Here is a 57671-nt window from a genome sequence, read left to right on the forward strand (position 1 = left end):
GCGTTGAGCCGTGCCCAGAAACGTGCGTTTGCCGAGCGCCTGCAACTCAATGATCGCCTGCTCAAAGGCGGTGAGGGCACGCGGACCGATGTGCTCGAAACCCAGGCGCGCCTGAGCCTGGCCCAGGCCGAAGAAATCGAAGCCATGGATGCCCAGGACAGTGCCTTGCGTGAGCTGGAAGCCATTGTCGGCCAGCCGCTGCACATCGAAGAGCTGGCGCCCCTGGCGCGTCAATTCGAGATCGCGCCGCTTGAGCCCCATCGTTTTGAAACCTGGCGTGAACTGGCCATGGCCAATAACCCCGAACTCAAGTCCCAGCACCACGCGCTTGACGTGGCCTCGTATGAGGTGGAGCGCAAGCGCGCCGGGCACCTGCCCAAGGTCAGTCTGTACGCGACCAGTCGCAAAACCAGTTCCGATTCAGAAAGCAGCTACAACCAGAAGTACGACACCAACAGCGTCGGCATCCAGGTCAGCCTGCCGCTGTTTGCCGGTGGCTCGGTCTCGGCCTCCACCCGTCAGGCGGCTAACCAACTGTCTCAGGCCCAATACGAGCTGGACGCGCAAACCGCTGCGACCTTGGTGGAGTTGCGCAAGCAATTCAACCTCAACACCAGCGGCGCGGCCAAGGTGCGCGCCTATGAAATGGCAGTGAGTTCCGCCACGGCGCTGGTGAGCGCCACGAAGAAAAGCGTCAGTGGCGGCGAGCGGGTCAACCTCGACGTGCTCGACGCCGAGCAGCAACTGTTCACCGCCCGCCGCGACCTGGCCAATGCGCGCCATGCGTACCTGCTGGCGCGCATTCAGTTGAAGTATTACGCGGGGTTGCTGAGCGAGCAGGACTTGCGGGCGTTGGCCGGGTATTTCCAACCCTCGGCATGAGTGGTTACAACCCAGCATTCGCCGGGTTTTTTATGGTGACTAATCTGTGAAACAGCTTCGGGAATAGGAGCCGGTTGTCGGGTGGCAGAGGGAAATTGTTACCTGGCGGAAAATAACCTAACGGATGGGTTACGATGAGAGTAGGTGCTTACAAAGGCTATGTCATTTCGGTGTTTATCAGGGATGAGCATTGCCCGCCCCATGTGCATGTCAGGGGCAAGGGATGGGATGCGCGGTTTCGTTTCAGTTTCCTGGATGGGGAAGTTGAGTTGTGGGACGTAGAGCCTGAACGGAGGCGGCCACCCATAGCACTTCTGAAAGAGATACGCGGGGCGATCATGCAGCGGCACGACTTGGCGCGGGCACGCAGGATCTGGTGGGAAAAACTGCAGACGGTTTGCCTGGAGAATCATTCCTGGAATTGGGATGCTGGCGAGTTGGTCCGGGGTTGGTCATTCGACAAGGTGCCTACGTCATCGCGAGCGCCAGGCACGACGTCGTAGCGCAACGGACAATTTTGAATCTGGTAAGAGCGCCAGATTGCGTGGGGATTAATTTATGAAAATCATAAAAGCCAAAGTCACACCTTATGTACCTCTCACTGAAGCCGACGTTGACAAGGCAATCGCCCGTGGGCGCAAGTTGAAACGCCTGTACGCCAACGCCAGCAACGTACGTTATGAAAACGACTGCCTCTCCATTGGCTTCAGCGATGGCAGCCGCGTCGTGTTGCCGGTGGCTGGCCTACCGGAGTTCGAAGGGTTTTCAGCGAAGGATTTCCAGCAGTTGGAAGTGACGTTCGGTGGCAAGGCGATTAGCTGTGAGGCTCAGGACCTGGATGTTTCGATCACAGGCCTGATCGCTACAAGCCAGCCGCTGATGGACCTGGCAACCAGCCTGGTGGCATCGCGCAATGGCCGCAAAAGCAGCGCGGCTAAAACCGCAGCGGCTCGCGCCAATGGCAAGAAGGGTGGGCGGCCACGCAAGGAAGTCCCGCAGCCCCCAGAGACCACAGACACTTGAATAAACTGTAGGAGCGAGCTTGCTCGCGAAAACCCCACAGGCACCGCGTTCCTACAGGAAGCACGCGTTATCGTTGACGTTTTTCGCGAGCAAGCTCGTGCCTACCCCGCAGGTTATCGGCGGGTCAGCAACACACCCGATTCCATATGGTGCGTCCACGGGAACTGGTCAAACATTGCACATTGGGTGATCCGATGCGTGTCGTGCAGTTGCGCGATGTTCGCCGCCAGCGTCTCCGGGTTGCAGGAGATGTACAGGATATTGTCGAAGCGCCGGGTCAGCTCGCAGGTGTCCGGGTCCATGCCAGCGCGGGGCGGGTCGACGAAGACGCTACCGAACTCGTAGCTTTTCAGGTCGATGCCGTGCAGGCGGCGGAACGGGCGCACTTCATTCAGGGCTTGGGTGAGTTCTTCGGCGGAGAGGCGCACCAGGGTGACGTTATCCACGCCATTCTCATCCAGGTTGCTCAGGGCCGCATTCACCGAGGTCTTGCTGATCTCGGTGGCCAGCACCTTGCGCACGCGGGTCGCCAGCGGCAAGGTGAAGTTGCCGTTGCCGCAATACAGCTCCAGCAAATCGTCCGGGCGGTCGCCCAGGGCTTCATAGGCCCAGTTGAGCATCTTCTGGTTCACCGTGCCGTTGGGCTGGGTGAACGCGCCTTCGGGTTGGCGGTAGCTGAAGGTGCGGCCACCGACGTCGAGTTTTTCCACCACATAGTCATGGCCGATCACATCGCGCTTGCCCTTGGAGCGACCGATGATGCTTACATTCAGCTCAGCGGCCAATTTGTTCGCGGCGGTGTGCCAATGCTCATCCAGCGGGCGGTGATAACACAGGGTGATCATCGCGTCGCCGGCCAGGGTGGTGAGGAACTCCACCTGGAACAGCTTGTGGCTCAGGGCAGCGCTGGCTTGCCAGGCGGCCTTGAGTTGCGGCATCAACTGGTTGATGCGCTGGCTGGCGATGGGGAATTCTTCGATGAGGATCGGCGTGCGCTTGTCCTCCTGGGAGAACATCGCGTAGTGGCGCTCGCCGCCTTCGCGCCACAGGCGGAACTCCGCACGCAGGCGAAAGTGCTGCAGCGGCGAGTCGAAGACCTGCGGCTCGGGCGCGTCGAACGGTGCCAGCAGGTCACGCAAGCGCGTGACCTTGTCTTGCAGTTGAGCGGTGTAGCTTGCGGCGTCAAAAGTCATGCGTTGAACCAGCCCAGCTTGATCACAAACAGGATCGACAGGATCACCAGTGCCGGGTTCAGCTCACGGTAGCGGCCCGAAAGCAGCTTGATGGCGGTCCAGGCGATGAAACCGAAGGCGATGCCGTTGGCGATGGAGTAAGTGAAGGGCATCGCCAGGGCGGTGATCACCACCGGCGCTGCCACCGTAATGTCGTCCCAGTCGATTTCGGCCAGGCCTTGGCTCATCAGCACCGCCACAAACAGCAAGGCTGGCGCGGTGGCATAGGCCGGCACGCTGGCGGCCAGTGGCGAGAAGAACAACGCCAGCAAAAACAGGATCGCGACCACGACGGCGGTCAAGCCGGTGCGGCCACCGGCGCTCACGCCTGCGGCCGATTCGATGTAGCTGGTGGTGGTCGAGGTACCCAGCAGGGAACCGGCCATGGCAGCGGTACTGTCGGCAATCAGCGCACGGCCCATTTTCGGCATATGGCCGTCCTTGCCCATCAGGCCGGCGCGCTTGGCGACGCCGATCAGGGTGCCGGAGTTGTCGAACAGGTCAACGAACAGGAAGGCGAAGATCACGCTGACCAGGCCGATGTCCAGCGCGCCCTTGATGTCCAGCTGCAGGAAGGTCGGGGCCAGAGACGGCGGTACCGAAGTCACGCCGATGAACGGCGTGAAGCCCAGGACGATGGAGGCGACGGTCACCGCCAGGATGCCGATCAGCACCGCGCCGCGTACGGCCAGGGCTTCCAGCGCGACGATCAGCACGAAACCCAGGGTGGCCAGGATCGGCGCCGGTTGTTTCAGGTCGCCCAGGCCCACCATGGTGGCCGGGTTGCTCACCACGATACCGGCGTTATGCAGGGCGATCAGCGCCAGGAACAGGCCGATGCCGGCGGCAATCGCCGAGCGCAGGGGCAGGGGGATGGCGTTGATGATCCACTCACGAATGCGGAAGATCGACAGCAGGAAGAACAACACCGCCGAAATGAATACCGCGCCCAGCGCCACCTGCCAGGTGTGGCCCATGTGCAAGACCACGGTGTAGGTGAAGAACGCGTTGAGGCCCATGCCCGGTGCCAGGGCAATCGGGTAGTTGGCGATCAGGCCCATCACGGTCGAACCAATGGCCGCCGCCAGGCAGGTGGCGACAAACACCGCGCCCTTGTCCATGCCGGTCTCGCCGAGGATGCTCGGGTTTACGAACAGGATGTAGGCCATGGCCAGGAAGGTGGTGATCCCCGCGAGAATCTCGGTGCGCACATTGGTGTTGTGGGCTTTGAGTTGAAACAGCTTTTCCAGCATGCCGGCTCCCTGTGACGCTAGTGTGCGTCGTGATTTGTTGACCTCTAAGTCAAAGCACAAACTGCGCCAAGCGCTTGTGGATTCAGAGAGGATCGGAAAAAGCGGCGCATCATACCAGCAGCCGAGGCTGTGTGGCGCATGGGCTTGAGGCATACTGCGCCGACGTTCAACAGCCGGTCATCGACAGCATGAAAAAAGCCAACCCGTGGAGTCTAGCTCTGATCGCCAGTATCGGCCTGTGGCTGGGTGCGGCACCGGCGTGGGGCGCGACTGCACCGGCCTTGAGCGAGGTGCGGGTGTTCAAGGTGGAATCGGCCAAGTGCAGCGAAGCGATCCCGGAGCGGGTCAACACCACCCAGATGTGCGAGCACCGCGGGCCCACCAAGGTTTCAGTGATGGAGGTCGGCTTGGGCAACAATCCCGTCGGTCAATTCAATGGCGCGGTACTCAACGGCCAGCGCACGGCGGTCTGCCAGGTCGGCAACATCAGTGAGGCGTGCAACGGCGTGGGCACCTTGATGGGCTACATCTATGTGTTCGACCTGAACGTCCAGGCCCAGGGCTGGTTCGAATTCACCAATACCTCGATCAACCCACCGAAAAACACCCTGAAAGCCCAGCTCAATATCCGCTGATCAATCATCTTGAACGCTCAAAACACCCGGAAGTCGTACCCCTGAGACGGCGATTTTCCTGAACGCCGCGGACGTACACCAACCCGTGAGGTGTTTATGAGCGCGACCCCCAATGGCGCGGCGGCCCAGCCGTTCGTCGCCCACCCGATACGCCTGACACTCAACGGCCAGGCTCGCCAACTGAACGTGTTGCCCTGGACCACCTTGCTGGACTTGCTGCGTGAGCAGTTGGACCTGGTGGGCAGCAAAAAAGGCTGCGACCACGGCCAGTGCGGCGCCTGCACCGTGTTGCGTGACGGCAAGCGCGTGAATGCCTGCCTGACCCTGGCGGTGATGTGCGACGGCGCCGAATTGACCACCATCGAAGGCCTGGCCGACGGCGAACAACTGCACCCCATGCAACAGGCCTTTATCCAGCACGACGCGTTCCAGTGCGGCTATTGCACCCCCGGCCAGATTTGTTCCGCCGTGGGCCTGGCCAATGAAGGCCGCGCCCACGACCGTGCGCAGATCCAGGAATTGATGAGCGGCAACCTGTGCCGCTGCGGCGCCTATAACAACATCCGCGATGCCATCGAAGACGCGCTGCCGGCATGCCGCCGCCAGGGAGGTGAGTCATGAACCCCTTCCACTACAGCAGGCCGACCGAGGTGCAGCAGGCCGTGCAGATGAGCAGCGCCGCCTCGCGCTTTATCGCCGGTGGCACCAACCTGCTGGACCTGATGAAAGAAAACATCAGCCATCCAGAGCACCTGATCGACATCACCGGCTTGCCGCTGCATGACATTCAAGAAACTGCCGAAGGTGGCTTGCGTATCGGTGCGCTGGTAAGCAACGCCGACCTAGCCTGGCACCCGTTGATCGAGCAGCGTTATCCGTTGCTGTCCCAGGCCATCCTCGCCGGGGCATCGCCGCAGTTACGCAACATGGCCAGTACCGGCGGCAACCTGTTGCAGCGCACCCGTTGCTATTACTTCTACGACGCCGCGGTGCCGTGCAACAAACGCCAGCCCGGCAGCGGCTGCCCGGCGCGCAACGGTTTGAACCGTATCCATGCGATCCTCGGCGCCAGTGAACAGTGCGTGGCCACCCATCCTTCGGACATGTGCGTGGCCCTGGCGGCACTCCAGGCGCAGGTGCATGTAGAAGGCCGTGGCGGCCCCCGGGTGATCGAGTTCGCCGACTTCCACCGCTTGCCAGGCGATGCGCCGCAACGCGACAACCAATTGGCCGACGATGAGCTGATCACCGCGATTGAACTGCCCGCCGATCACCTGGCCCGCCACAGCCATTACCTGAAGATCCGCGACCGTGCCTCCTATGCCTTCGCCTTGGTGTCGGTGGCTGCCGCCTTGGAGCTGGACGGTGATGAAATCATCGACGCCCGCCTGGCCTTGGGCGGTGTGGCGCATAAACCCTGGCGTGACCGCGCAGTGGAAGCCTTGCTGATCGGCCGCACGGTCAGCCGCGAAACCTTCAGCGCCGCCGCCGACGCCCTGCTGCAAGACGCCGAACCTTTGGAACACAATGGCTTCAAGGTCAAGCTGGCCCGGCGAGCAATCATTCGTGCCCTGAGCGACGCCGCCGTCGCAGGAGAACAGCCATGAGCGCTATCGGCAAACCCCTGGACCGCGTCGACGGTCTGCTCAAGGTCACCGGCCAAGCGCGCTACGCCGGTGAATTTCCCGAGAACGGCCTGCTGCATGGCAGCGTGGTGTCGAGTTCGATCGCCAAAGGCCGGGTGGTGCGCATCGATGCGTCCAAGGCGTTGGCGTTGCCGGGTGTGGTGGACGTGATCCATCACCTTAACCGGCCGAACATCGCCAGCTATGACGAGGCGTTCGCCGATGCCGATGCGGCCGATGGCTCGCCCTTTCGCCCGCTGTATAACGATCGCGTGCTCTACAGCGGCCAGCCCCTGGCCCTGGTGATCGCCGATAACCTTGAACTGGCGCGGCATGCCGGCTCACTGGTGCTGATCGACTACGCGCCTGAAGCCTTCGAAACCGACCTGCTCACCCAGCAAGCGGCGGCGCACCCGTCGCCCCAGAGCCCACCCAAACCGCGAGGCAACTTCGAGGCTGAATGGGCCGGTGCTGCAATCAGTCTGGACTTGCACTACAGCACGCCCATCGAGCATCACAATCCGATGGAGCCCCACGCCAGCACCGTGCTGTATCAGCCCGACGGCAGCCTGCATATTCACGACAAGACCCAAGGCCCGCAGAACTGCCAGGCCTATGTGCAAAAAGTCTTCGGCTTGGATAAGAGCCAGGTGCGCATCTTTGCCGCTTTCGTCGGTGGCGCCTTCGGTTCGGGCCTGCGCCCGCAATACCAATTGCCGCTCGCGGTGATGGCGGCCATGGCGCTCAAGCGCTCGGTGCGCGTCACCCTGACGCGCCAGCAGATGTTCACCTTCGGCTATCGCCCGCGCACCTTGCAGCGTTTGCAGATGGGCGCCGCCGCCAATGGGCGCTTGCTGGCGCTGGGGCATACCGCGATTGGCCAGACGTCGCGCTTCGAGGATTTCAGCGAGCACGTGGTGGAGTGGAGCGGCATGCTCTATCACTGCGACAACGTGCAACTGACCTACAAGCTGGCGCCGTTGGACGTGTTTACCCCACTGGACATGCGCGCCCCCGGTGCGGCACTGGGTGTGATCGGCCTAGAATGTGCCATGGACGAACTGGCCTGCGCCCTGGCCATCGATCCGGTGCAATTGCGCCTGATCAACTACGCCGAACGTAACCAGAACGAAGACAAACCCTGGTCGAGCAAGGCCCTGCGCGAGTGCTACAGCGAAGGCGCCGAACGCTTCGGCTGGAGCCAGCGCAACCCGGAACCGCGCAGCATGCGCGACGGCCGCCAGTTGATCGGCTGGGGCATGGCCGGCGGCGTGTGGGAAGCCATGCAGATGAAGGCCAGCGCCAAGGCGCGCCTCGATGCCGAGGGCACGCTCACCGTCAGCAGCGCCACCACCGACATTGGCACCGGCACCTATACCGTGATGACCCAGATCGCCGCCCAGGCCAGTGGCGTGGCGATGGCCGACGTGCGCTTTGTGCTGGGCGATTCGTCGTTGCCCACTGCGCCGTTGCAGGGTGGCTCGTTTACCGTCTCGTCTGTCGGCACTGCCGTGCAGCAAGCGTGCGAAGCGCTGAATGCCAAGTTGCTGGAGATCGCCCGGCAGACTTACCCGGTATTCAAGGAGGCCGATTCGGTTCGGTTTGAAGACGGCCAGCTACACAGCGGTGACGTGAGCGTGTCGTTGGCGCAATTGGTCAAGGACAGCGGTGAAGAGGCCCTGGAGGTACAGGTCGACAGCCAGCCCGACAAGAAGCGCGAGGGTTATGCCAGCGCTACTCACTCGGCGGTGTTCGTCGAAGTGCGGGTCGACGAAGACCTGGGCACCATCAAGGTCAGCCGTGTGGTCAGCGCCATTGCCGCCGGGCGCGTGGTTAACCCCAAGATGGCTCGCAGCCAGATCCTCGGCGGCGTGGTGTGGGGCATTGGTATGGCGCTGCATGAAGAGACCCAGGTGGACCATGAACTGGGGCGCTACATGAACCACAGCCTGGCCGAATACCACATCCCGGTTAACGCCGATATCGGCGAGATTGACGTGCTGTTTGTCGAAGAACACGACGAGGTGGTCAATGCGCTGGGTTCCAAGGGCGTAGGGGAGATCGGTATTGTCGGCGTGGCGGCGGCGGTGGCGAATGCGATTCACCATGCCACCGGCAAGCGGGTGCGGGAGTTTCCGATTACCTTGGATAAGGTGCTTTAAAATGTGGGAGCGGGCTTGCTCGCGAATGCGGTGGTTCAGTCAGTGATGTACTGAATGACACACTGCATTCGCGAGCAAGCCCGCTCCCACATTGACTGTATTCCAACCTCAGGTCGGGCGGTGACGCCTATAACTTGGTTTCTTCCACCGGCACATGCATGCGATCCCGGTTAGCCAGGGTCGGGAACAGCTTGATCCACACCCCAGTCACCACCAGCGTGCCAACCCCGCCCATCACCACCGCAGGCACGGTGCCAAACCAGTGGGCGGTTATCCCGGATTCGAACTCGCCCAATTGATTCGAGGCGCCGATAAACAGGCCATTGACCGCACTCACCCGCCCGCGCATTTCATCCGGCGTTTCCAACTGCACGAACGACGCACGGATCACCATGCTGATCATGTCCGCCGCGCCCAGTACCACCAGCACCGCCAGGGAAAACCAGAATGAGGTCGACAGGCCGAAGGCAATGGTTGCTACGCCAAACACGCCGACGGCGGTGAACATCACGCGGCCCACCTGGCGGTCGACCGAAAAGCGCGCCAGCCACAGTGACATCAGCAACGCGCCCACGGCCGGCGCCGACCGCAGCAGGCCCAGGCCCCAGGCGCCGGTCAGCAAGATGTCCTTGGCGAACACCGGCAACAGCGCGGTGGCGCCGCCCAGCAGCACGGCAAACAGGTCCAGGGAGATGGCGCCGAGAATGTCCGGGCGGCTGCGGATAAAGCGAATGCCGGCCAGCAGCGAGTCCATGGTGGCCTTGGCTTTGTTCAGCGGGGTCTGGCGTGCGGGCAGGTTCAGGGTCAGCACGCAGGCGATCAGGTACAGCGCCACGGTGGGGCCGTACACCCACACGCTGCCAAACGCGTAAAGCAGGCCGCCCAGGGCCGGTGCGACGATGGTCGCCAGTTGCTGGGCCGATTGCGAAGCGGCCACGGCGCGGGGGAACAGCGCGCTGGGCACGATGCTCGGCAACAGCGCCTGGGTGGTGGGCATTTCAAATGAACGGGCGGCGCCCAGCAGGAAGGCGAGGATAAAGATCATCTCACGGGTCACGTTGCCGGTCAGGCCACCGATGGCCAGGGACAAGGCAATCAGCGCTTGTAAGGTCTGGCAGATGGCTGCGACCCGGCGGCGTTCGTAGCGATCCGCCACGTGCCCGGTGTGCAGCATGAACAGTACGCGCGGTATGAATTCCACCAGGCCGACCAGGCCCAGGTCCAGCACATTGCCGGTCAGTTGGTAGAGGTTCCAGCCGATCGCCACGGTGAGCATCTGGAAACCGCTGGCGGTAAAGATCCGCGCCAGCCAGAACGCGATGAAAGGGCGGTGGTGACGTAACAGCAACGCAGGTTCACTGGGCATCGGCAATCAGGTCGGCAGCGGGAGAAGGGCGAGATTAGCATCAAGCTGTAACAAATAGTTGCAAGAACTGAGCTGAGGCAAGCTGTCACGCGGCAAAAGACCACACAGTCCTACAGCAAAAATGGGACTACTCTTTCAACGATGCTTGATCCAGATCAAAACCTGCCCCGGGATTGTTCTGGCGGCCGCAAGGCCAGATTCCCCACGCGATGGGTAATAAAAGAAACGAATTGAAATTCGCCACACTCCATATCCGTGGGGGCAGTGGGTGCAGGCTCCCAGCCAGCAGCCGGTATTACCTGACAGAGGAAGACTTATGTTCGGTTTGGAGGCGCTAGATCTCGCCCGAATTCAATTCGCGTTCACCATCTCATTCCACATCCTGTTCCCGGCGATCACCATCGGCCTGGCCAGTTACCTTGCGGTGCTGGAGGGCTTGTGGCTCAAGACCCATAACGACACCTACCGTGACCTCTACCATTTCTGGTCGAAGATCTTTGCCGTCAACTTCGGCATGGGCGTGGTATCGGGCCTGGTCATGGCCTACCAGTTCGGCACCAACTGGAGCCGGTTCTCGGACTTCGCCGGCTCTGTCACCGGGCCGTTGCTGACGTACGAAGTGCTCACGGCCTTCTTCCTAGAGGCCGGTTTCCTGGGCGTGATGTTGTTCGGCTGGAACAAGGTGGGGCGCAAGCTGCACTTCTTCGCCACGGTGATGGTGGCCGTGGGTACGTTGATCTCCACGTTCTGGATTCTTGCCTCCAACAGCTGGATGCAGACGCCCCAGGGCTTTGAAATCATCGATGGCCGCGTGATCCCGACCGACTGGCTGGCGGTGATCTTCAACCCGTCGTTCCCCTATCGCCTGATGCACATGGCCACGGCTGCTTTTGTTGCCACGGCGTTCTTCGTCGGCTCGTCGGCGGCCTGGCATCTGCTGCGCGGCAAGGACAACCCGGCGATCCGCAAAATGCTCTCGATGGCGATGTGGATGGCGCTGATCGTTGCGCCCATCCAGGCAGTGATCGGCGACTTCCATGGCCTTAATACCCTCAAACATCAGCCGGCCAAAATCGCGGCGATTGAAGGCCACTGGGAAAATATCGGCAACGAGCCCACGCCGTTGATCCTGTTCGGCTGGCCGGACATGAAAGCCGAGAAAACCAAATACGCCGTCGAGATTCCGTACCTGGGCAGCCTGATCCTGACTCACTCCCTGGACAAGCAGGTGCCGGCGCTCAAGGAGTTCCCGCCTGAAGACCGCCCCAACTCGACCATTGTGTTCTGGTCGTTCCGGGTCATGGTCGGCCTGGGGTTCCTGATGATCTTCACCGGTCTGTTCAGCCTGTGGCTGCGCCGGGGCGACAAGATGTACACGTCCAAGCCGTTCCTGTACCTGGCGTTGTGGATGGGCCCATCTGGCCTGATTGCGATTCTGGCCGGTTGGTTCACCACCGAAATCGGTCGTCAGCCCTGGGTGGTCTACGGGTTGATGCGCACGGCGGATGCCTCCTCCGGGCATAGCCTGACGCAGATGACCATCACCCTGGTGTTGTTCGTGGTGGTGTACTTCGCGCTGTTCGGCGCGGGCCTGGGCTACATGATGCGCCTAGTGCGCAAAGGCCCTGTAACCCACGACAGTACTGAGCCAGCCCACGGCGGCCCTGGCCAGAAACGCACCCCCGCGCGTCCGTTGTCTGCTGCCGACGATGGCAGTGATAACGACCACGACCACATCCAGCACAAGGGGAATTGAGATGGGTATTGATCTTCCGCTGATCTGGGCCGTGATCATCATCTTCGGCATCATGATGTACGTGGTCATGGACGGCTTCGACCTGGGGATCGGCATTCTTTTCCCGTTTATCCCGGGCAAAGTCGACCGTGACGTGATGATGAACACCGTGGCGCCCGTATGGGACGGCAACGAAACCTGGCTGGTACTTGGCGGCGCGGCGTTGTTCGGCGCGTTCCCGCTGGCCTATTCGGTGGTGTTGTCGGCGCTGTACCTGCCGCTGATCCTGATGCTGATCGGGCTGATCTTCCGCGGCGTGGCCTTTGAGTTCCGCTTCAAGGCCAAGGACCACAAGCGTCACCTGTGGGATAAGGCGTTTATTGGCGGCTCGCTGGCGGCGACCTTCTTCCAGGGCGTGGCGCTGGGTGCCTTTATCGACGGCATCCCCGTGGTGGACCGCCAGTTCGCCGGCGGCTCACTGGACTGGCTCACGCCGTTCACGATGTTCTGCGGCGTGGCGCTGATCGTGGCGTATGCCTTGCTCGGCTGCACCTGGCTGATCATGAAGACCGAAGGCAAGTTGCAGGAGCAGATGCACAACCTGGCGCGGCCTTTGGCGTTTGTAGTGTTGGCGGTGATCGGCATCGTCAGCATCTGGACGCCGCTGACCCACCCGGAAATCGCCTCGCGCTGGTTTACCCTGCCGAATCTGTTCTGGTTCCTGCCGGTGCCGATCCTGGTGCTGGTCACCATGTACGGTTTGATCCGCGCCGTGGCACGTAACGCGCACTACACGCCGTTCTTGCTGACGCTGGTGCTGATTTTCCTCGGCTACAGCGGCCTGGGGATCAGCCTGTGGCCGAATATCATCCCGCCGTCCGTGTCGATCTGGGATGCCGCCGCGCCGCCGCAAAGCCAGGGCTTCATGCTGGTGGGCACGCTGTTCATCATCCCGTTCATCCTGGGCTACACCTTCTGGAGCTACTACGTGTTCCGCGGCAAGGTCACCCACGAAGACGGCTATCACTAGGAGGGTTGAAACATGTCTAAACCTTCGTTGCACGAGATTGAACAGGCCGAGAAGCAGCCGTTGTGGCGGCGTCTGGGGTGGCTGGCGATGATCTGGACCGGCAGCGTGCTGGCCCTGTTCGTGGTGGCCAGCCTGATGCGCATGTTCATGAATGCGGCAGGCCTGAGCACCCACTGACACCCATACCAATAATGTAGGAGCGAGCTTGCTCGCGAAAAACGTCAACGATAACGCGGGGTGCCTGGCGCCCCGCGGTATTCTCAGGTTTTTCGCGAGCAAGCTCGCTCCTACAAGTAAGCAGGGGTTTTTTATTTTCGCGCTTTGAGGATGACGAACTTGGGTGTGGCGGCTACTTGCTCGACGCCACGGAACAGCCGCGCCAGCTTGCTGTGGTAGCCCAGGTGACGATTGCCGACGATGTACAAGGCGCCACCGACCACCAGCGCTTCGCGTGCCTGCTGGAACATGCGCCAGGCGAGGAAGTCACCGACCACTTGTTGTTGGTGGAACGGTGGGTTGCACAGCACCACGTCCAGCGACTGCGGCTCCTGGCCGGCCAGGCCGTCGCCGGCCTGCACGGTGACGTCCCGCTCACCCAAGGCGGCTTGCCAGTTTTCGGCGGCCGATTGCACCGCCATGTACGACTCATCCACCAAGGTGTAATGCGCGTCGGGGTTGTGCAGGGCGCTGGCAATTGCCAGTACGCCGTTGCCGCAGCCCAGGTCCGCCACGCGGGCGCTGCCCAGGTTTTTTGGCAGGTGCGGCAGGAAGGCGCGGGTGCCGATGTCCAGGCCTTCGCGGCAAAACACGTTGGCGTGGTTACGCAACTCGATGACCGGAGCATCCAGGGTATAGCGGGTCGGGTAGGGCGAGACCGCAGCAGGACGTGCCTCGACGCTCGCGATCAACAGCCGCGCCTTTTTGACCGCCAATGAGGCGTGCATGGGGCCGATGTAACGCTCCAGCAATTCGCCAGCAGCCCGTGGCAAATGCTTGACCATTGCGCCTGCGATCACCTCGGCGCCGGGCGCCAGTTGCCCTTGCAGGCGGATCAGTTGTTCTTCCAGCAACGCCAGGGTTTTCGGCACGCGGATCAATACGCGATCGAATGGCCCGGTCGCAAGCTGGCTGGCCGGTATGAAGGGCACGGCATCAAAGGGTTTGCCGTTGCGCATCAGGTTTTTTTCCAGGCCCTGAGCCGCGAGGAACGAGTCACCGCTGGAGGTCACCTGCACCTGGCCTTGAAGGCTGGCCGCCAGGGCGCCGAAGCTGTCATTGAGGACCAGCACGCGGGTGGCGGCAGTAGGCTGCTGCGCGGCGAGGTGGCTGAGCAGGTATTCGTCGGCGGCATCGAAGGCTTGCAGCGGATCATTGTGTTGCTCTGGCTGACGAATCAGGTCGAGCTGGGCGAAAGGGCTGTCAAGCAGGGGCATGGCGGGGCAAGGCTCTGGGTAATCGACGGACCGTCTGAGTGAACGGCGGGGCAACCATGGGAAGCGCACCCTCAACACTCAGAATTGGCCGTAAATGTTACGTTTTTTTCAACGCGATGACATGCGGTGTTTTGCGTAGGCTAAAACAGCCCGGCTTTAGCGGCGCGCAGCACCGCCTGGATCTTGTTGTGCACGCCCAGCTTCTTGAAGGTACTGCTGATATGAAAACCTACCGTGCGTTCGGACAGGCAAAGAATCGCGGCAATCTCGGAGGCCGTCTTGCCCATCGCGGACCACTTGAGAATTTCCGTTTCCCGGGCGGTCAATTTGCTGGGCGCTTTGATGTCGGGCGCGTCGGCGTACTTCTGCGCGACGACCGCATGCATCGCATGGCAAAGCCACAACACCTGGCCGGCTTTTTCGTAAAGCTCTTCAGGGCTGACCTCGCCCTTGCTGCGAACCAGGGTCAGCATGCTGAACACACCTTGGAAATCATGCACGGCTTGGGTCCAGCCTAAATGCACCCCGCATGACTGGGCCAACTCCCACAGCTGGGGCGTGTTGGCAAAGGTTTTTGGTTCCCAGAGAATGGGCAATACCGAACTTTTGCAGTGGGTTACAACGGGGTCTACATCGAAGTAGTGTGCTTGTTTATAAATGTGGCTCCATTCGTTTGGATAGTTATTTAATAGAATGGGTTTTGTTTGAGTGTCTTGTGACTGGGAGCTCATCGTAAAAGAGCAATATTCGAAACCCAGCTCATAGGTGTGGTTAATCACCATCTCAAACACACTGGTGATTTCACTCTCGCCTTCCAGCTTGGGCAGCCGGGTGTTATGCCAATTGACCATCGGTGACTCTCCATAGGTTTCTGTGTGACTTGGGTACGTCCTGATCTCCCAATGCAACTCGAAAACAAGTGTAGGGGAAGTCCTACAACTGAGTCTGAAAAATATTTTACTTACAGGGTTTGTTTCGCTCGCCGGCTTTGTACAAGACTTTGGGCTTTGTATAAGAGCGCTTGGCAGCGGCTTTTTTTTCAATATTTTTAATGTCTTAAAAACAGTATCAAAATGATGTCGTTGTAAGTGCCGTTTCATCTAGTGAGGTGTTCGGGGTGCATTAATAGCCAAATAATTAGTTCCAGTGAGGCGCTCATGGTTTAGCCCCTGGCTGGCTCAAAAAACGTGCGCGCCAGCTGCGCGAGCCTTCAGCGATTGCAAAGCCAGTACCAATCATCGGTGTTTGCGCGGTCTGTTTTGAGGGACACTAACGGCCTGTGCAAAACGGAGCCCCCCATGACGGCCAGTGCTGAGAAATTTACCCGCCAGACCCTGCTCGATGTGCAATCGCTGACCCCCAGCCTGTTCACCTTGCGCACCACCCGCGATGCCGGTTTTCGTTTTACCGCCGGCCAGTTTGTGCGCCTGGGCGTTACCAAGGCGGATGGCAGCACCGTCTGGCGTGCCTATTCCATCGTGTCTTCGCCGTTTGACGAGCATCTGGATTTCTTTTCCATCGTGGTCCCCGGCGGTGAGTTCACCAGTGAACTGAGCCGCCTGAAGGTGGGCGATACCTTGCTGGTAGAGCGCCAGGCCACGGGTTTTCTGACCCTTAACCGCTTTGTCGACGGGCGCGACCTGTGGTTGCTGGGAACCGGTACGGGCATTGCGCCGTTCCTGTCGATCCTGCAGGACTTCGAAGCCTGGGAAAAATTCGAGCGCATCATCCTGGTGTACAGCGCCCGGGAAGCCAAGGAACTGGCCTACCAGTCGCTGATCAACACACTGGGTGAGCGTGAGTACCTGGCCGATTACGCCCACAAGCTCACCTACATTCCCATCGTCACCCGCGAGCTGCATCCGGGCGCGTTGAACGGGCGTATTACGGCCCTGATCGAAAATGGCGAATTGGAGCGGGCCGCCTGCGTGGAGCTGACGGCGCAGGATTCGCGCGTACTGATTTGCGGCAACCCGCAGATGGTCGATGACACGCGCCAGTTGCTCAAGCAGCGGGACATGCAACTGAGCCTGAGCCGACGGCCTGGCCAGGTGGCGGTAGAAAACTACTGGTAGAAAAAAGGCGCCTTGCGAGGCGCCTTTTTTGCATCCGCAGGTTAAAGCGGCTTGTTGTTCTGTGCCTTGAGCAGATCGCGGATCTCGCCCAGCAGCACTTCTTCCTTGCTCGGCGTCGGCGGCAGGCTTGGGGCCACGGCCTCTTCGCGCTTCAGACGGTTGATCGCCTTCACGCCCATGAAGATTGCAAACGCGACGATCACAAAGTCGATGATGCTCTGGATGAACTTGCCGTACGCCAGCACAACCGCGGGGACATCGCCCTGTGCTGCCTTGAGCGTGATGGCCAGATCGGCAAAGTCCACACCACCGATCAGCAGGCCGATGGGAGGCATTATCACGTCGCCTACAAATGAGGAAACAATCTTGCCGAAGGCAGCACCGATGATGATACCGACGGCCATGTCGACCACATTACCTTTGACCGCGAAGGCCTTGAACTCACTGATCACGCCCATAGGTTATTCCTTGTTACAGTTGAGGAGGGTGGAGGTCAGTGTAATTCAGTCGAACAGCGCTTGCTCGACACAACTGTTAACACTGTCGGTTTTTATCGACACATTAAATCGCAAATAGTTTGCAAAGTGCCATCAATCGCGCGCGAATTACCGGCTATTTCAGCGAGTTACCAGATTTTTTTCTTAATCGGGCCTGTGGTGTTTTTCTATTTATCTTCTGACTCGCAGGTCACTAGCCTCTGGCAAGCACAACTGAATGTGCATTAAAAAAACCAGAGGAAACCTCGATGAACACTCCAATCAGCTGCAGGCCCGTGTCGGCGCGCCACGCGCTGGCCCTGGTGACCGCCAGCCTGCTTTCCCTCTCTGTGCAAGCCGCCAACCTGACCCGCGATAACGGGGCCAACGTCGGTGATAACCAGAACTCCCAGACCGCCGGCGCCAACGGCCCGGTGCTGCTGCAGGACGTGCAACTGATCCAGAAGCTGCAGCGCTTCGACCGCGAACGCATCCCGGAGCGCGTGGTTCACGCACGCGGCACGGGCGCCCATGGCACCTTCACCGTGACCGACAACCTCAGCGACCTGACCAAGGCCAAGGTATTCGCCGCCGGTGAAACCACGCCGGTGTTCGTGCGCTTCTCGGCTGTGGTGCATGGCAACCACTCCCCGGAAACCCTGCGCGACCCACGAGGCTTCGCCACCAAGTTCTATACCGCCGAAGGTAACTGGGACCTGGTCGGTAATAACTTCCCCACGTTCTTTATTCGCGATGCCATCAAGTTCCCGGACATGGTCCATGCCTTTAAACCGGACCCGCGCACTAACCTGGACGATGACTCGCGTCGTTTCGACTTCTTCTCCCATGTTCCAGAGTCCACTCGTACACTGACCGAGTTGTACTCGGACTCCGGCACCCCAGCCAGTTACCGTGAAATGGACGGCAATGGCGTACATGCCTACAAGTTGATTAATGCCAAAGGCGAAGTGCACTACGTCAAGTTCCACTGGAAGAGCCAGCAGGGCATCAAGAACCTTGATCCCAAGCAAGTTACTGAGGTGCAGGGGCGCGACTACAGTCATATGACCAACGACCTGGTCACGCACATCAACAAAGGCGACTTCCCTAAGTGGGACTTGTATGTGCAGGTGCTCAAGCCTGAAGACCTGGCCAAGTTTGATTTCGACCCACTGGATGCCACCAAAATCTGGCCGAATGTGCCCGAGCGCAAAGTCGGGCAAATGGTGCTGAACCGCAACCCGGCCAATGTGTTCCAGGAAACCGAACAAGTGGCGATGGCCCCGGCCAACCTGGTACCGGGTATCGAGCCGTCGGAAGACCGCTTGCTGCAAGGCCGGGTGTTCTCCTACGCCGATACGCAGATGTACCGCCTGGGCGCGAACGCCCTGCAACTGCCGATCAACGCTCCACGGGTCACCGTCAACAACGGCAACCAGGACGGCGCGATGAACTTCGGCAAGACCACCACCGGCGTGAACTACCAGCCAAGCCGGCTGTTGCCACGCGAAGAGCCGCAAACCGCGCGCTACAGCCAGTCGCCGCTGTCGGGCAGCACCCAGCAGGCGAAGATCCAGCGCGAGCAGAACTTCAAACAGGCCGGTGACCTGTACCGTTCCTACACCAAGAAAGAGCGCGAGGACTTGATCAACAACTTCGGCGGCTCATTGGCCACCACCGATGACGAGAGCAAGCACATCATCCTGTCGTTCCTCTACAAGGCGGATCCGGAATACGGCACCGGCGTGGCCAAGGTCGCCAAGGGCGATCTGGCTCGCGTGAAAGCGCTGGCGGAAAAACTGACTGACTGATTCGTTGGTTGCGGTCGGCGCCTTCACGGGCGTCGACCTTTGGCAGGAGAACACCCTATGCGCATCTCTATCGGTTTACTGATGGCCATGCTGGCCTTCGCTGCCCATGCCGAGTCCCCCGACCCGGTGGCGCTCAAGGCGCAGTTGCAGGACTACTATTTCGACGCCGCCCGTCGTGGCGACCTCGACATGCTCAACACCTTCATTGAGTCCGGCTACGGTCTCAATACCCAGGACGACAAGGGCTACACCGCGTTGATCCTGGCTGCCTATCACGGCCAGGGCCCGTATGTGGAGCGTCTGCTCGATGCCGGCGCCGACGCCTGTGTGCAGGATCAACGCGGCAACACAGCGTTGATGGGCGCCATCTTCAAAGGCGAGCTGAAAATCGCCCAGCGCCTGTTGGCCACCGACTGTAACCCTGACCAACGCAACGGCGCAGGGCAGACCGCCGCCATGTACGCCGGGCTGTTCAAACGTGTCGAGTTGCTGGGGGCGCTGCAAGCCAAAGGCGCCGACCTGAACGCCGAAGACCCCGTCGGTAACAGCGCTTCACGTTTGGCTAATGGCGAAATCCGGACCCCAGCGTCGCGCTGAGCTATCATCGCGGTTTTTCGGTTGGAGGTTCTCATATGGCAAAGGCCAAGCGCATGTACGGCTGCACGGAGTGCGGCGCGACCTTTCCCAAATGGGCGGGCCAGTGCTCCGAATGCGGCGCGTGGAACACCCTGACTGAAACCATGATCGAGAGCGGCGGTGCCGCAGCCCCCACCGGCCGTGCCGGTTGGACCGGGCAACAGGCGCAGATCAAGACCCTGGCCGAAGTCAGCGTCGAAGAGATCCCGCGTTTTTCCACTGCCTCCGGCGAGCTGGACCGGGTACTGGGCGGCGGCCTGGTGGACGGCTCGGTGGTGCTGATCGGCGGTGACCCAGGCATCGGCAAGTCCACGATCCTGCTGCAAACCCTGTGCAGCATCGCCAGCCGCATGCCAGCGCTGTATGTCACCGGCGAAGAATCCCAGCAGCAAGTGGCCATGCGCGCCCGGCGCCTGGGCTTGCCTCAGGATCAGTTGCGGGTGATGACCGAAACCTGCATCGAAAGCATCATCGCCACGGCGCGCATCGAAAAGCCCAAAGTCATGGTTATCGACTCGATCCAGACGATTTTCACCGAACAACTGCAATCGGCACCCGGCGGCGTGTCCCAGGTGCGCGAAAGCGCGGCGCTGCTGGTGCGTTACGCCAAGCAGAGCGGCACGGCGATCTTCCTGGTCGGCCACGTCACCAAGGAAGGCGCACTGGCCGGGCCACGGGTGTTGGAACACATGGTCGACACCGTGTTGTATTTCGAAGGGGAGTCCGACGGTCGCCTGCGCCTGCTACGGGCGGTGAAGAACCGCTTTGGCGCCGTCAACGAACTGGGTGTGTTCGCCATGACTGACCGTGGGCTGAAAGAAGTCTCGAACCCCTCGGCGATTTTTCTCACCCGCGCCCAGGAAGAAGTCCCAGGCAGTGTGGTGATGGCGACGTGGGAAGGCACCCGGCCGATGCTGGTGGAAGTCCAGGCGCTGGTGGATGACAGCCATTTGGCCAACCCACGGCGCGTCACCCTGGGCCTGGACCAGAACCGCTTGGCGATGTTGCTGGCGGTGCTGCACCGGCATGGCGGCATTCCGACTCACGATCAGGATGTGTTCCTCAACGTGGTGGGCGGGGTCAAGGTGCTGGAGACCGCGTCCGACCTGGCGTTGATGGCGGCGGTGATGTCCAGCCTGCGTAACCGGCCGTTGCCCCATGACTTGCTGGTGTTTGGCGAGGTGGGTTTGTCGGGCGAAGTACGCCCGGTGCCGAGTGGGCAGGAGCGGTTGAAGGAAGCGGCCAAACATGGCTTCAAACGGGCGATTGTGCCCAAGGGCAATGCCCCGAAGGAGGCGCCGCCGGGGTTACAGATTATTGCTGTGACGCGGCTGGAGCAGGCGTTGGATGCGCTGTTCGAATAATCCGCAACACTGCTGAACCCCTGTGGGAGCTGGCTTGCCTGCGATAGCGGCGGGTCAGCTTACCCATCCTTGTCTGATACACCGCCATCGCAGGCAAGCCAGCTCCCACCCTTGATTCATGTTGGCAGCTAGATCTCCAGCAGGGCGCCCAGTTCGCGCTCCAGCTCTTGCTCATCACCCAGGTTCAGCTCAACGAACCTGCGCAAATGGCTGATCGAATCCAGATCAATGTGTTTGCACACAAAGCCCAATTGACCCTGATCTTCATGGGTCAGCCGCGCTTGCAGCTTTATATGCGTCTTCTGGTCCAGGCGTATGTCGATGTCAAAGGGCAGCGCTTTATTCCCCTTCCAGTCGTCAGGCCGTTCCACCAGTAAACCTTTGAGTGATAGATCCAGCAGTTTCACCGGCCATTCGCTGCCGTTTTGCCGAAGTTCGGCCGTGGCATCAAAGGCAATCCGGCGGAAACGGCGACGTTCAGACGCATGCTCGGTCATGGTAAAGCCCTCTGTGAATGGGAGGAGTGTAGCCCCGGGCCATCAAGGGGTGATTATTTCGGCTTTTTTTTCCGGTTGAAGGCTCTAGACCAACGTAGGGGGCTGGTCTTTAAGGCTAGTAGCGCTAAACTCGGGCTGGCTGTCCTTTCTGTCCACCCTGGCTGGAATATAAAAATGAAAAATAATAATAGCCTGCTACGCCACTTACCCTGGCTGGTGCTGGCAATCGTAGGAGCGTGCGCCCTGGGCGTAGTGGCCTTGCGCCGCGGCGAGGCGATAAACGCCTTGTGGATTGTGGTCGCTGCAGTGGCCATCTACCTGGTTGCGTACCGTTACTACAGTCTGTTCATCGCCAACAACGTGATGCAACTCGACCCTCGGCGGGCAACCCCTGCGGTGGTCAACAACGATGGTCTGGACTATGTGCCGACCAACAAACACATTCTTTTCGGTCACCACTTTGCGGCGATTGCCGGTGCAGGCCCGTTGGTCGGCCCGGTGCTGGCGGCGCAAATGGGCTATCTGCCCGGCACCCTCTGGCTGATTGCCGGGGTGGTGCTGGCCGGTGCGGTGCAAGACTTCATGGTCCTGTTCCTGTCCACCCGTCGTAACGGCCGTTCCCTGGGGGATATGGTTCGCGAAGAGATGGGCCGCATTCCCGGGACCATCGCGCTGTTCGGCTGCTTCCTGATCATGATCATCATCCTCGCGGTGCTGGCGCTGATCGTGGTCAAGGCCCTGGCCGAGAGCCCATGGGGCATCTTCACGGTGATGGCGACCATCCCGATTGCGATGTTCATGGGCATCTACATGCGCTACATCCGCCCGGGCCGCATCGGTGAAATCTCGATCATCGGTGTGCTGTTGCTGCTGGGTTCGATCTGGCTGGGCGGGCAGATTGCCGCTGACCCGGTGTGGGCCAAGGCGTTCACCTTCACCGGCATCCAGATCACCTGGATGCTGATCGGCTACGGTTTCGTGGCCGCTGTGCTGCCGGTGTGGCTGATCCTGGCGCCCCGCGACTACCTGTCGACGTTCCTGAAAATCGGCACCATCATCGCCCTGGCGATTGGCATCCTGGTCACCATGCCTGACCTGAAAATGCCGGCACTCACCCAGTTCATCGACGGCACCGGCCCGGTGTGGAAGGGCGGCCTGTTCCCGTTCCTGTTCATCACCATTGCCTGTGGCGCGGTCTCCGGCTTCCATGCGCTGATCTCCTCGGGCACCACGCCCAAGCTGTTGGCCAGCGAAAGCCATGCCCGTTACATCGGTTACGGCGGCATGCTGATGGAGTCGTTCGTGGCCATCATGGCGATGGTTGCCGCCTCGGTGATCGAGCCTGGTGTGTACTTCGCCATGAACAGCCCGGCCGCCATTGTCGGCACCGACGTGGTTACCGTGGCGCAGACGGTCAGCAGTTGGGGCTTTGCCATTACGCCTGAGGCGCTCTCTGCCGTGGCCCACGATATCGGCGAAACCACCATCCTGGCGCGTGCCGGTGGTGCACCGACGTTGGCAGTGGGTATCGCGCAGATCCTGCACAGTGTGCTGCCGGGTGAAAACACCATGGCGTTCTGGTACCACTTCGCGATCCTGTTCGAAGCGCTGTTCATCCTCACGGCGGTCGACGCCGGTACCCGTGCCGGTCGTTTCATGCTGCAAGACCTGCTGGGTTCGTTCGTGCCGGCGCTCAAACGTACCGAGTCCTGGACCGCCAACCTGATCGCCACGGCCGGTTGCGTGGCCATGTGGGGCTACTTGCTGTACCAAGGTGTGATCGACCCGCTGGGCGGTATCAACACCTTGTGGCCGCTGTTCGGTATCTCCAACCAGATGCTGGCGGGTATCGCGCTGATGCTGGCGACCGTTGTGCTGATCAAAATGAAGCGCCAGCGCTACATCTGGGTGACCATGTTGCCAGCGGTGTGGCTGTTGATCTGCACCACCACTGCGGGCTTCATCAAGCTGTTCGACGCCAACCCGGCGATCGGCTTCCTGTCGCTGGCCAAGAAATACAGCGATGCCCTGGCTAACGGCCAGATCCTGGCCCCGGCCAAGAGCATCGACCAGATGCAGCACGTGATCTGGAACGCCTACACCAACGCAACGCTGACGGCGCTGTTCCTGTTCGTGGTGTTCAGCATCCTGTTCTATGCGCTCAAGGTGGGTGTCGCCGCCTGGGGCAACAAAGAGCGTACGGATAAAGAAGCCCCGTTCCAGGCTGTACCGGACGCGTAAACGAGGATTGCAAACATGTTCAATGACATCAGTCGCCTCGGTAAATACCTCGGTCAGGCCGCCCGCCTGATGGTCGGCATGCCCGACTACGACACCTACGTCGAGCATATGCAAACCAAACACCCGGACAAGCCGGTGATGGACTACAAGGCGTTCTTCCGGGAACGCCAGGAAGCCCGTTACGGCGGCAAGGGTGGGCCCAAGTGCTGCTGACCCGGTAACGCGGGCCAATGCAATATCCCTGTGGGAGCAGGGCTTTCTGTGGGAGCTGGCTTGCCTGCGATAGCATCACCTCGGTCTGACGCAAGCACCGAGTTGTCTGCATCGCAGGCAAGCCAGCTCCCACAGGGGCCTTTGCTCCCACATTTGTTTCTGTGTTTCTTCAAGGAGAATCTCTTTGTCCTCTCCCATCCCCGTCACCATCCTCAGCGGCTTCCTCGGCGCCGGCAAGACCACCTTGCTGCGCCACCTGCTCAAAGCCGAGCACGGCTTGAAAATCGCCGTGATCGAAAACGAATTCAGTGATGCCGGTATCGACACCCAACTGCTGGGCGACGAGCCGGTGCAAGTGATGACCCTGTCCAACGGCTGCGTGTGCTGCACCATCCACACCGACCTGACCAAAGCCCTGTACCTGCTGCTGGAACGCCTGGACAGCGGCGAGATCGCCTTCGACCGGTTGGTGATCGAATGCACCGGCCTGGCCGACCCGGCGCCGGTGGCCCAGACCTTCTTCATCGACGAAGAACTGCGCGAGCGCTATATCCTCGACGGCATCATCACCCTGGTGGATGCGGCCCACGCCGAGCATCACCTGACCCAGACCATCGCCCAGGCCCAGATCGGCTTTGCCGACCGCCTGTTGGTGAGCAAGCGCGACCTGGTAGACGACGCCAGCTTCGACGCCCTCAGCCAGCGCCTCACCCGCATCAACCGCCGTGCGCCGATTCGGGTGGTGGACCACGGCAAGATTGACCTGGCCGAATTGCTGGATGTGCGCGGTTTCAACCTCAACGCCGGCATGAGCCTGCGCCCGGTCAGTGCAGCGCCGTCGGTCGACCGTATTTCCAGCCTGGTGCTGCGCACCGACCAGCCGCTGGATATCGACCGCCTCAGCGAGTTCATGAACGAACTGCTGGAAGACCATGGCAAGCAACTGCTGCGTTACAAAGGCGTGCTGAATATTGCCGGGGAGGATCGACGCATGGTGTTCCAGGGCGTGTTGAAGCTGTATGGCTTCGACTGGGATACCGAATGGGCCGAGGGCGAGGCGCGGGAGAGTGTGATTGTGTTTATTGCCGATGAGCTGCCCGAAGACAAGATCCGCCAAGGCTTTGCGCGGGTCTACCAATAAATCCGGCTTGAAATGCACTCCAATGTGGGAGCTGGCTTGCCTGCGATAGCGGCAGGTCAATCACTGATGGGCTGACTGCAAAACCACCATCGCAGGCAAGCCAGCTCCCACACTTGACCCTGTTTCAAATTGAAATCGGCATAAAAAAGCCCGGCACAAAAGCCGGGCTTTTTATTCAAGCAACTGCAGTTACGCGCCGTATACCGGCAGCTTCTTGCAGATGGCCTTGACCTTCTCACGTACCGCGTCGATCACGGCTTCGTTGTTCAGGTCGGCCAGGATGTCGCAGATCCAGCCGGCCAGTTCCTTGCACTCAGCTTCCTTGAAACCACGGGTGGTCACAGCCGGAGTGCCGAAGCGCAGGCCGGAGGTGACGAACGGCGAACGTGGGTCGTTCGGCACGGAGTTCTTGTTCACGGTGATGAAGGCTTTGCCCAGGGCAGCGTCAGCATCTTTACCGGAGATGTCCTGCTTGATCAGCGACAGCAGGAACAGGTGGTTTTCGGTACCGCCGGACACCACGTCAAAACCGCGCTCGATGAACACGCTGGCCATGGTCTTGGCGTTCTTGACCACTTGCTGCTGGTAGGTCTTGAACTCAGGCTGCAGTGCTTCCTTGAAGCAGATCGCCTTGGCCGCGATCACGTGCTCCAGCGGGCCGCCTTGGGCGCCCGGGAAAACGGCGGAGTTGAGCTTCTTCTCGATCTCTGCGTTGGCACGCGCCAGGATCAGGCCGCCACGTGGACCGCGCAGGGTCTTGTGGGTCGTGGTGGTGACCACGTCAGCGTAAGGCACTGGGTTGGGGTAAACGCCCGCAGCTACTAGACCGGCCACGTGGGCCATGTCGACGAACAGGTAGGCACCCACCTTGTCGGCGATTTCACGGAAGCGTGGGAAATCCAGGATCTGCGAGTAGGCAGAGAAACCGGCCACGATCATTTTTGGCTTGTGCTCGACCGCCAGACGCTCGACTTCGTCGTAGTCGATCAGGCCGTTGGCATCGATACCGTACTGAACGGCGTTGTACAGCTTGCCGGAGGACGAAACCGTGGCGCCGTGGGTCAGGTGACCACCGTGGGCCAGGCTCATGCCCAGGATGGTGTCGCCGCCTTGCAGCAGGGCCAGGTACACGGCGCTGTTGGCTTGGGAGCCGGCGTGTGGCTGGACGTTGGCGTAATCGGCGCCGAACAGCTCTTTTGCACGGTCGATGGCCAACTGCTCAACCACGTCGACGTACTCGCAACCACCGTAGTAGCGCTTGCCTGGGTAGCCTTCGGCGTACTTGTTGGTCAGAACCGAACCTTGAGCCTCCATCACCGCAGGGCTGGTGTAGTTTTCCGAAGCGATCAGCTCAATGTGCTCTTCCTGGCGCACGGCTTCTTGCTCCATGGCGGCGAAGAGATCGGCGTCGTACTTGGCAATAGTCAAATCACGGCTGAACATGGCGGTCCTCAAGGATCGGGGGCAGAAAAGGAGGGCATTCTAACCCAATGGGTTTTAGATGGCATATGAAAGGACATCATGTCGCGGACAAGTGGGGTTCATCTGGGGATAGGCGGTGTGTTGACTAGCCCCTTCGCGAGCAAGCCCGCTCCCACATTCGAGCGCATTTCAACGTTGGAACGCGGTCAAGTGTGGGAGCGGGCTTGCTCGCGAAGGGGTCATCAACTGCACCGCAAAATCTCAGTCAAACATGAACAGCGCATCATTACTGAACTGCACCTCAAACCGATTCGCCGGCATTGGCCGCCCGAACAGGTAACCCTGCACCTCATCACAGCCATGCTCACGCAGGAAGTCCAACTGCTCATGGGTTTCCACGCCTTCGGCAATCACTGCCAGGTTCAGGCTGTGGGCCATGGCAATGATCGCCCGGGCAATCTGCGCGTCCTGCTCACCCGAGGGCAGGCCGTCGACGAAGGTGCGGTCGATCTTCAGCACATCGATGGGGAATTGCTTGAGGTAGTTGAGCGACGAATAGCCGGTGCCAAAGTCGTCCACCGCGATGCTCAGGCCCAGGTTCTTCAGGCTGGCGAGGATCTGCAGGGCTTCGTTGACTTCGCGCATCAGGATGCTTTCGGTCAGCTCCAGCTCCAGGCACGCCGGCGGCAGGCCAGTGTCCTTGAGGATGGTAGCGATGCGCGTGCCCAACTGGCCGTCGGAGAACTGCCGTGCCGAAATGTTCACGGAAACTTTAGGCACGCGCACTTTGTTCTGGTGCCAGGCCTTGAGCTGGCGGCAGGCTTCGCTGATCACCCAGTCGCCGACATCCACCACCAGCCCGAGTTCTTCCAATACCGGGATGAAATCCCCAGGCGGCACCAGCCCGCGACGCGGGTGGCGCCAGCGCAGCAGGGCTTCGGCGCCGGTCAGGCGTTTGCCGTCGCCGCTGAATTGCGGCTGGTAATAGAGCACGAATTCGTTCTGGTCCAAGGCGTGGCGCAGGTCGCTTTCCAGCTCCAGGCGCTCCAGGGCGCTGGCGTTCATGTCGGCCTGGTAGAACTGGAAGTTGTTCTTGCCGCGTTCTTTAGCGTGATACATCGCCGTGTCGGCGTTTTTCATCAGTTGGCTCAGCTCGTTGCCGTCTTGCGGGCTCAGGGCGATGCCGATACTGGCGGTCACGAAGAACTCGCGGCCTTCGAGCACGAATGGCTTCACCAGGCTGGCCAGAATCTGCTCGGCCACATGGATCGCACGGTTCAGCGCCATTTCGCGGCTGACCCGTGGTTGCAAAAGCAGGGTGAATTCGTCGCCGCCCATGCGCGCCACGGTGTCGTCTTCGGCCACACAGCCGAGCAGGCGCGTGGCCATTTCCTTGAGCATACGGTCGCCGGCCGCGTGGCCGAGGGAGTCGTTGATCGGCTTGAAGCGGTCGAGGTCGAGGAACATCAGCACCACCCACGACTTCTGCCGTTCGGCGGACTGCAACGCGGTGTGCAGACGGTCCTGGAACAGGGTGCGGTTGGGCAGGTGGGTCAGGGCGTCGTAGTAGGCCAGGCGGTGGATGCGCTGCTCACTGGCCTTGCGCTCGCTGATATCGCTGAAGAAACACACGTAGCTGGCCAGGTCGCCTTCGTCGTCGAACACCGCGGTAATGCCGACCCAGGCCGGGTAATGCTCGCCATTGAGACGCTTGAGCCACACCTCGCCTTCCCAGGTGCTGTGCTGGTGCAATTGTTTGAGCACATAACGCAGGTGGGCTTCCTGCTGCTCATCGACGGTGAGCATATTGGGCAACTGGTCGAGCACATCGCTCACCGCATAGCCGCTGACCCGGCTGAACGCCTCGTTGGCCTGCACGATGTAACCGGCCGGGTCGGTGATCAGGATCGCCGAGGTGGAATGTTCGAATACCGTGGCCGCCATGCGCAGGTCTTTTTCGGCGCGGCGTTGCTGGCTGATATCGCGGCCCACGCCGAGGATGCCTTCAAACGCGCCATGTTCATCCCACACCAGCACCAGGCGCAGCTCTATCGGCACCTTGCGTCCGTCGGCGCGCAGGCAGTCGAACAGAAACAGTTGGGTCTGCACTTCATCGCGCAAGGTGTTCAAGGCGTCGGGGTTGCCGAGGGCGCGGCTGACCTGCTCCATCAGGCTGTAAATGCCGGTCAACTGCTGCGGGTTGGCAACGATTGACTGCCAGCCGTTCTTGAACACCCAGTCCACGTCATAGCCCAGCACGGTGTTGACCGAGGGGCTGATGTAGTTGAGCGCCAGTTGGCTGTCGGTGGAGCAGATCACGTCGCTGATGCTTTCGGCCAGCATCCGGTAGCGCTGTTCACTGTCGCGCAGCGATTCACTGGCCTCGATCTGGTCGGTGATGTCCTTGGCCACGCCGATGATCCGAGTGACCACCGTAGACGTATCCCGGGCCAGGGCCTGCTCGCGGATGTCGAAGCGGCGCCACTGGTTATTGCGGTGGCGAAAGCGCAGTTGGCAGTGCAGTTGGGTGGTGTAAGCGGCTTGGCGTTGCTGCTGACGCAAGTCGTGGTAATGCTCGGCGTCTTCGGGGTGCAGCAGGATTTCCCAGAAGTACTCGCCCATTTGCTGCAGTTCGGCCTTGTTGTAGCCCAAGGTGTGGCCCAGATGATGGTTGCTGAAAATCATGCGCTGGCTGATCACATCCTGCACATACAGGTGATCGGGCACCGTGCGCACCACATCCGACCAGAAGCTTTCACGCTCCACCAGCGACAGTTCGATCAGCTTGCGGCTGGTGATGTCGCTGATGCTGAGGATCACCGCCTTGACGTCATCTTGCTGCTCCGGCAAACGCATCACCAGCCACAGGTACTGTTCGTTGCCGGCCACGTCGTTGAGCTGGATTTCCAGCTCCAGCTGTTTTTGCCGGGTCAGTACGGCTTCCAGCACCTGATAGCCGATGGACGTAGCATTGCTCGGGCAATCATCGATCAGGCGCTCCCAGGCTTGCTCGCAGGACGCGACGTTCAGCAGGCGCACGGCCATCTGGTTGACCTCGGTGACGCGCAACTCCTTGAGCAGTTGCTTGCGCTGCGTGGGGTTGGCCTGCAACCAAGCGTGCAACTGCTCGCGGCTTTGCACCTGGGTTTTGTCGCAAAACGCCTTGAGCCCCGACAGGTCCAGCACGCACAAGGCCACGCCGGTGCCTTCGAAGATGTCCTGATAGCGCCGCCGGCCTTCATTCACCTGGCGTTGGCGGCGGCGCATGTTGAGCAGCACGATCACCGGGATCAGCGAAAACGCCAGGCCGAGCAGGCACTTGCCGATAAAGGCCGGCAGCAGCTGTTCCAGCACCGCACCGCGGTCAAACATGCCGCGCAGTTGCCAATCGCTTTTGCTCAACGGCGTGACCAGCACGCTGCGGTTCAATTCTTCCGGGGTCAGGGCGCCGGACCACTGCGCCGGCATCCCGCTGTCACGGCTGACCACACGATGGTTCAGGCTGTTCTCGATCGCCCACATCGGGCGCTGGCCCTGAACATCCTGGCGCGTGAGGTTGGCCAGATAATTGGGCGCCAGGCGCAAGGCCCAGTACACCTTGGAGCCACCGCTGGGTTGGTGCAGCAACAGATAGATGACCGTGCCGTCATTGTCGTTGCTCAGGTAGTAGGACTGGGCGTGACTGCGCTTGACCAGGTCTTCGAGCAGGGCACTGTCTCGGCTACCTTGGGCAGTGTCGCTGATCAGGGCGCCGCTGGGGGCGAGCAGGGCGAAGCTGCGCAAATCCGGCAGGGAGCGCTGCAGAGAGCGCATCAAGGCCTGTTGCTGTTCGGCGGTGCGCGGTGGTTCAAGGATGGGCAGCAGGTTCAGGGCGATCTGCGCGCTCAGGGCCATGTTCTGGCTGATCTGCTCAGCCAGGTCGGCGCTGTAGTCGATGGTGTATTGCTGTTGGTTTTTCTGGTTTTGCTGCAATTGGTCAAGCAGTTGCCAGAACAACAAGGCGAGCAACAGCAGGACAAGCGTCGCCAACGCGCCTTTCAAGGTGCCGTGCAGGGGCGCTCCCGGCGCAATATGAGCGGCGCGCAAGGGCGTGGGCGGCGTGACGTTGGACAAACTGTGATCCTGCGGTTTGGCTGGACTGGCGCGCGACGTGCACTATAAGCCGGACGCCCGAAGGGCGGCTAGCATGCCTTGAGTTGTGGCAAAGTGCCAGTCCTGCCTGGCTGGACTGCCCCAGCGCATTCAGGTAGCTTTGCCGGTTACGCGGGGGCGTTCCAGCCCCAGACATTCAGGCTTTTTTTGCTCGCTGGCATTGATGATAGTCAAAGGCCCGCGCGGCGCATGGCCTGGCACGGGCTTCGTCCGCTTAATTCATCAGTCACTGACGCTAGGTTCACCATGGCTCAATACGTCTTCACCATGCATCGGCTGGGAAAAGTTGTTCCGCCGAAGCGGGAAATCCTGAAAAACATTTCGCTGTCCTTCTTCCCTGGCGCCAAGATCGGCGTGCTCGGCCTCAACGGTTCGGGTAAGTCCACCCTGCTGAAAATCATGGCGGGCGTCGACACCGAGTTCGAAGGCGAAGCCCGCCCGATGCCGGACCTGAACATCGGTTACCTGCCGCAAGAGCCGATCCTGGACCCGACCAAGACCGTGCGTGAAGTGGTCGAAGAAGCCGTCAGCGTGATCAAGGACGCCCAGGCCCGCCTCGATGAGGTGTACGCCGCCTACGCCGAACCGGATGCCGACTTCGACAAGCTGGCCGCCGAACAGGCCAAGCTCGAAGCGATCCTGCAAGCGGGCGATGGTCACAACCTGGAGCGCCAACTGGAAGTCGCCGCCGATGCGCTGCGCCTGCCAGCCTGGGACGCCAAGGTCGAGCACCTGTCCGGTGGTGAGAAGCGCCGTGTGGCCCTGTGCCGCCTGCTGCTGTCGGCCCCTGACATGCTGCTGCTCGACGAACCGACCAACCACCTGGACGCCGATTCCGTCGCCTGGCTGGAGCATTTCCTCCACGATTTCCCGGGCACCGTGGTTGCGATCACGCACGACCGTTACTTCCTGGACAACGTCGCCGGCTGGATCCTGGAGCTCGACCGCGGCGCCGGTATCCCTTACGAGGGCAACTACTCCGGTTGGCTGGAAGCCAAGTCCGACCGTCTGGCCGCCGAATCCAAGCAGCAATCGGCCCACGAAAAAGCCATGAAGGAAGAACTGGAGTGGGTGCGCAAAGGCGCCAAGGCCCGCCAGTCCAAATCCAAGGCCCGTCTGCAACGCTTTGAAGAAATGCAGTCGCAGGAATTCCAGAAGCGCAGCGAGACCAACGAGATCTACATCCCGGCCGGCCCGCGCCTGGGTGACAAGGTCATCGAGTTCAAGAACGTCACCAAAGGCTATGGCGACCGCGTGCTGATCGACAACCTGTCGTTCGCCATGCCAAAAGGCGCGATCGTCGGCGTTATTGGTGGTAACGGTGCGGGTAAATCCACACTGTTCCGCATGCTGATGGGCAAGGAAACCCCGGACTCCGGCAGCATCGAGATCGGCGACACCGTGCAACTGGCCTGTGTGGACCAGAGCCGCGACGACCTGGACGGCAGCAAGACTGTGTTCCAGCAGATCTCCGACGGTTCTGACCAGATCCGTATCGGCAACTATGAAATCCCGTCGCGCACCTACGTCGGCCGTTTCAACTTCAAGGGCGGCGACCAGCAGAAGTTCGTCAAGGACCTGTCCGGTGGTGAGCGTGGTCGCTTGCACCTGGCCCTGACCCTGAAAGAGGGCGGCAACGTCCTGCTGCTCGACGAACCGTCCAACGACCTAGACGTTGAAACCCTGCGTTCCCTGGAAGAAGCCCTGCTGGACTTCCCGGGCGCCGCCATTGTGATCTCTCACGACCGGTGGTTCCTTGACCGCGTCGCGACCCACATCCTGGCGTACGAAGATGACTCCCAGGCGGTGTTCTTCGAAGGCAACTACACCGAGTACGAAGCCGACCGTAAGAAGCGCTTGGGTGAGGCCGCTGCCCAGCCGCACCGTGTGCGTCACAAAAAGCTGGCCTGATGCTGCAATAGCCGCAGCAGCCTGTTGAAAAAATACCCCTCACGCAGGGGTATTTTTTTGCCCGCGTTACGCCGGGAGAGTCGTGGGCGCCAGCGCCGGGCGGCTGCGCAGCAATTCTTCGACCACTCCCATAAAGGCCTCGACCAACAATGAGCGTGATGGTGAGCGCGTGAGTATCAGCAGGTGTACCCAGGCTTCGGGGTCTGCCAAGGGGCGGTAGACCACGCCTTTCCTGGCCAGGGTGCGGGTGCACTGGGGCACCAGCGAGACACCTTGGCCTGCCGCCACCAGGGCGATGATCGAGGTAATCTGGCGCCCCGCTGGGCCCGGGCGTAGCGCCAGGCCGCGGCGTTGATACAGGTGCTCGATGGAGCCGTTGAGGCCCGAACCGTAATCGCTGGGAAACAGAATCAACGGGTACTCACTGAGCTGGGCGAGGGTGACTTCGTCCTGATCCGCCAGCGGGTTGTCGCTGCAAAGCGCTGCCACCAGCGGTTCTTGCCCCAACGACAAAGCCTCGACGCCGGTTTGCCCGGCCTCCGGCAGCAGGCGGCTCATGCCGACGTCGATGCGCCCGTCCAGTACGTGCGTGTGCAGGCTGCCGGAAGCGCTCTCCACCAGGGTCAGTTGCACATCGGGGAAACGCTGGGCGAAGGCTTGCAGGGTTTGGCTGAAGAGTTCCGACAACGCGATCGAACTGGCATAGCCTACGACCAGTTGGCCGGTCGAGCCGGCGGCCAGTTTGGCGGCGATGTCTTGTGCAAGCCTGGCGTGCTCCAGCGCCGCGCGGGCATAGGGCAAAAAGTGCTGGCCTTGGGCGGTCAGTGTGACCGTGCGGCTGGTGCGGTCGAACAGGCGAAAGCCAAGCTCGGTTTCCAGGGCCGAGATCTGCCGCGTCAGGGGCGGCTGGGCAAGGTGCAGGCGCTGGGCCGCACGGCCGAAGTGCAGCTCTTCGGCGACCGTCAGGAAGTAACGTAACTTGCGTAGATCAAGCATTCTGTTTCCTGGGTATTGATCGGTCCGAATTCGGTATTGGTGTTCCCTGCGCTGGGTATTCTATAAACATCCTCGACTATAAGACGAGAGGCCACATGAACCCGCGCATGCATCACGCCCGCTTCGCCGTGTTCCTGTGTGGCTGTGCGGCGTTTCTGAATCTTTATGCGACACAGAGCATCCTGCCTGCGTTTGCCGAAAGCTTCCAGGTGAGCGCCCGGCAGGCAGGGTGGAGCATCACGGTGACCACGCTGGCGGTGGCGCTGACCGCGCCGTTTGTCGGGCGTCTGACCGGACGTTTCGAGCAACGCACCGTGATTGCCGTGGCCGCGTTGCTGCTGGCGCTGCCGACGCTGCTGACGGCCTATGTGGACAGTTTTGCCGAGCTGCTGGTGTGGCGTTTTGTCGAAGGGATGTTGATCCCCGTGGTGTTCGCCACCAGCGTGGCCTATATCGGCGATCGCTGGCGTGCGGCCAGCGTTACCGAGATCACCAGTTTGTACGTCGCGGGTACGGTGCTCGGTGGGTTTGCCGGGCGCTTTGTCTCGGGTGTCATGACCCAATATGTGGGCTGGCGGGAAGCTTTCGAACTGTTGGCGGTGATCAGCCTGCTGGTCGGCCTGCTGATTGTGTGGCTGTTGCCGGCCAACCCGGTGGCGCGGCCCGGCGTCGCGGCCGTGGGCATGCACGGGGTGCGCCGGCTTCTGCGCAAACCCTTGCTGGCGGCCTATGGCGTCGGTTTCTGCGTGCTGTTCTCACAAGTCGCAACCTTTACCTATGCCGGCCTGTATCTCAGCCAGGCCCCGTTCAACCTGGGCGCCGCAGCCTTGGGCACTTTGTATGCCGTATTCCTGCTGGCGCTGGTGGTCATTCCTATTGCGGGGCGCTTGAGCAAATCGCGACCACAATCGCAGTTACTGACCGGCGCTGTGGCGCTCGGCATCTGTGGCTCGGCGCTGACATTGTTGCCGTCCCTGTGGCTGATCGTGCTGGGGCTGGCCCTGAGCTCGACCGGCGTATTCCTGGCGCAGGCATCCGCCAATGCGTATATCGCCACCACGGCGGGCCCGGACAAGTCTGGCGCCGTGGGGCTGTACCTGACCGGCTATTACCTGGGCGGCAGCGCCGGCGCCGTGGTCCCGGCCATGCTCTGGAATCAATGGGGCTGGCCGGGCTGCGTGGCGTTGGTCGCAGGTTTTCAGCTGTTGTCGCTGGCGATTGCCCTGCTGGGCTGGAAACCGGTAACGCCCCAGGCTCTGATCGCCGGACAGCGCGGCAAACCAGCCTGATTTTTCATCCAATAAAGGACTATGAGAGGTGAACATGACTAACACCGTGATCAAGCACAGCCAGTTGTTAAAGCTCATCGAACCGGTATTGAACGACATGCCGGCCAGTGCCTTGCGCCACGCGCTGTTCGAAGCCTTCTGGGCGCAGGAGGAGGCGTTGGTGAGTATCGAAGACGCTTTTGCACGGCTCACCTCGCGTCGGCATTCGCCGGCGGTACTGCGCAAGTTCTTCGCCAGTTGGTCCAAGACCAATAATTCGGCGGCCAGTGTGTCCGGCCTGGCCAACCGCATTACCTTGCTGGCGCGCTCCGATGAAGGCTCCGCCGCCGCCGCGCAGTTGTACCGCGCCTGCGGCAGCCTGCAACGCATCACCGATGAAGATCTGGGCGCGTTGGGCAACACCTTGCACGCAGACCTGTTCTACACCATGGCCACCGCGCTGTGCGGCGATGACCAGTGGATCTTGAAGGACAATTGCCTGCCCTCGGCGCAGGCGTTCAAAGACTGGACCGACACCCGCCGCCTGCGTGATCGCGACCTGCTGCAGGGGTTGCTGACCACGTTGATCCACGAGGTGTACACCCACGGCGAAGTGGAATTCATCCACCCGTTGTACTCGCAGTGGTTCGTGCGGGACATGGGCGTGCCGCCGGAGAAATCCCGTGCGACAGTGGCCTGGGTCACGGTGCACACCGGCGGTACCGAGAGCAACCATTTCGCCCATGCGGTGGCGGCGGTGAATGAGTTCACCACTGCCATGCAGATTGAAGTGGACCCCGCCACGGCGCGCGACATTTTTGCCCAATACCTGCAGCGTAAAGCCAGTGTGATGAGCGACTGTGCGCAGTTGCTGGGTTAACCCGGCGTTTTGCCTGAGAGCCTCTGACCCAGATGAACACCCTGAAGCAGACCGCAGCGTCATCGTTGTCTCCGCCTGACCCGGTCACCGTGCGTCGCCGCGCTCTGGTGGCCGGCTGCGGCGCGCATGCCGTGCACGACGGGCTGACCGATGTGATTTATGTGCTGTTGCCGATCTGGCAAGCGCAGTTCGGCCTCAGCTACGCCCAGATCGGCCTGTTGCGCGGTGCCTACGCGGGCATGATGGCCGGTTTTCAGTTACTGGCCAGCCGCGCTGCCGCGCGCTGGGGGCGTGAACGCTTGCTGGTAGGTGGCACGGCGTTGGCAGGCCTGGCCTACCTGCTGGCCGGCCAGGCCGGTGGGTTGGGCGTGTTGTTATTGGCGCTGCTGCTGGGCGGGCTCGGCGCGAGTACGCAGCACCCGCTGGCCTCGTCATTGATCACCGATACGCATGAGGCAGGCGGGGGTGTCAAACAAGCATTGTCGCAGTACAACTTCAGCGGCGATATCGGCAAGACCCTGATCCCGGGGTTGATCGGCCTGTTGCTGGCGGTCATCAGTTGGCGCGCCAGTGTCACCCTGCTGGGTGTCCTCGGGCTGCTGGCGGCAGGCCTGTTGTGGTGGCTGATCCCGGCACGGGCCGAGGCGTCGGCAGCACCGGTGAAAGCTACCCGTACGGGCGGCGGCGCCGGTTCTGCGAGCGGCCTGCGTGCGCTGATCGTGACCGGCACGCTGGACAGCGCCGTGCGCATGGGGTTTCTCACGTTCCTGCCGTTTTTGCTCAAGGCCAAGGGCGCCGGGCCCGCGGGCATCGGCCTGGCGCTGACGATGCTGTTCGTGGGGGGCGCCTTCGGCAAATTGTTGTGCGGTTACCTCGGTGCGCGCATCGGCATGATGAAAACGGTGTGGGCCACGGAGTTCACCACGGCCGTGCTGATCGTCATGGCGGTGTACTTGCCCTACGCCGGCTTGATGGTGATGTTGCCGCTGCTGGGGCTGGCGCTGAACGGCACGTCGTCGGTGCTGTACGGCGCAGTCCCGGACCTGGCAGGGCCGGGCAAGCGCGACCAGGCGTTCGCCGTGTTCTACACCGGCACCATCGGTGGCGGCGCCTTGGCGCCGGTGCTGTTCGGCAGCCTTGGGGATGCCACCGGTGTGCCCATGGCCGTCCTGTTGCTGGCCGCCACCCTGTTGCTGACCTTGCCGCTGTCCTGGCGGGTTCAGCAAGGGTTGGAGGCCCAAGCCCGGTAGGGCGAACGAACGTTCCAACGTGTTCTGGCAGGTATAACAATGAATAACAGTGAGCCCTCTGCCGTGTCATTGCCGTTGTCCCAGCGTGCGCAACGTCTCAGCGCACCCGGCACGTCCAGCATGCGCAGCAAAGCCAATGCCTTGAAAGAAGCCGGCGTCAATGTGGTCAACTTTGCCGCGGGCGAATTGTCCTTCGATGCCTGCCCGGTCATGCAAGCCGCCGCGGCCGAGGCGCTCGCCACTGCCCGCAACCGCTATACGCCGCCCATCGGCCTGCCCCAGCTTCGCCACGCGCTGGCGCAGCAGGTCACTCAGCGCTGCGGGGTGAAGTACGTCGCCGATGAAATAGCGGTGACCGCCGGTGCCAAGCAGGCGCTGTATAACACCGCGATGGTGCTGCTCAATCCGGGGGATGAAGTCATCGTCGCGGTGCCGTACTGGGAAACCTTCCCCACCCAGATCCAGCTGGCCGGCGGCGTCCCCGTCTATGTCGACACGGCTGCGGATGACTATCGCCTCACCTGCGCAGCGGTCCAGAAGGCCTTGACCCCGCGCACCCGGATGATTGTGATCAACACCCCGAACAATCCGACGGGCACGGTTTATCAGCGCGAAGAACTGCTGGGGATTGCCCGGCTCGCCTTCGCACACAGGCTTTGGGTGGTGTTCGACGAGTGTTACCGCAAACTGGTGCGCGCGCCCCACGAGCATCACAACATCGTGTCGCTGTTTGCGCCGCTCAAACATCAGACGGTACTGGTCGATTCGTTTTCCAAGAGCCACGCGGTTACCGGCTGGCGGGTAGGGTATGCGTGCGCGCCGGCCCCAGTTATCGCCGCCATGCACAACCTGCAAGGGCATACGACGTCCAACCCCAGCAGCCTGTCCCAATATGCCGCGCTCGGCAGCCTGATGGCGGACGCGCCGCACTTTACCCGCCAGGTCAATGCCTTCCTCGACCAGCAATTGCTCGCGGCCTGCACTTGCCTTGGGCATGTCGACGGCATTCGGTGCGCCCCGCCGGAAGGGGCGTTTTATCTGTTTATCGACGTGTCCCGCAAGTTGGGTGGCCGCTACCTGGGCACCGTTATTCGTGACGTCGACCACTTGGCCGATCTGTTATTGACCGAGGCCCATATCGCGGTGGTGCCCGGCTCTGGCTGTGGCGACGAAAACAGCATCCGCATCTCCTACGCCGTTGAGCGTGAAGCGCTGATTGAGGGCCTCACACGCTTCGCTCGTTTCATGTCAGAAATCGTTGCGCATTAACCCCACCTTAAAAGGATATGAGCCGTGGAAAATCTGAGCCGCCAATTTATCGGGTACGTGAACCAGGCGCTGGTGGATGTCGAGGACGGACATCTGGCCCAGGCCCTGCTCAGCGGTTTCAACAGTCAGACCGCCGCGCTGGACACGTACTGCGAGACCTATGTCGACATGACCTCCAGTAATTGGAGCGAGTCGTCACTGTGTACGTTCTTCTGTGGCTGGCGTAGCCCGGACGGCGCCGCCCATGCCGTGTCGAGCATCATCGTGCGCATCCTCCAGGAGTCGGCATCCTTGGCGGACGACGCCCGGTTGAAAATGCTCGAAGCGGCGGCCCATTGTGGGGAGATCATTGTCGAGGACATCGGGCTGGGTGAAATGCATGGGCATCCGCACCATTCCAAGCTGTATTACCGCATGGCTTCGGCCATCTGCGGCTCCGATGATTGGCGCCTGCAAGACAAATTCCTCAACCCGATCACCAAAGAATTCTCCGGTTGGGTGGGGGAAAAACGCCCGTTGGCGCCGCAACTCATCGAAGCGCTGGAAATGATGGCCATGACGGAGTTGTTCAATACCGGCGAATACAACCTGATGACCCCGCTGTGGAAACAGTGGTTGCGCGATGTGCGGGGCTATAGCGCCGGCGAGGCCAGCCGCGTCGCGAGTTTTCTCAGCGTGCATTGCGGCAGCGTGGAAGCACGCCACTTCAAGCATGCCGCAGAGGCGTTGCGGCTGTATGCCAGCGCCACCGGGCAGGCGGTGGATTACGCGCGTATCGCACGGCTCTCTAGGGAGTACGTGGCCAGGGCCTGTGAGCATCTGCAAAAGATGGCGTCGGTGCTCAAGTGCGAACAGCCCGCCTGGGATTGAGGCTGTCCGATAACCCCGTTGTGCCGCTGATAAGGAGCCTGAACCCTATGATGGATACCGAAGCGCGCCGACGCCCTCTGTCGGCGCTATTGGATAGCAACCGTTGCCTGCGCGTACTCGAAGCCCATAGCCCGATATCGGCGTTGCTCGCGCAGCGCGCCAGGCTGGAAATCAGCCCCGGGCATACGGTGGGGTACGACGCCATCTGGTCGAGTTCGCTGACCGACTCGACCCAGCGCGGGTTACCCGACATCGAAATTCTTTCGCCCAGTAACCGATTGCCGGGGATTCGCGAAATTTTCGATGTGTGTTCGCTGCCGCTGATCTTCGATGCCGATACCGGCGGCAAGGCCGAACATTTCGCGATTCATATCAAGATGCTGGAGCGCGCGGGCGTCTCGGCGGTGGTGATCGAAGACAAGTGCGGCCTGAAGAAGAACTCACTCTTGGGCATCGAGGTCGACCAGGCGCAGGAGTCCATCGAGGCCTTTTGCGCCAAGCTCCAGGCCGGCTGTGCGAGTCGCACCGGCTCAGGGCTGATGATGATTGCCCGGTGTGAAAGCTTGATCCTGGACCGCGGCATGGAAGAGGCGATGGCGCGGTGCCTGGCGTATGTCGAGGCGGGGGCGGACGGCATCATGATCCACAGCCGCAAGCAGGATGGCCTGGAAATCCTGGAGTTCGCCCGGCAGTTTCGCCGGCAGCGGCCCAAGGTGCCGCTGATTTGCGTGCCGACCAGCTATGTTCACCTGAAGTTCGAGGTGCTGGAGCGAGCAGGTTTCAACGCGGTGATTTATGCCAATCACATGTTGCGCAGTGCCTACCTGGCCATGCGCGATACCGCCGTCGGCATACTCGCCAATGGCAGGACGCTGGAGCTGGAGCCACGTTGCCTGGGCATCGACGAGATACTCGACCTGGTGCCGGGTACGCGCTAGTACCCTGCTCCCACATTTGATCGAGTACACCGGTCATGTGGGAGCTGGCTTGCCTGCGATAACGGCCTACCTGTTGGTGCAACACTCAGAGCGAAATCCCCATTTAAGGGCAAAAAAAGGCAGTTATTTATACTTATTGCACCATTTAATTTCACAAAGGCGACATTTTGCCCTGTCGCGGTGCGAAGCGAATTGATAAAGTCCGGCTCAATCTCTGTTTAACAACAATCAATTTGCCGAGACTTTTCATGACCGAATCCGTCGACTCCTTCCTTGCCCGCCTCAAGAAACGCGACCCGGACCAGCCGGAATTCCACCAGGCTGTAGAAGAAGTCCTGCGCAGCCTGTGGCCCTTTCTTGAAGCCAACCCGCACTATCTGACCTCGGGCATCCTGGAGCGCATCTGCGAGCCGGAGCGCGCGATCACGTTCCGGGTGTCGTGGGTGGATGATCACGGCAAGGTCCAGGTCAATCGCGGTTTCCGTATCCAGATGAACAGCGCCATTGGGCCCTACAAAGGCGGCTTGCGCTTTCACCCCTCAGTCAACTTGGGCGTGCTGAAATTCCTCGCCTTCGAACAGACCTTCAAGAACTCCCTGACCTCGCTGCCCATGGGCGGCGGCAAAGGCGGCTCGGACTTCGACCCCAAGGGCAAGAGCGACGCCGAAGTGATGCGCTTCTGCCAGGCGTTCATGAGCGAGCTGTACCGCCACATCGGTGCGGACGTGGACGTACCGGCCGGCGACATCGGTGTGGGCGCGCGGGAAATCGGCTTTCTGTTCGGCCAGTACAAACGCTTGAGCAATCAATTCACCTCGGTGCTGACCGGCAAGGGCATGACCTACGGCGGCAGCCTGATCCGCCCGGAAGCCACCGGTTTTGGCTGTGTGTATTTCGCCGAGGAAATGCTCAAGCGCCAAGGCCAGCGCGTCGAAGGCAAGCGGGTGGCGGTGTCCGGCTCTGGCAACGTGGCGCAGTACGCGGCGCGCAAGGTCATGGACCTGGGCGGCAAGGTCATTTCCCTGTCGGACTCCGAAGGCACCCTGTACGCCGAAAGCGGTTTGACCGAAGAACAATGGTCGGCGCTGCTGGAGTTGAAGAATGTACAGCGCGGGCGTATCAGTGAACTGGCCACACGTTTCGGCCTGGAGTTCCGCAAAGGCCAGACGCCTTGGGAACTGGCCTGCGATATCGCGCTGCCCTGCGCCACCCAGAACGAGCTCGACGCCGACGCTGCGCGCACCTTGCTGCGCAACGGCTGCCTCTGCGTGGCCGAAGGCGCGAACATGCCGACCACCTTGGAGGCTGTGGATATCTTCATCGACGCGGGCATCCTGTTTGCGCCGGGCAAGGCGTCCAATGCCGGTGGCGTGGCGGTGAGCGGCCTGGAAATGTCGCAGAACGCCATGCGCCTGCTGTGGACCGCAGGCGAAGTGGACAGCAAGCTGCACAACATCATGCAGTCGATCCACCATGCCTGCGTGCATTACGGTGAAGAAAACGGCCGCATCAACTACGTCAAGGGCGCCAACATCGCAGGCTTCGTGAAAGTGGCTGACGCGATGCTGGCCCAAGGCATCGTTTAAATCTCGGGTTCGACGCGTAACACTTCGATCAATTGATCGCCGACGGGGCGCTGCCACAGCACCTCGTCGCCCACCTGGGCGCCCAACAAGGCACGGCCCAGAGGCGAGCCCCAGTTGATCAAGCCCGCGTTGGCATCGGCCTGGTCTTCACCGACCAACTGGATGCGCTGCTGTTCGTCCTGCTCGTTGGCGAACGTGACCCAACTGCCGATCTGTACCTTGTCGGTGGACGTGGCCGGCACGACTACCTGGGCGCTCTGCACCCGCTGGTTGAAGTAGCGTAAATCCCGCTCAAGGTCAGCCTGGCGCTGTTTATCAGCCTGCTCACCTTTGGCGGCTTCGTCGCTGTGCTCCGCGTGTAAATGCGCCACCTTGGCCTGCAACTGCGCCAGCCCTTGCGCAGTCATGCGGTTGGGCTGCTCGCTGACCTGGCGCTCCACCGGCTGATCGGCCTGGGCCGCCGCGTTGTCTTCATTTACAAAAGCTCGGCTCATGGCGTTCTCCTTCCTATGGAAGTTGGGCCACATTCGCGGGCTGATCGTTCCCACGATCAGCGTGAGCGATAGGCTTTGGCGGCGTCGCGATCTTTTTCCTGCTGCCAATCGTGTTCGCGGTCGTCCCTGCGGTTTTCCTCGTAATCGCGCAGTTCCTGGCTCTCGCGCATGGCCTTGCACTGACGAAACCCATCTTCCCAACCTTCGGCGTATGGCCGGTCTTTCAGATAGCGCGGCACATTCTTGCGAAACTCCCCGGTAATCACCCCAGCGGCCTGGCGCCCGCTGCTGCAACCGTCGTCAAAACCGTCGGCGAAGGCCGGTGGATAACCTTTGGCCAGTAATTCCTGATGGGTTGACTGGCAACCCGACAACCCCACCACCGCGCACAGCATGACCGCATACCGCCACATGGCGTACTCCCTGGCCGTTTTACGGCTGATAAGGAGAGTCTAGAAGGGGATTTGTTGGGGCGGTGTGAAGAAAAGGTGAGAAGGGCGTTTGGTTCACTCGCCGTTCGAAGTCGACGCTGTACCTATGGAGATGGAGCAATCTGTCTCGCCATAGGTACAGGGTGTGGGGTTGCGCTAATACCAGCCTGCTGTCAGGTGTCAGTCGTAATAACCCACTGTCTTTTTCAGTTGATCGGCGTATTCGTAAATCTCATCGATGGACGAAATCGCATGCCGCGTTTCATTTTTTTCCTCGTCGAATATCCCGAGGTATTTCTGGCTGCGATTGAAGTGAAGACGGCAAATCGGCTTACGGTTGTTATCATCTAGCAGCACTCCAAAATAGCTCTGCGTATCCCTTTGTACGATTCGTTTTGCATCGACCACTGAGCGTACAACGGCCCGGACAATGTGATAACCCTCCAGCTCTTCCAGCGTCGTCAGGATTTTATCTTCTGTTTCATCTCGGTCTTGTGCGTCTGCCTTCGCGCTGTTTGTAACGGGTATTGATGCTAGCGAGGGTTGAATAACGCCGCTCATTGCGGACTTCAGACGATCGTTGATTTGATCATTCAGAAACTGGGCTAATGCTTTACGGGTCAGTTCGTAAAATTGCTCGCGAACCTTTTGTGTGATTACGCCCTCGTAGACACGGGAGGCGAAAAACTTCACAAAATCATCTTCTGGTTTGCTGACTTGGGTACCGATGAGCTTTTTCAATTGGCTGACGTATTTTAATTCCCCAGCAGCATTGATGATTGAGTCGACATCGAACGCTGATTTGGTGAGCTTGATCAGTTCAGGTACCGAATATTCATCAATATCCAGTAAGTCCAGTTCCAAAAACGGTTTTTCGTCCATTTTATTGGGGGCGTCCAAGTCGGTAAAGAACCTGTAGACCTGACCGTTGGTGAGGATGGAAATTCTTGCGCTTGTGACGTGAAAGTATCGAAAGAGCTGCGAGGCGTGATTAATACTCAGGGACTCGCCGATCTTTTTGCATTCGATGAGTATTTGCACCTCACCGTCCTTCATGATCGCATAATCGATCTTCTCGCCTTTCTTCGTTCCAACATCACAAACAAATTCAGGCATCACTTCCAGTGGATCGAACACGTCGTAGCCCAGCACCGTGTTGATAAAAGGCATTACGAAGGCATTTTTTGTAGCCTCTTCTGTTTGAATGGCCGGGCCTTGCAATCGAACCTTTGCTGCCAGACTGGTGAGCTTTTCAAAAAAATCCATAGTGAGCCTCTTACCTTTTCAGATCCGTGTTTAGGTTGATGGCAGTTTGATATCCAACCAAGACTAGACGCAAACCTTCATAAAGCTAGGTCATCAGGAATAAGTTTTCACAGGTAAAAGGCTCAAAACATGGCTAAAATTTTCTACTTGTTTTTCAAAGAGTTAATGAGGGGCTTAGAACTTCCATGCAGGCAAAGAAATTTGATTAATTTCAGCCTGCTGTTCCGAGCGCGGCATGCTCAGCCAATTCCTGTTGAATAAATGCAGCAATCATCGCGCGATAGACCTGCTCAGTGACCTCAGGGTTGGCGCCCACTACCTCGGATAATGCCCGCACCTTGGCGATTACTTGTTCAACCCGTTGTGGGGCCTTCACGTCATCGGTGTCTTTTTTGAAGCGTGCGGCTTGGGAAACGAAGTGGCCGCGTTCGGCCAGCAATGTGACGATATGTTGGTCGAGGCGGTCGATGTTTTCGCGCACTTCTTCAAGGGTGGTGCAGGCAACAGTCATGTCGATGGAACTCCTGATTTTGGCGAGGTGCGATGCGGTACGGCTGACTATACACGGGCCAAATGTGGGAGCGGGCTTGCTCGCGAATGCGGTGCGTCAGACAAACAATCAGTGACTGACACTGCGCATTCGCGAGCAAGCCCGCTCCCACATTTTGATCGTTGTAAGGCTTGCGTCAGTAGTGGTACCACTTCAGCTCAAGCATCACTTCATTGACTGGCGTGGACAGGTGGCTGTATTCACGCTGGGCACTCAGGCGCAGGCCCAGGTTGCGCGACAGTTCCCATTGCTGGTTGAGGCTGATGCTGCGCCGCACTTCGCCGTTGGTGAAGAAATCGCCCTTGGCTTCCAGGCTCAGGTTGCCCAACGGGTTTTTCCACAGCACGCCGGTGTTGAAGCCGGCAGCCGGGGAGATGGCTTCGCTGAAGTCGTTGTTGTGTTCCACGCGCACGGTGCCGAGGGCGAAGCCGAGCATGTCGTCGGAGAGTTGCCAGGTGCCACCGGCGCCGCCGTTGACGTGGGCCACGAGGGTTTCGTCGTCGTGTTTGCCCGGCACGCGTTCCAGGCCGCCGGTGACTTGCCACGACCAAGGCTGCAGCAGCGCATTGCGTGGCGTCAGCGAGCGGATGGTGGCCAGGTCCAGTTGCTGGAGTTGCCAGTGATTGCCCTCGTACTGGCGCAATTTCATTTGCAAAATTTCGATCTGCGCGCCCAGGGGGAAGCCTTCGGCGTTGTCGTTGAGGTCGTGGTAGGCCATGCGCAGGCCGTATTCGCCGAAGGCTTTGTCGCCACGGGTGCCGATGCCGGCTTGCCAGGTGCGCGACTCGTGGCCGTTTTCCGGCAGGCCAGGCGGGGTGATCTTCAGGTCGGGCGCCGGGTTCTGGTTGATCGCGCGCAGCAGTTCGAAACTGCGCTGGGAGCGTGTCGCATCGCGCTCCAGGCCATTGGCGCGGTAGCGGCCCAGGCGGTAAGCAGCATCCACAATCAGTGCCTGGCGCTCGCGGGGCAGGGCTTTGAATGCCGGTTCCTGCAGTTGCTTTTGGTCGTCGCTGATTTTCAGCACCCACTGTTGCTCATCGCTATCGAGTGGCTTGGCGCGTTCCAGCAGTTCACGTTCACGGGAGGGGCGATAGTCGATCTTTTCGACCAGACCTGCGTCCTTTACCGCCTTGACGGTATCGGTAGGGATCGCGGTGAGCGGGAACTGTTCGGTCAGGCGCAGGCCGGGGCGGGCCACTTGCAGCAGTTCCAGCAGGCGGTAGGAGCAGTTCTCGTCGAAGAAGAAGTAATCGAACTGGATCTGCTTGAGCTCCCACACGTGCTCGACCATACGCTTGGTCTCGACCTCGGTGAGGTTCAGGCGGTATTCCCACAAATCGCGGTTTTCGAGGCTGCGGTATTCGGAGAGTTTCTCCTGATAGGGCACCAGGGCGAACAGGCCCGGATAACCGCCCATCAGGCCCTTCCAGGCATAGAGGATGCTGTTGTCGGAGCCTTCGATATAGGCGCCGAAGTTGATCGCATAGCTGAGCAGGGCGGTGTTGTTGCTTTGCACGTCAGCCTGGTCGATGCGCAGCAGGGTGTGGCCGAACATCGACGACGGGCTGTTGAGGTAGGCCGCCGGGAAGATCATCACTGCGCTATGGGGTGCGACGTCCTTGAACCACTGGGTGAACTCTTTGCACTCCAGGGCGGGCAGGTCGTTCAGTTGCAACTGCGCCTTGAGCCAGCGGGTACGTGCGGGGTAAACACATTGGGCGTGCTTTTCACCCAGGCTGGCTGGTGCATACAGCGCCTCCACGGTGGCCTTGAGTTCGGCGTCCGGATGGTGTGCGCCATCGGGAGCGAGGAAGAATTTCTTGTCGCTGACATAGCTGCGCCAGCCACTGACTTTGCCGGCTTCGTAGTGCCCCAGCGACAGCCAGAACGGATCATTGGCCAGTTGCTGCAAACGTTGATCATCAAGGTGCGGGGCCGCGTACAGCGGGGCGCAGGCGAAGAGTGCCAACCAGGCAAAGCGTTTGAGCATAGGGGCAACTTAAGTCAAAAAAGTGAGACCCAAAGGGGAGGCGGGTCCAAAAATAGTACCCGCGCCTCGAAAGGCGCGGGCAGGTCGAGCTTAAGCCTGGGTTGCGTATTTCGCCAGACGGGCATCGCTTTTCAGTACAGCAATGGTGTTGTTGTGCACGTCGTCAGCGGTCACGTCAGCCTTGCTGAAGATCTGCTGGAAGTGCTCGTGGGTCACGGCCGCGAAGTGATCGCGATCTTCCGGCGCAACACCCAGTACCACCGCGTAGGTGGTCAGCGCTTCGCCGTTGCCTTTGGCCATGTCTTCGGACAGCTCGTTCATCATGCCATTCATGGCAATCCAGGACTTGCCGCCGTAGGTCAGGGCGCTGTTGGTGCTGCAACCGTTGGTGCCCGAGGTCATGCCGAAGGTGGCGTTACCCGAAGTACCGTTGGTGGTGGAGGCGAGGAAGTGGGCCGGAGTACCGCGCTGGCCTTCAAACAACATGTTGCCCCAACCGCAGTTCGGGCCACCTGGTGCTTCTGCCATTGCATTGAGGGAGACGACGGTGAAGAGAGTACCAAGAAGGATCCGTTTCATAGCTTTGTTCTCTTTGTGTGCAAACCAATGGACAAGGGTTCAGGTGCTCAACGCACCCTAGGGGCCAGTTATTAGTCCAACCCGCGCAGTTTGGAGTTTAGGCACGTTCCCAGGGTTCCGTGTTTTTTTATAAACATTCAGTGGCGGGCGATTTTTTTGTAGGACGCGTGCCGTGTCTATGCTTTCCCGAAAGCGCGCCTTGCCAGAGCGCTCAACCGGGAGCCAGAATGCCCCATCTGCCCCGCCTGATGTAAGGAAGCCCGATGCCTGATCCTGTTGCTGCCAGCTTGCGTCTAGCGCCCGAAGCGCTGACTCGCCCTTTCTCCGCTGAACAGTTCAGCTTCTCGACCACCAATGATTTGGAGCCCTTTCGCGGTGTGCTTGGCCAGGAACGTGCGGTTGAAGCCTTGCAGTTCGGCGTGGCCATGCCACGCCCCGGTTACAACGTGTTTGTCATGGGCGAGCCGGGCACCGGCCGCTTTTCGTTCGTCAAACGCTACCTGAAAGCCGAAGGCAAGCGCCTGCAAACCCCGGCGGACTGGGTTTATGTGAATAATTTCGATGAGCCCCGCGAGCCCCGCGCCCTGGAATTGCCAGGTGGCGCCGCTGCGGCGTTTATCGCTGATATCAACGCCCTGGTCGATAACCTGGTCGCCACCTTCCCGGCGGTGTTCGAACACCCCACTTATCAACAGCGTAAAAGCGCCATCGACCGGGCGTTCAACCAGCGCTACGACAAGGCGCTGGACGTGATCGAGCGCCTGGCCCTGGAAAAAGACGTGGCGCTGTACCGCGACAGCTCCAACATCGCCTTCACGCCGATGCTCGACGGCAAGGCGCTGGACGAAGCCGAGTTTTCGCAACTGCCGGAAGCCGATCGCGAGCGCTTCCACACCGATATCTCCGAGCTGGAAGAACGCCTCAACGAGGAGCTGGCCAGCCTGCCGCAGTGGAAGCGCGAGTCCAACAACCAACTGCGCCAGTTCAACGAAGAAACCATCACTCTGGCCCTGCAGCCTTTGCTGGCGCCGTTGTCAGAAAAATACGCAGAAAACGCCGGGGTCTGTGGCTACCTGCAAGCCATGCAGGTGTACCTGCTCAAAACCGTGGTGGAGCAATTGGTGGACGACGCCAAGACCGACGCCCAGGCGCGCAAGCTGCTTGAAGAACAGTACTGCCCGAGCCTGGTGGTGGGCCACTCGGTCAACGGTGGCGCGCCGGTGGTGTTTGAACCGCACCCGACCTACGACAACCTGTTCGGCCGTATCGAATACAGCACCGACCAGGGCGCGCTCTACACCACCTATCGCCAGCTGCGTCCCGGCGCCTTGCACCGCGCCAATGGCGGCTTCCTGATCCTGGAAGCCGAAAAAATGCTCAGCGAGCCCTTTGTGTGGGATGCGCTCAAGCGCTCCCTGCAATCGCGCAAGCTGAAGATGGAATCGCCTCTGGGCGAACTCGGCCGCCTGGCCACCGTCACCCTCAACCCGCAGATGATTCCCTTGCAGGTCAAGGTGATCATCATCGGCTCGCGCCAGTTGTATTACGCCCTGCAAGACGCCGACCCGGACTTCCAGGAGATGTTCCGCGTACTGGTGGACTTCGATGAAGACATCCCCATGGTCGACGAGAGCCTGGAGCAGTTCGCCCAGTTGCTCAAAACCCGTACTTCGGAAGAGGGCATGGCGCCGCTCACCTCCGACGCGGTGGCGCGCCTGGCGACCTACAGCGCACGCCTGGCCGAGCATCAGGGGCGCTTGTCGGCGCGTATTGGTGATTTGTTCCAGCTGGTGAGCGAGGCGGACTTCATTCGCCACCTGGCGGGCGACGAGATGACCGATGCCGGGCATATCGAGCGCGCCCTCAAGGCCAAGGCCACACGCACCGGCCGCGTGTCGGCGCGGATTCTCGACGACATGCTTGCTGGCGTCATCCTGATCGACACCGCCGGCGCCGCTGTGGGCAAGTGCAACGGGTTGACGGTGCTGGAAGTGGGCGACTCGGCATTCGGCGTGCCGGCGCGGATTTCCGCCACGGTGTACCCGGGCGGCAGCGGCATTGTCGACATCGAGCGCGAAGTTAACCTCGGCCAGCCGATCCACTCCAAGGGCGTGATGATCCTCACCGGTTACCTGGGCAGCCGCTATGCCCAGGAATTTCCGTTGGCGATTTCCGCGAGTATCGCCCTGGAGCAGTCCTACGGCTATGTGGACGGCGACAGTGCGTCCCTGGGCGAGGCGTGCACCTTGATTTCGGCCTTGTCGAAGACGCCGCTCAAGCAATGCTTTGCCATCACCGGCTCGATCAACCAGTTTGGTGAAGTGCAGGCGGTGGGCGGGGTCAACGAGAAGATCGAAGGCTTCTTCCGCCTCTGCGAAGCCCGCGGGTTGACCGGTGAGCAGGGGGCGATCATCCCTCAGGCCAACGTCGCCACGCTGATGCTCGACGAGAAGGTGTTGCAGGCCGTGCGTGCCGGGCAATTCCATATCTATGCGGTGCGCCAGGCCGATGAGGCCTTGAGCCTGCTGGTGGGCGAGGATGCCGGCGAGCCGGACGCCGAGGGGCAGTTCCCGGAAGGCACCGTGAATGCGCGGGTGGTGGAGCGCTTGCGGGCAATTGCCGAGATGATCAGTGAGGAGGATTTGAAGGAGGCGGAAAAAGAGCTGGCGCAGCAGGCGTTGGCAGAAGCCAAGCCGACCTGATAGCCAAGGCGAAACGGGATCAAAACTGTGGGAGCGGGCTTGCTCGCGAATGCGGAGTGTCAATCACTGCATCTGTGACTGAACCAGCGCATTCGCGAGCAAGCCCGCTCCCACATTGACCTATTAAACCTGCCACAAAATTGACTCTCGCCTGGGACCAACGCCCGTTGGTCTCTACAACCTTGGTTTGTCGCGTTTTTATTCTATTCTCAGAGTCAGGGATATCCACAGGAGTCGCAGGATAGAAACAGCCTCGCCGTGCGCTGGGGCTGAACACCGATCTACCGAGGGTCGCCGCCATGTCGCGCAACCTTTGCCTTACCCGCCAGTGCCTGGGCCTGGTCACCCGTATCGAATGCTCCATTCGCCCTCTGGCCGGGGATAACGGGATGTGGACGCTGCTATTTGCCGCCGGCATGTCGGGCGAACAGCCATCCACCGTCAAATCCCAGGGCCCGTTCCATGGGCCTTTCGTGGCAGAACGCATGCTGGGCACCATCGTCGATAGCCTGACCTTGCACGGCTACGAGCAAATGGACGAGCCGCAGATCTGGTGCCTGCACCTGCAAGCCCATTTGCGCCAACTCAACGGCGGTCAGGAGCGGCTGGCCCTGTAGCGCCGGTTATTTGCTCTCAGGCTTGTCCAGCTTGACCTCAAAGCCGTATTGCACGGTGCTGAGGTCGGTGCGCTGGTAACTTTCCAGCGTGGTCGGCTGGCCGTAGAAGTAATGCACGTCAAACATCGCCGTGCCGTATTCCTCGGCGCGGTGGCTGACGCCGAGGATCTCCTTGAGGTAATTGCCGCTGGCATCCTTGGCGTAGAAACGCCAGCTGTCGGCGGGGAAGTCCTTCTGGTCGACGATCAGCGCGTTGTCCTTGAGCGACAGGCCCTTGGGCAGCTTGGCGGCGTCGATTGTGGCTTTCTCGATGGTGGCCAAAAACAACGGTACCGAGCCCACCACATACGCCGGGGTTTCCGGGAACAGGTTGAGGTCGTACGTCAGCGTGCCGCTGGCGGCATTCAGCTCAAAGGCTTCGGTCGGCAACTCGATGGGCTCGCCTCGTTCGCCCTTGTCATCGGCGGTGAAAAAGGTGATAGGCGCGTCACTGTTGTTGCGCTCGGCACCTACCAGGTCGTCGTTGAAGGTGAACGGGTGGTCGAACACGATTTTTGCGGCACTGGCGTCTTCGGTCGATTGGCTGAGGGTGACGCTGTTTTTCAGTTGCTCCTCCGTCATCGACGCATCTTTGAGCCAACTGGCGGCGCCGTCGTCATACACCGTGACCGGCATTGGTAGGGCCTGCACGGTCTTTTGCAGGCTGTTCCTGTCAAAGCGCATCACCGGCAGGTCCAGGTCTTTACGGGTGAGCGTGGCCTTGGAGAAATCCAGCACATTGACCTGCAGGTTATCGATCAGCCCGTTGAAATACACCTTGGCGTAATGGCTGGTCTGCTGGCGCTCGAAGGCTTTTTGCGCGTCGGTCAGCTGTTTATCGAAGGCATCGGACCACGCGGTTTGTTTTTGCATCTCGGCCAGTTGTTTCTCATAGAACGCCACCTGCGCGGCACTCTCGTTGATCGAGCCTGAGCGGGTCAGAAACTGCCCGGTGCTGTCCCGTGCCTGCACCAGCAGCGGGTTGGGTGACGCATCGCCCACTTCGGCGGCCAGGGGCTGGCTGTTGGTCAGTTCGATCTCGGCGTAGTTCTTTTCCAGCGTCAGCAGGTTGAGGGTGATGTTGCCGTCGGTGCGTTTATGGCCCACGTCTTGTTTGGTCAGGTCGAACGTCAGCACCTTGCCCGGGGTGATCACCTCCACCGCGCCCTTGAGGCTGATGGGTTGGGGTTGGCTCTTGTTTTCCGTCTCGATGCCTTCGATAAACGGGTAGGTTACCGTCAGGTCGTCGGGGTTGGTCAGGTTGGAGCTGCTGGGGCTCAGTTGAATGCCGGGGTCGGTTTCGGACCATTCCGGTTGGAAGGGAATGACTTTATTGTTGCTCAGGGTGACCGACTGCCATTCCAGGCCATGGGGGAAGGGGAACTGGTCCGGGGCGTTGAAGTTGAACGGGAAGACCGGCTGCAAATCCGTCAGATAGTCGGAGTGCGAGGTTTTGCGCAGTACGAACAGGCCATTGATGTAGGTGTCCACCAGCGCTTGGGGCGTAGGGTAATGCTTGAGCAGGGCCAGGCTGTCTTCGCCGTATTCGGCTTCGATGGGCTTGCTGGCGAGCTTGACGCGCGCGCGCTCCAGCAACAGCAGCGAGCCGCCCAGGTCCGCAATGGCATCGCGCAGTTTAGGGTCCTGGATGCTGTCCAGGGACTGTTCGAACTTGGTGGTTTTCTCTTCGAGGGTCGCCTGCTTCTGCTCTTCTTTGGGGGAGCAGCCGCTGGCCATCAGCAACGCCGCGCACAGGCCGAGAGCGGCCAAAGGGGATCGCACATCCATCATCTGAGTCTTCCTGTCCGACATCATCGAGCCGAGTGAATGGTCTCGACACTAGCAGAAAAATTCTCCTACAGATGCCACTTGGGTCAGTTTTCTCGCGGTGACAGGGGCTAGGTGGCGGCTGGTATACTCGGCGCCATTTTTAGCCAAGCTGTGTGAGATTCAATGGAACGCTTTATCGAAAATACGATGTACGCCTCGCGTTGGCTGCTGGCGCCGATCTACCTGGGCCTGTCCCTGGGCTTGCTGGTCCTGGCGCTGAAATTCTTCCAGGAAATCATTCACGTAATTCCCAACATCTTCACCATGTTGGAAGCCGAAGTGATCCTGCTGCTGCTGTCGTTGATCGACATGGCCCTGGTCGGCGGCTTGCTGGTGATGGTGATGATTTCCGGCTACGAGAACTTCGTCTCGCAGCTGGATATCGACGAGAACAAGGAAAAGCTCAACTGGCTAGGCACCATGGACTCTTCGTCGCTGAAGATGAAAGTGGCGGCGTCCATCGTGGCGATTTCCTCCATCCACCTGCTGCGCATCTTCATGGACGCCAAGAACGTCGATCCAGAGCACCTGATGTGGTACGTGATCATCCACATGACGTTCGTGGTCTCGGCGTTTGCCATGGGCTACCTGGACAAGCTCACCAAGCATTAAGGCCACGCGCTGGCCTTACTGCTCCACGAAGTAGTAAGGCTGGCGGTTGACTGCCATCTGCTTGATCACCGTAACCGGCGCTTTCAGCCGGTCGGTGTGGTCCGTCAACGCCACGTTGCCGGGCTTGGCGCTCAGGAAGGCGCGCAGTTCGGCTTCGGTGTTCAGGATCGGCAAGTAGGCTTGCAGGTAGAACACGCTGGCGCCGTCGATGCGCTCGTTGGGTTGATACATCGCCACCGTCCTGCCTTCGTCTTGCAGGGTCTGGATCTGACTCATCACCGGTACGAATGAGTGGCGTACGTCGGCTTTGGGCGCAAACCAGAAGGCCGCGCTCAGGTAGCAGGCGATGGCCAGGCTGAAAACCCCGCCAATAATGCGCCGATGATAACGGTACAGCCCCGGCTTATGGTCCTTGGCCCACTCCAGCAACACCCGCGCATATTCGGCGGCCAGTACCGCCGCGGCTGGCGTCAGCGCCATCAAATACACCGTGCGTTTGCTGGACGCCAGGGTCAGCAGGGTGAACTGCGCCACCAGCCACACACTGAAAAACAACCGGTAGCGGTTGCGCACCAGGCTTTTGCGGAAGTGCCACAGGCCCAGGTACACCAGGATGTTCCAGGGCAGGAAGGCCTCGGGCAGTTTCGCGAGGTAATAGTAAAACGGCTCGTAGTGCCCGGCTTCTACGAACGAACCACTGAAGCGCCCGACGCTATTGGTCCATAACACTTCACCCACCGCCTGCATCCCACCGCGCTGAAACAGAAACCCCAGCCAGATCAGCAGCGGCACCAACGCCAACAACGTGAACAGCGCCGGCTTGAGCCAATCGCCTAGCCGCAGGCGCTTATCCATCAGGCTAGTGCTGAGCAGGTACACAAAAATCACAATGCCCGGCATCGCCAGCCCCAACACGCCCTTGCTCAACGTGGCGATGACCATCCCGGCGGTAAATAACGCCCAGGCCCAGGTACTCGAACCTTCACGCTCGGGCCGTACCGCCTGGTAAAACCCTAGCAGGGCGGCGGTGACACCGAGGCTGAGCAACGAATCCTCACCCACACCCCGCACATTGCCCCAGTAACTGGCCATGGTTGCCAGGATCAACGCGGCACTGAACGCCAGCGTCTGCGGCCGCCCGAACCGACGCAGCATCCCGTACAACAGCATCACACTGAACAACCCGGCAAACGCCGACGCCAAGCGCACCGCCCCGGTGCTGGCGCCAAACAGGCGAATCGCCCCGGCATCCAGCCACAGGCTCAGGGGCGGTTTTTCCAGGAAGGGTTCACGAAACAGGCGCGGCACCACCCAGTCATTGTCCAGGTGCATCGCCATGGCGATCCCGGACACCCGGGCTTCGGTAGAGCCTTGCAGCTCATGGTTGCCGAGGGCGAAGAAGAACAACAGAGCAGCAAGCAAGAGCAGCAGGGGAGCGGGGCGCGTCATGGAGTCTGGCTACCGGGGCATGAGACCGATCGGGCGACCGGTCATGGGTAGTCAGGGAGTATACGAGCGCGATTCTTAACCTTTGGTGAACGGCCGTGGGGTTTTTCTCCGGCGGATCAAGGCAGCTTCAAACTGGGCACTGCCGCTTTGCCTTGTGCGGTCAGCACCGGCTCCAACTGCTCCCAGGTGAAGGCCAAGTCGTTGTCGCAACCGTCACCATTGGCCGGTGTCGAGAGTTGCAGGCCCTGAGTGTTGAAGCTCAGGTGAAAGTTGGAGTAATCGGTGATCGCCGGGCAGCCCTCGTCAGTGGTGGTTTGCTTGGCCAGCCAAGTGCTGAAGGCGGCCGGCAGCTTCAAATGGCCGGAATAGGCGTCATGCCATTGCTGATGGCCGCCGAGCCAAGCCCATGGGTCCACACTGTCACCGGTTTGCAGGTTCCAGGAGTGCAGGCCCCAACTGATGCCCATGGCGCCTTGGCCTGCGGCCCAGCGGTAGAACCGCACGGTGAGAAATTGCGATGACCAATAGGCAGGCTCAACCTCGATCTCACTGGTATAGACCGAGCCGTTTCGAACCAGGTATTCACGCCGTTCATAAAAATAGTCGGTTAGATCTTCGTCATTGACGGCCAGGGCGGCGAGCTGCTGGTTGATCTTCTGCACCGCCGGGCTATCGCCCTCCAGCTTGAGCGTGACGCGGGGGCCTTGGGTCTTGAGCTGGTAGGTGTGGTTGTGGAAAGTCTTCTTCTCAGTCTTGATCGGCAACGGCGCGGCTTCCATGGGCGCGTTATAGGCATCGCTGCCGCAGCCGTCCGTGCCAATGCGGCGCAGGGCCAGTGGCAGCGGCGTGCCGCGATCGGTTTTGCTCCAGGCACCAGAAAGGTTATCGCCCTGAGGTTTTTGCAGGGCCCAGAAACCGGTGTTGCCTTCCTCCACCCACGGGGCGTTGTCGTTGGCCTGGGTCAGTTGAATCGGCGTACGGATGCGCTGGTAGTAATAACTGCCATGCTCGCCGTCGGCGCCGTTGAAACACACGGTGATAGCGGACTTGCCCAAAGTACCTTGCCAAACCCCGGCCAGATCGGCGGCTGTTGCGAGTAAGGGCATGACGGAGAGGGCGATGACGGCAAAGGGCTTGAGCACGGGTATCTGACTTCCGGTTGTCTGATAAAGGCCGTCAGGGTAATGGGAAGTGTGAGGGGATGCCAGCGGGCGAGATGCGCTGAGGCAGCTCGCCCGTTTTCGTGTTTTAAGGCTGTGGCGTTTGGGTAGTGAATGGTTGGGTGTTCAAGACCCGTTCTACGAGTAACTCGCCTAGAACGATCAATTGCTGAGCGGCCAGCAGCTTGTGGCGGTGCGCGCCTTCAAGTTCGAAAGCCAGGTCGGTGGTCATCGCGTTGAGAGAGGCGAGGGTTTCGCTGGCTTGGATTAGTAGGGTTTCGGGGTGGATGTCGTCGGCGAGGATGAAGAGGGTGGTTGGGGGATTGGGGGTGATCTTTTTCATGATGAAGCTCCCACACTGTTTAAGGAGCTGCCTCCCCCCTGCTGTCAAACAGGAATAGGTGGCAGCTGTACGCGGGTTGACAGACCGGAAGTGTAGGAACCCGGCGCACCCGAAGATGCCCCACGCACAGCCGCCATGAACGGAGCGGAATGCGCAAGCATGCCGCCTTATCACGGGGTGTGAAAGGTTACACTTTTCGGCCTGTCAAAGCCGGACGCTGATCATCAGCGACGTAAAGAAGTTAGCGTTGTGAGGTGGCTTGCGCTAGTTCACCAACAGCGCGGCAACTTGCGGGAAAATTCCGAAGCTCGGCCCCGTACCGCTTCTAGACTCGCCACACAGTGGAAACCACTGAGTTTGAGCTCAGTCCTTGGTTTCCAGACATGGCTTTTTAACATGCACCCCTGGATCAGCCTCCAAGTTACCCGCAATTGCGATTTCAGTGGCCTCATCGCGTTGATGCTGCATATCTGGTCGTATAGCCCACCATTCCGGACTCGTAGTGACATCGGCACCGGTGATGTCCCTGAGCATTTTCACAATGTCGAAGGATCGAAGACCATCTACGTGCTCGCTAAGACTGCTGGTCGTATTGGCCCACATGGGATCCAGAACGAAGTCGATCCCTTTCATCCTTGCCAGCTTTGCCGCAGGTACGAAATCAGCGTCGCCGGCCACCAAAACAATGACGTCAACCAGTCGGTCCATGGCCAGGGTCGTGATATCCATGCCCAGTTTGGTATCTACGCTTTTTTGCTCCACGTTGTAGTGAAAGTCTGCATTGGTGAGCTCGCTCCAAGCCTTTTGGCCATTGAGCAAAGCTTTGAGTGAGTGGGAGTTGAGCCGCCATTCTCCACTTTTGGCTAGCTCGCCGAGCCTGAGCGCTGTTTTCCTGCTGCACCTGAGATTGTCATGAAGGGCACGTCGTAACTGGTAGGGCGGATGGGTATTGAAATTAAAATGTCCTGGCGTTTTGTGGCCTGGTGGTATGAGTGGGAGACGTACCTGATTGGAGGGCGGCGGACAGTCGTAGTAATAGACTCGGTAGAGTTCCCGGCGGGCGGAGCGCTCGTCCTCAATGTGAAGCCTGACCAGCTTCCTGATGATCTGCGCCAAATGTTCCGCGTTCGGCAGCAGGCTGTCTCGGAAGTACTTTCGCCCGAAGAACAGCACGCGCTGAAAGAAAAAACCACCATCGATGAGAACGGCTGTTCGCTTCACTCACTTTTCTCCGGGCAAAAAAAAGCTCAGGACTGCTGGGCAGGTTCTAACAATTGCCTGCGCGCTGTACTGAGCTGGTAGATAGTTTTGTTCAGTCGCTGCCTGAGCGTCAAGGATAAGATGGAAGCCATCGTAGAGCCGGGCGCTACCATTGCGGCGATGGGCGAAGGTTATCTGCGACGGGCGGGTTTGACCAGTTCACCAACAGCGCAGCAACTTGCAGGAAAATTCCGAAGCTCGGCCCTGTTGGCGCCCCCCGTCTTCGGGCTCTGCTAAAAGCTCCAGTCCTCAGCCCGAACCAACTGGCAGAACGGCCCATTGAGCGTGGCATTGTGATGAGCCACGATGGCCTCGGCTTTCATCAAGGGCGTGTCAGAACAGGTATGGCCGTCGGCGATAAGTACCGCATCGAAGCCAAGGTCACGCGCAGCACGGCAGGTGCTGTCGACGCAGTATTGCGTTTTCATCCCTGTTACCACCACGCCGGTGGCGCCGCTGGAGCGCAGATTGTCCGCCAGGTCAGTCATTGCAAAAGCGTTAGGCCGACGCTTTTCGAACACCACTTCCCCACCCAGCAACTTCAGTTCCTCGGCAACCAGCGTAAGCGGGCTGCCCGATTCGATTGGCGAGCCAGCGGGGCCGATGTGGCGAGCGAGAAAAATCGGAGCGCCTGCGCTGCGTGCCTTGTCCATCAGGGTATTGAGAGTTTCCAACAGCTCGTTGCAGCGCCAGGGTTTTTCCGGGCCGTGGATGAGTCCGACTTGGATATCCAGTATCAACAGGGCGTACATGGGTGCATCTCCTTGCGTGTGAGCCAGCGACACAAGGGCATAAAAAAAGGCCCTGTCCATCGCTGGCGGGCCTTTGAAGTTCGTTGGTTATTGGCTCACGACACCTCGCACGCTCCGCTTTCGGCGGTCGTGGTGATGGTTGTCGAGGTGAGGCAATAGGTACTCATGAGCTGACACTATCAATATCGCCGACGGCTGGCAACGCAACCTCCAATGTCGCCTCAG

At 60.4% G+C, this 57671-nt stretch carries 49 protein-coding genes and 1 pseudogene (1 of these 50 cut by a window edge); 28 read left to right on the forward strand and 22 right to left on the reverse strand.

Annotated features, from left to right (window positions below; genetic code table 11):
• The 3 genes and pseudogenes from TX24_RS21515 to TX24_RS21525 all read left to right on the forward strand — a co-directional run.
• A protein-coding gene (locus tag TX24_RS21515) for a TolC family outer membrane protein (protein ID WP_044268851.1) crosses the window boundary here: on the forward strand, positions 1–882 show its 3' portion. Its footprint begins 447 nt before the window's first position; only the last 882 of its 1329 coding nucleotides appear in the window; its start codon lies beyond the left edge, outside the window; it ends in the stop codon at positions 880–882.
• A gap of 134 nt (positions 883–1016) precedes the next feature.
• Positions 1017–1444, forward strand: a pseudogene (locus tag TX24_RS21520) (DUF4160 domain-containing protein).
• On the forward strand, positions 1441–1905 hold the full coding sequence (locus TX24_RS21525) for a DUF2442 domain-containing protein (protein ID WP_047711837.1): 465 nt from the start codon (positions 1441–1443) through the stop codon (positions 1903–1905). Before TX24_RS21520 ends, TX24_RS21525 begins: the two are co-directional and overlap by 4 nt.
• A gap of 113 nt (positions 1906–2018) precedes the next feature.
• Here TX24_RS21525 and trmA read toward each other — a convergent pair whose 3' ends face one another.
• Positions 2019–3098 carry a tRNA (uridine(54)-C5)-methyltransferase TrmA gene (gene trmA / locus TX24_RS21530; protein WP_044268842.1) on the reverse strand — a complete coding sequence of 360 codons (1080 nt, stop codon included), beginning with the start codon at positions 3096–3098 and terminating at the stop codon, positions 2019–2021.
• Positions 3095–4390 (reverse strand): NCS2 family permease, encoded by a 1296-nt coding sequence (locus tag TX24_RS21535; protein WP_044268839.1) that lies wholly within the window; start codon positions 4388–4390, stop codon positions 3095–3097. Before TX24_RS21535 ends, trmA begins: the two co-directional genes overlap by 4 nt.
• Before the next feature lie 188 nt (positions 4391–4578).
• Between TX24_RS21535 and TX24_RS21540 the strand changes: the two genes are divergently transcribed.
• The 4 genes from TX24_RS21540 (at position 4579) to TX24_RS21555 (ending at position 8812) form a co-directional block, all read left to right on the forward strand.
• Positions 4579–5025, forward strand: a complete 447-nt coding sequence (locus TX24_RS21540; protein ID WP_047712254.1) for a DUF4879 domain-containing protein — start codon at positions 4579–4581, stop codon at positions 5023–5025.
• Between the two features lie 96 nt (positions 5026–5121).
• Entirely contained in the window at positions 5122–5646 is a 525-nt protein-coding gene (locus TX24_RS21545; RefSeq protein WP_057711052.1) for a (2Fe-2S)-binding protein, read from the forward strand.
• The gene (locus tag TX24_RS21550) at positions 5643–6632 is read left to right on the forward strand and encodes an FAD binding domain-containing protein (protein ID WP_057711053.1); all 990 of its coding nucleotides are present in this window, start codon (positions 5643–5645) and stop codon (positions 6630–6632) included. Before TX24_RS21545 ends, TX24_RS21550 begins: the two co-directional genes overlap by 4 nt.
• Positions 6629–8812: a xanthine dehydrogenase family protein molybdopterin-binding subunit gene (locus TX24_RS21555; RefSeq protein WP_057711054.1), complete on the forward strand. Its 2184-nt coding sequence runs from the start codon at positions 6629–6631 to the stop codon at positions 8810–8812. The genes TX24_RS21550 and TX24_RS21555 overlap by 4 nt, the downstream gene beginning before the upstream one ends.
• A 127-nt stretch (positions 8813–8939) precedes the next feature.
• Here TX24_RS21555 and TX24_RS21560 read toward each other — a convergent pair whose 3' ends face one another.
• Entirely contained in the window at positions 8940–10178 is a 1239-nt protein-coding gene (locus tag TX24_RS21560) for an MFS transporter (RefSeq protein WP_057711055.1), read from the reverse strand.
• A gap of 316 nt (positions 10179–10494) precedes the next feature.
• Here TX24_RS21560 and TX24_RS21565 point away from each other — a divergent pair, with 316 nt between their 5' ends.
• From TX24_RS21565 to TX24_RS31165, 3 genes are read left to right on the forward strand one after another with little or no spacing between them, the layout of a single operon-like run.
• On the forward strand, positions 10495–11934 hold the full coding sequence (locus tag TX24_RS21565; RefSeq protein ID WP_044268827.1) for a cytochrome ubiquinol oxidase subunit I: 1440 nt from the start codon (positions 10495–10497) through the stop codon (positions 11932–11934).
• A 1-nt stretch (position 11935) separates the two neighbouring features.
• Positions 11936–12943, forward strand: coding sequence for a cytochrome d ubiquinol oxidase subunit II (cydB, locus tag TX24_RS21570; RefSeq protein WP_014720024.1), 1008 nt, complete (start codon positions 11936–11938; stop codon positions 12941–12943).
• A 12-nt stretch (positions 12944–12955) separates the two neighbouring features.
• Complete coding sequence (locus TX24_RS31165; RefSeq protein ID WP_003194328.1) at positions 12956–13120, forward strand: DUF2474 domain-containing protein; 165 nt, start codon at positions 12956–12958, stop codon at positions 13118–13120.
• 131 nt (positions 13121–13251) lie between these two features.
• Here the strand turns inward: TX24_RS31165 and TX24_RS21575 are convergent, their stop codons facing one another.
• Together TX24_RS21575 and TX24_RS21580 are read right to left on the reverse strand one after the other, a co-directional pair.
• On the reverse strand, positions 13252–14376 hold the full coding sequence (locus tag TX24_RS21575) for a methyltransferase (protein WP_047711833.1): 1125 nt from the start codon (positions 14374–14376) through the stop codon (positions 13252–13254).
• A gap of 140 nt (positions 14377–14516) precedes the next feature.
• A complete protein-coding gene (locus TX24_RS21580; RefSeq protein WP_057711056.1) occupies positions 14517–15227 on the reverse strand; it encodes a helix-turn-helix transcriptional regulator in 711 nt (236 codons plus the stop codon).
• 447 nt (positions 15228–15674) lie between these two features.
• Between TX24_RS21580 and TX24_RS21585 the strand changes: the two genes are divergently transcribed.
• A complete protein-coding gene (locus TX24_RS21585) occupies positions 15675–16451 on the forward strand; it encodes a ferredoxin--NADP reductase (protein WP_057711057.1) in 777 nt (258 codons plus the stop codon).
• Between the two features lie 41 nt (positions 16452–16492).
• Here TX24_RS21585 and mscL read toward each other — a convergent pair whose 3' ends face one another.
• Positions 16493–16909, reverse strand: coding sequence for a large-conductance mechanosensitive channel protein MscL (gene mscL / locus TX24_RS21590; protein ID WP_003194320.1), 417 nt, complete (start codon positions 16907–16909; stop codon positions 16493–16495).
• Positions 16910–17196: 287 nt separating this feature from the next.
• Here mscL and katB point away from each other — a divergent pair, with 287 nt between their 5' ends.
• From katB to radA, 3 genes are read left to right on the forward strand one after another with little or no spacing between them, the layout of a single operon-like run.
• Positions 17197–18738: a catalase KatB gene (katB, locus tag TX24_RS21595; RefSeq protein WP_057711058.1), complete on the forward strand. Its 1542-nt coding sequence runs from the start codon at positions 17197–17199 to the stop codon at positions 18736–18738.
• A gap of 57 nt (positions 18739–18795) precedes the next feature.
• Positions 18796–19335 carry an ankyrin repeat domain-containing protein gene (locus tag TX24_RS21600; protein WP_003194316.1) on the forward strand — a complete coding sequence of 180 codons (540 nt, stop codon included), beginning with the start codon at positions 18796–18798 and terminating at the stop codon, positions 19333–19335.
• A gap of 35 nt (positions 19336–19370) precedes the next feature.
• Entirely contained in the window at positions 19371–20738 is a 1368-nt protein-coding gene (gene radA / locus TX24_RS21605; RefSeq protein WP_003194313.1) for a DNA repair protein RadA, read from the forward strand.
• Positions 20739–20866: 128 nt separating this feature from the next.
• Here the strand turns inward: radA and TX24_RS21610 are convergent, their stop codons facing one another.
• Complete coding sequence (locus TX24_RS21610) at positions 20867–21235, reverse strand: PilZ domain-containing protein (RefSeq protein WP_044268811.1); 369 nt, start codon at positions 21233–21235, stop codon at positions 20867–20869.
• Positions 21236–21409: 174 nt separating this feature from the next.
• On the opposite strand from TX24_RS21610, the gene TX24_RS21615 reads away from it, so the two are divergent.
• From TX24_RS21615 to yjiA, 3 genes are all read left to right on the forward strand, one after another.
• The gene (locus TX24_RS21615) at positions 21410–23476 is read left to right on the forward strand and encodes a carbon starvation CstA family protein (protein ID WP_003194310.1); all 2067 of its coding nucleotides are present in this window, start codon (positions 21410–21412) and stop codon (positions 23474–23476) included.
• Between the two features lie 15 nt (positions 23477–23491).
• Positions 23492–23689, forward strand: coding sequence for a YbdD/YjiX family protein (locus tag TX24_RS21620; protein ID WP_003194308.1), 198 nt, complete (start codon positions 23492–23494; stop codon positions 23687–23689).
• Positions 23690–23873: 184 nt separating this feature from the next.
• A complete protein-coding gene (gene yjiA, locus TX24_RS21625; protein ID WP_057711059.1) occupies positions 23874–24830 on the forward strand; it encodes a GTPase in 957 nt (318 codons plus the stop codon).
• A gap of 189 nt (positions 24831–25019) precedes the next feature.
• Here the strand turns inward: yjiA and glyA are convergent, their stop codons facing one another.
• Positions 25020–26273 (reverse strand): serine hydroxymethyltransferase, encoded by a 1254-nt coding sequence (gene glyA, locus TX24_RS21630; RefSeq protein ID WP_003194304.1) that lies wholly within the window; start codon positions 26271–26273, stop codon positions 25020–25022.
• Positions 26274–26513: 240 nt separating this feature from the next.
• Positions 26514–30365 (reverse strand): sensor domain-containing protein, encoded by a 3852-nt coding sequence (locus TX24_RS21635; protein ID WP_044268778.1) that lies wholly within the window; start codon positions 30363–30365, stop codon positions 26514–26516.
• A gap of 285 nt (positions 30366–30650) precedes the next feature.
• On the opposite strand from TX24_RS21635, the gene ettA reads away from it, so the two are divergent.
• Positions 30651–32315, forward strand: a complete 1665-nt coding sequence (gene ettA / locus TX24_RS21640; RefSeq protein ID WP_014720011.1) for an energy-dependent translational throttle protein EttA — start codon at positions 30651–30653, stop codon at positions 32313–32315.
• Between the two features lie 66 nt (positions 32316–32381).
• Here ettA and TX24_RS21645 read toward each other — a convergent pair whose 3' ends face one another.
• On the reverse strand, positions 32382–33311 hold the full coding sequence (locus TX24_RS21645) for a LysR family transcriptional regulator (protein ID WP_054896152.1): 930 nt from the start codon (positions 33309–33311) through the stop codon (positions 32382–32384).
• Between the two features lie 95 nt (positions 33312–33406).
• Here TX24_RS21645 and TX24_RS21650 point away from each other — a divergent pair, with 95 nt between their 5' ends.
• From TX24_RS21650 to gdhA, 7 genes are all read left to right on the forward strand, one after another.
• Entirely contained in the window at positions 33407–34600 is a 1194-nt protein-coding gene (locus TX24_RS21650; RefSeq protein WP_003194293.1) for an MFS transporter, read from the forward strand.
• A gap of 34 nt (positions 34601–34634) precedes the next feature.
• Positions 34635–35459 carry a hypothetical protein gene (locus tag TX24_RS21655; RefSeq protein WP_032900882.1) on the forward strand — a complete coding sequence of 275 codons (825 nt, stop codon included), beginning with the start codon at positions 34635–34637 and terminating at the stop codon, positions 35457–35459.
• A gap of 32 nt (positions 35460–35491) precedes the next feature.
• Entirely contained in the window at positions 35492–36709 is a 1218-nt protein-coding gene (locus TX24_RS21660) for an MFS transporter (protein ID WP_057711060.1), read from the forward strand.
• Between the two features lie 39 nt (positions 36710–36748).
• Positions 36749–37978, forward strand: coding sequence for a pyridoxal phosphate-dependent aminotransferase (locus tag TX24_RS21665; protein ID WP_057711061.1), 1230 nt, complete (start codon positions 36749–36751; stop codon positions 37976–37978).
• Positions 37979–38002: 24 nt separating this feature from the next.
• Positions 38003–38848, forward strand: a complete 846-nt coding sequence (locus TX24_RS21670) for a hypothetical protein (RefSeq protein WP_057711062.1) — start codon at positions 38003–38005, stop codon at positions 38846–38848.
• A gap of 47 nt (positions 38849–38895) precedes the next feature.
• On the forward strand, positions 38896–39786 hold the full coding sequence (aepX, locus tag TX24_RS21675; RefSeq protein WP_044268765.1) for a phosphoenolpyruvate mutase: 891 nt from the start codon (positions 38896–38898) through the stop codon (positions 39784–39786).
• Positions 39787–40034: 248 nt separating this feature from the next.
• The gene (gene gdhA / locus TX24_RS21680) at positions 40035–41372 is read left to right on the forward strand and encodes an NADP-specific glutamate dehydrogenase (RefSeq protein ID WP_032895242.1); all 1338 of its coding nucleotides are present in this window, start codon (positions 40035–40037) and stop codon (positions 41370–41372) included.
• Here gdhA and TX24_RS21685 read toward each other — a convergent pair.
• The 6 genes from TX24_RS21685 to TX24_RS21710 form a co-directional block, all read right to left on the reverse strand.
• Positions 41369–41866, reverse strand: coding sequence for a GreA/GreB family elongation factor (locus TX24_RS21685; RefSeq protein ID WP_047711823.1), 498 nt, complete (start codon positions 41864–41866; stop codon positions 41369–41371). The two genes, gdhA and TX24_RS21685, sit on opposite strands and share 4 nt — an antisense overlap.
• 56 nt (positions 41867–41922) lie before the next feature.
• Positions 41923–42279 (reverse strand): hypothetical protein, encoded by a 357-nt coding sequence (locus tag TX24_RS21690; RefSeq protein WP_032895244.1) that lies wholly within the window; start codon positions 42277–42279, stop codon positions 41923–41925.
• Positions 42280–42477: 198 nt separating this feature from the next.
• Complete coding sequence (locus TX24_RS21695; protein WP_057711063.1) at positions 42478–43563, reverse strand: type I restriction endonuclease; 1086 nt, start codon at positions 43561–43563, stop codon at positions 42478–42480.
• 211 nt (positions 43564–43774) lie between these two features.
• Entirely contained in the window at positions 43775–44074 is a 300-nt protein-coding gene (locus tag TX24_RS21700; RefSeq protein WP_044268754.1) for a chorismate mutase, read from the reverse strand.
• Between the two features lie 175 nt (positions 44075–44249).
• On the reverse strand, positions 44250–46103 hold the full coding sequence (locus TX24_RS21705) for an Lnb N-terminal periplasmic domain-containing protein (RefSeq protein WP_047711821.1): 1854 nt from the start codon (positions 46101–46103) through the stop codon (positions 44250–44252).
• Between the two features lie 90 nt (positions 46104–46193).
• Positions 46194–46682, reverse strand: coding sequence for a DUF3015 domain-containing protein (locus TX24_RS21710; RefSeq protein ID WP_003194274.1), 489 nt, complete (start codon positions 46680–46682; stop codon positions 46194–46196).
• 263 nt (positions 46683–46945) lie between these two features.
• Here TX24_RS21710 and TX24_RS21715 point away from each other — a divergent pair, with 263 nt between their 5' ends.
• Both TX24_RS21715 and TX24_RS21720 read left to right on the forward strand, forming a co-directional pair.
• Positions 46946–49384, forward strand: coding sequence for a Lon protease family protein (locus TX24_RS21715; RefSeq protein ID WP_003194272.1), 2439 nt, complete (start codon positions 46946–46948; stop codon positions 49382–49384).
• 299 nt (positions 49385–49683) lie between these two features.
• The gene (locus TX24_RS21720; protein ID WP_003194269.1) at positions 49684–50001 is read left to right on the forward strand and encodes a PA4575 family protein; all 318 of its coding nucleotides are present in this window, start codon (positions 49684–49686) and stop codon (positions 49999–50001) included.
• Positions 50002–50007: 6 nt separating this feature from the next.
• Here TX24_RS21720 and TX24_RS21725 read toward each other — a convergent pair whose 3' ends face one another.
• The gene (locus TX24_RS21725; protein ID WP_082628845.1) at positions 50008–51831 is read right to left on the reverse strand and encodes a hypothetical protein; all 1824 of its coding nucleotides are present in this window, start codon (positions 51829–51831) and stop codon (positions 50008–50010) included.
• 162 nt (positions 51832–51993) lie between these two features.
• Here TX24_RS21725 and TX24_RS21730 point away from each other — a divergent pair, with 162 nt between their 5' ends.
• Positions 51994–52482 (forward strand): TIGR00645 family protein, encoded by a 489-nt coding sequence (locus TX24_RS21730; RefSeq protein ID WP_003194267.1) that lies wholly within the window; start codon positions 51994–51996, stop codon positions 52480–52482.
• Positions 52483–52497: 15 nt separating this feature from the next.
• Here TX24_RS21730 and TX24_RS21735 read toward each other — a convergent pair whose 3' ends face one another.
• From TX24_RS21735 to TX24_RS21755, 5 genes are all read right to left on the reverse strand, one after another.
• Positions 52498–53931 (reverse strand): ArnT family glycosyltransferase, encoded by a 1434-nt coding sequence (locus TX24_RS21735; RefSeq protein ID WP_044268749.1) that lies wholly within the window; start codon positions 53929–53931, stop codon positions 52498–52500.
• Positions 53932–54047: 116 nt separating this feature from the next.
• A complete protein-coding gene (locus TX24_RS21740) occupies positions 54048–55073 on the reverse strand; it encodes a hypothetical protein (RefSeq protein ID WP_057711064.1) in 1026 nt (341 codons plus the stop codon).
• A 106-nt stretch (positions 55074–55179) separates the two neighbouring features.
• Positions 55180–55434 (reverse strand): DUF6124 family protein, encoded by a 255-nt coding sequence (locus tag TX24_RS21745; protein ID WP_057711065.1) that lies wholly within the window; start codon positions 55432–55434, stop codon positions 55180–55182.
• A gap of 363 nt (positions 55435–55797) precedes the next feature.
• Positions 55798–56655 (reverse strand): NYN domain-containing protein, encoded by an 858-nt coding sequence (locus TX24_RS21750; protein ID WP_057711066.1) that lies wholly within the window; start codon positions 56653–56655, stop codon positions 55798–55800.
• Between the two features lie 272 nt (positions 56656–56927).
• Positions 56928–57446: a cysteine hydrolase family protein gene (locus TX24_RS21755; protein ID WP_057711067.1), complete on the reverse strand. Its 519-nt coding sequence runs from the start codon at positions 57444–57446 to the stop codon at positions 56928–56930.
• Positions 57447–57671 lie beyond the last annotated feature (225 nt).

This window comes from Pseudomonas lactis, from assembly GCF_001439845.1.
Taxonomy (GTDB): Bacteria; Pseudomonadota; Gammaproteobacteria; order Pseudomonadales; family Pseudomonadaceae; genus Aquipseudomonas; species Aquipseudomonas lactis.

Coding starts and splice junctions, on each gene's coding strand:
- TX24_RS21645 (WP_054896152.1), bottom strand. CDS start 33,311: ATGCTTGATCTACGCAAGTTACGTTACTTCCTGACGGTCGCCGAAGAG.
- TX24_RS21650 (WP_003194293.1), top strand. CDS start 33,407: ATGAACCCGCGCATGCATCACGCCCGCTTCGCCGTGTTCCTGTGTGGC.
- TX24_RS21575 (WP_047711833.1), bottom strand. CDS start 14,376: ATGCCCCTGCTTGACAGCCCTTTCGCCCAGCTCGACCTGATTCGTCAG.
- TX24_RS21550 (WP_057711053.1), top strand. CDS start 5,643: ATGAACCCCTTCCACTACAGCAGGCCGACCGAGGTGCAGCAGGCCGTG.
- TX24_RS21690 (WP_032895244.1), bottom strand. CDS start 42,279: ATGTGGCGGTATGCGGTCATGCTGTGCGCGGTGGTGGGGTTGTCGGGT.
- TX24_RS21555 (WP_057711054.1), top strand. CDS start 6,629: ATGAGCGCTATCGGCAAACCCCTGGACCGCGTCGACGGTCTGCTCAAG.
- TX24_RS21745 (WP_057711065.1), bottom strand. CDS start 55,434: ATGAAAAAGATCACCCCCAATCCCCCAACCACCCTCTTCATCCTCGCC.
- TX24_RS21610 (WP_044268811.1), bottom strand. CDS start 21,235: ATGACCGAGCATGCGTCTGAACGTCGCCGTTTCCGCCGGATTGCCTTT.
- TX24_RS21540 (WP_047712254.1), top strand. CDS start 4,579: ATGAAAAAAGCCAACCCGTGGAGTCTAGCTCTGATCGCCAGTATCGGC.
- TX24_RS21580 (WP_057711056.1), bottom strand. CDS start 15,227: ATGGTCAATTGGCATAACACCCGGCTGCCCAAGCTGGAAGGCGAGAGT.
- TX24_RS21700 (WP_044268754.1), bottom strand. CDS start 44,074: ATGACTGTTGCCTGCACCACCCTTGAAGAAGTGCGCGAAAACATCGAC.
- TX24_RS21755 (WP_057711067.1), bottom strand. CDS start 57,446: ATGTACGCCCTGTTGATACTGGATATCCAAGTCGGACTCATCCACGGC.
- cydB (WP_014720024.1), top strand. CDS start 11,936: ATGGGTATTGATCTTCCGCTGATCTGGGCCGTGATCATCATCTTCGGC.
- aepX (WP_044268765.1), top strand. CDS start 38,896: ATGATGGATACCGAAGCGCGCCGACGCCCTCTGTCGGCGCTATTGGAT.
- trmA (WP_044268842.1), bottom strand. CDS start 3,098: ATGACTTTTGACGCCGCAAGCTACACCGCTCAACTGCAAGACAAGGTC.
- TX24_RS21545 (WP_057711052.1), top strand. CDS start 5,122: ATGAGCGCGACCCCCAATGGCGCGGCGGCCCAGCCGTTCGTCGCCCAC.
- TX24_RS21525 (WP_047711837.1), top strand. CDS start 1,441: ATGAAAATCATAAAAGCCAAAGTCACACCTTATGTACCTCTCACTGAA.
- TX24_RS21730 (WP_003194267.1), top strand. CDS start 51,994: ATGGAACGCTTTATCGAAAATACGATGTACGCCTCGCGTTGGCTGCTG.
- TX24_RS21725 (WP_082628845.1), bottom strand. CDS start 51,831: ATGATGGATGTGCGATCCCCTTTGGCCGCTCTCGGCCTGTGCGCGGCG.
- glyA (WP_003194304.1), bottom strand. CDS start 26,273: ATGTTCAGCCGTGATTTGACTATTGCCAAGTACGACGCCGATCTCTTC.
- katB (WP_057711058.1), top strand. CDS start 17,197: ATGAACACTCCAATCAGCTGCAGGCCCGTGTCGGCGCGCCACGCGCTG.
- TX24_RS21560 (WP_057711055.1), bottom strand. CDS start 10,178: ATGCCCAGTGAACCTGCGTTGCTGTTACGTCACCACCGCCCTTTCATC.
- mscL (WP_003194320.1), bottom strand. CDS start 16,909: ATGGGCGTGATCAGTGAGTTCAAGGCCTTCGCGGTCAAAGGTAATGTG.
- gdhA (WP_032895242.1), top strand. CDS start 40,035: ATGACCGAATCCGTCGACTCCTTCCTTGCCCGCCTCAAGAAACGCGAC.
- TX24_RS21710 (WP_003194274.1), bottom strand. CDS start 46,682: ATGAAACGGATCCTTCTTGGTACTCTCTTCACCGTCGTCTCCCTCAAT.
- TX24_RS21655 (WP_032900882.1), top strand. CDS start 34,635: ATGACTAACACCGTGATCAAGCACAGCCAGTTGTTAAAGCTCATCGAA.
- ettA (WP_014720011.1), top strand. CDS start 30,651: ATGGCTCAATACGTCTTCACCATGCATCGGCTGGGAAAAGTTGTTCCG.
- TX24_RS31165 (WP_003194328.1), top strand. CDS start 12,956: ATGTCTAAACCTTCGTTGCACGAGATTGAACAGGCCGAGAAGCAGCCG.
- TX24_RS21585 (WP_057711057.1), top strand. CDS start 15,675: ATGACGGCCAGTGCTGAGAAATTTACCCGCCAGACCCTGCTCGATGTG.
- TX24_RS21695 (WP_057711063.1), bottom strand. CDS start 43,563: ATGGATTTTTTTGAAAAGCTCACCAGTCTGGCAGCAAAGGTTCGATTG.
- TX24_RS21565 (WP_044268827.1), top strand. CDS start 10,495: ATGTTCGGTTTGGAGGCGCTAGATCTCGCCCGAATTCAATTCGCGTTC.
- TX24_RS21620 (WP_003194308.1), top strand. CDS start 23,492: ATGTTCAATGACATCAGTCGCCTCGGTAAATACCTCGGTCAGGCCGCC.
- radA (WP_003194313.1), top strand. CDS start 19,371: ATGGCAAAGGCCAAGCGCATGTACGGCTGCACGGAGTGCGGCGCGACC.
- TX24_RS21535 (WP_044268839.1), bottom strand. CDS start 4,390: ATGCTGGAAAAGCTGTTTCAACTCAAAGCCCACAACACCAATGTGCGC.
- TX24_RS21615 (WP_003194310.1), top strand. CDS start 21,410: ATGAAAAATAATAATAGCCTGCTACGCCACTTACCCTGGCTGGTGCTG.
- TX24_RS21705 (WP_047711821.1), bottom strand. CDS start 46,103: ATGCTCAAACGCTTTGCCTGGTTGGCACTCTTCGCCTGCGCCCCGCTG.
- TX24_RS21735 (WP_044268749.1), bottom strand. CDS start 53,931: ATGACGCGCCCCGCTCCCCTGCTGCTCTTGCTTGCTGCTCTGTTGTTC.
- TX24_RS21685 (WP_047711823.1), bottom strand. CDS start 41,866: ATGAGCCGAGCTTTTGTAAATGAAGACAACGCGGCGGCCCAGGCCGAT.
- TX24_RS21660 (WP_057711060.1), top strand. CDS start 35,492: ATGAACACCCTGAAGCAGACCGCAGCGTCATCGTTGTCTCCGCCTGAC.
- TX24_RS21715 (WP_003194272.1), top strand. CDS start 46,946: ATGCCTGATCCTGTTGCTGCCAGCTTGCGTCTAGCGCCCGAAGCGCTG.
- TX24_RS21665 (WP_057711061.1), top strand. CDS start 36,749: ATGAATAACAGTGAGCCCTCTGCCGTGTCATTGCCGTTGTCCCAGCGT.
- TX24_RS21720 (WP_003194269.1), top strand. CDS start 49,684: ATGTCGCGCAACCTTTGCCTTACCCGCCAGTGCCTGGGCCTGGTCACC.
- TX24_RS21600 (WP_003194316.1), top strand. CDS start 18,796: ATGCGCATCTCTATCGGTTTACTGATGGCCATGCTGGCCTTCGCTGCC.